The sequence below is a fragment of the Nocardia cyriacigeorgica genome, from assembly GCF_010868145.1.
GTDB lineage: Bacteria > Actinomycetota > Actinomycetes > Mycobacteriales > Mycobacteriaceae > Nocardia > Nocardia cyriacigeorgica_D.
In genome coordinates this window covers 57,434-114,129 of record NZ_JAAGUY010000018.1, presented here as the reverse complement: position 1 = coordinate 114,129, position 56,696 = coordinate 57,434, and the positions used below count along the sequence as shown (strand labels likewise).

The window sequence follows — 56,696 nt, the reverse complement described above, 5'->3', positions numbered from 1 at the left end:
AACACGGGTCTGCGCGAGATATTTTTCGCCGACCTGTTAAGCGGTCGCAAGCGTGCGGGCGCGGCGTTCGCGGGCGCGGTCGCGCAACCGGCGAAACTGTCGGCGACTCGGGTCGGCGGCGGATATCTGCTGACCGGTGATGCGCTGTTCGTCAGCGGATGGGGAGTCGTGGACCTGCTGCAGGTGGCGGCGCGGGAGAGAACCGAGGATGCTACGGACACGGTCGTCTCGGGCCTGATCGAAGCAACCGCCGCCGAGACTTTGTCGGTCACTCCGGTCAGCCTGGTCGCCGGCCAGGCCACCGCGACGGTACGGATGCAGTTCGACAACCACCTGCTACCCGATCACCGGGTGAGCGAGGTGGCGGCCTTCAGCGATTTCTGCACCGCCCAGACCATTGGTTCGCGACTCAATGGTGCGGTGGCGTGTGGAGTTGCCGAGCGGGCGATCGACCTGCTCGAACTGACCTCCGCGGGTCCCGCAACGCTGCTGCGCGAGCAATGGCACAGCGTGCATGCCGGATTGGACGACGCCATGCCCGGTCCGGACGTGCTGCAAAAAGCGCGAGCGGTCGCGCTGCGGTCCGCGGCAGCATTGTTCGCGGCGAGCGGATCGGCGGCGCTGCAGACCGGGCATCCCGCGGAACGGCTGATGCGCGAGGCCACGTTCACGCTCGTCGCAACGAGCCTCCCGGACATGCGGGCACTATTGGTCGACGGGTTCGCCCGGGGCTGAGCGGCTCGGGCTGAAGCCGGCGCCGCTTCGAGACGGCAGGCAACAGTATGCCCGTCGACGGCCCCGAACGCCTGGGAGCCCGCCCGCTGGCCTGCAGGCCGAGTCGCCGACCGATATCCCGGACCAGATCGGTGAGAGTTGGCGTTGTGATGACGTGAGCACGGCGATAAAGGTGCCGAGCAGTGTCGCTCGCACGGCCTTCGCCGCACGGCAGCTTCATTGGCGATCAGTGCCGGGGCGAACATCAAGGTTGTTCAGCGGATTCTCGGCTACAAGAGGGCCACGCTGACCCGGGACCTGTACGGGCACCTGTTCCCGGATGATCTCGATGCCGTGGCGGTCGGGATGGATGCGGTCACTAGGACTGCTGCCGACCAATTGCTGACTGCGTGAGATGGGCAACGTCGGAAGCGTCGGACACAATGCCGTTCGATCTTGGTGCCGAGTGTGGGACTCGAACCCACACGCCCTTTCGGACAACGGTTTTTGAGACCGTCGCGTCTGCCAGTTCCGCCAACTCGGCGCACCGGAGGGAATGATAGCGGGTCGATGGCGATATCGGCTAACCGGTCACCCCTTGCTGTGACCTGGGCGAGGTTTGCCCTGGGTAGATGCGTTCTATACCGAAGTGAAAGGTACTCTTTACATCACTCGATGGCGTGACGGTGGCTCTTCGGTCGGATATGTCCGGCTGTGGCGGCGGTGGATCGCATCGGGGCTCGAGCATCGAACCAGAGGGGTCTTCTATGAGCACTACTGCGGGCGCGGACGCCAAGGCCGGCGCCGTGGCGAAGCGTGTCGTCGTCGCCGAAGACGAGGCCTTGATTCGCATGGATCTGGTGGAGATGCTCACCGAAGAGGGCTATCAGGTGGTCGGCGAGGCAGGCGACGGCCAGCAGGCGGTCGATCTGGCGGTGGAGCACCGTCCGGATCTGGTGATCATGGATGTGAAGATGCCGCGCCGCGACGGTATCGACGCCGCCGCCGAGATCGCCTCGAAACGTGTTGCGCCGGTGGTGATCCTCACCGCGTTCAGTCAGCGTGACCTGGTCGAGCGGGCCCGCGACGCCGGCGCCATGGCCTATCTGGTGAAGCCGTTCACCAAATCGGATCTGGTGCCAGCCATCGAACTGGCCGCGAGCCGGTTCCATGAGATCACCGCGCTGGAGGGCGAGGTCGCGAGCCTGTCGGAGCGGTTGGAGACGCGCAAACTGGTCGAGCGGGCCAAGGGCGTGCTGATGCAGACCCAGGGGCTGTCGGAGCCGCAGGCCTTCAAGTGGATTCAGCGCACCGCGATGGACCGCCGGACCACCATGAAGGCGGTTGCGGAAGTGGTGCTGGAGAATCTGACACCCCAGTGACCGCCCGTCGGCGGTATACACGACGCGATTTACATCGAGGAAACATAATCGCGAAAAAGAATTCGACACGATGTCATCTGCATGATCCGAATGCGGTGCGGATCCATCGTGCCGACGCTATGTTTCTGCGCAGGCTGAGTCGTCGGCCTCCTCGGTTGGCCGGGGGAGCACAGGAACGTAGAGGTGAATCGTGCTTAGTTCGACATGGCGAAACCGTACGATGCGAGTGCTGGGGGTCGGCGCGGCCGCAGCCCTGGTGTTGACCGGGTGCAGCGAAAAATCGACCGGCGATTCGGAGGCCACCGGAACCGACGGCGCCGGGGGCCTGTCCATCCAGCCGGTGATGCAGATCGACGCCGAGGGCAAGGAAGTTCCCTCCACCGACACCACAGCAGCCGCCGATCCGGCGGGCGACGGTTCGGCGACCTGCCCGCAAGGCACCTCGATCGCCATGGCTGGCGCGTTGACCGGGCCGAATGCCGCGCTCGGCATCAATATCCTCAACGGGGCGAAGCTGGCGATCGATCAGCACAACAAGGCGAACCCGGGCTGCCAGATCGAGCTGAAGCCGTTCGACACCGAGGGCAACCCGCAGAAGGCCACGCAGGTCATCCCCCAGATCGTCAACGACCCGACGATCCTCGGCCTGGTCGGCCCGGCCTTCTCCGGCGAGACCAAGGCCACCGGCCAGATCCTCAGCGACGCAGGCCTGGTGTCGGTGTCCTCGTCGGCCACCAACGCCTCGCTCACCCAGAACGGCTGGCAGAGCTTCTTCCGCGGCCTGGCCAACGACGATGTGCAGGGACCGTCGGTGGCCAACTACATGGTCAGTACCGCCGGCTACAAGAAGGTGTGCGTCGTCCAGGACAACACCGACTACGGCACCGGCCTCGCCGCCAGCGTCACCGCCGCCCTCGGCCCGGTTGCCGATCCGGCGTGCGCGGCCAGCATCAAAGAGGGTGACAAGGACTTCTCCGCCACCGTCACCAAGATCTCTAGCGTGAACCCGGACGCGATCTTCTACTCCGGCTACTACGCCGAGGCCGCACCATTGGCCCAGCAGTTGAAGTCCGGTGGCGTGGACGCGACCTTCGTCTCCGCCGATGGCAGCAACGATCCGCAGTTCGTCTCCCAGGCCGGAAGCTCGGCCACCGGGGCGGTGCTGTCGTGCCCGTGTGGTCCGGCGCCGGAGGAATTCACCACCGAGTACGAGGCACTCAACGGCCAGGCCCCCGGCGTCTACTCGGTCGAGGCCTACGACCTGGCCACCATCCTGGCCATGGGCATCGACGACGGGAAGCTGACCCGGCCGGATCTGCTCGCGTTCGTGCGTGGCTACGACGGTGCCGGGCTGGCCCGCCAGTACAAGTGGAACCCGGACGGTGAGCTGTCCAACGCGCTGATCTGGGTGTACGAGGTCAAATAGCGCAAGCGGCGACGGCGCGTACTCCGACCTGCCGGTGGTCGGGGTACGCGCCGATCCATCAGGGGCGACAGCGATGAGGGCTTGGCACGGATGACTCCTACCGTTTATTTCGGCGCGCTACCGCTGGCCGACGGCTCGATCGACTTCAACTACGAAGGGGTGATCGATCAGTTCTGGCGGTTGACCGTCGACGGATTGTCCTACGGCGCGATCTACGCGCTGGTGGCCGTCGGTTACACACTGGTCTACGGCGTGCTGCGGCTGATCAACTTCGCACATTCGGAAGTGTTCATGCTCGGCATGTTCGGGCAGTACATCGGATTGATGCTGCTCGGGTTCTCGCCGAGTGGCGATGTGTACTCCGAGGGCGTCATCCTGACCGTCACCTATCTGGGGCTGGCCATGCTGTTCGGCATGGCGGTGTCCGGGGCGGCGGCGGTGGGATTGGAGCGGGTCGCCTATCGGCCGCTGCGCCGTCGCGGCGCCAAACCCTTGATCTTCCTGATCACGGCGATCGGTATGTCGTTCGTGCTGCAGGAATTCGTGCACTTCATCCTGCCGAAGCTGTGGCCGGATCTCGGCGGCACCAACGCACAGCAGCCGATCATCCTGGTCGAGCCGACGGTGCAGTTCAGCATCGGCGGCGCCGACGTCACCAATGTGACGATCGTGATCGTGGTGTCGGCGGTGGTGCTTGCCGCCGCCGCCGAGATGCTGATCAACCGGACCAAGTTCGGGCGCGGGATCCGTGCGGTCGCCCAGGACCCCGATACCGCCACGCTGATGGGCGTCTCGCGGGAGCGGGTCATCATGCTGACCTTCCTCATCGGCGGTGTGCTGGCCGGCGCGGCGGCTTTGCTGTACGCGCTGAAGATTCCCAACGGCATCATCTACTCCGGGGGGTTCGTCCTCGGCATCAAGGCCTTCAGCGCCGCGGTGCTCGGCGGTATCGGCAATCTGCGCGGCGCGCTGCTCGGCGGCTTACTGCTCGGACTGGCCGAGAACTACGGGCAGATCCTGTTCGGCACCGAATGGCGCGATGTCGTCGCGTTCGTGGTGTTGGTGCTGGTGCTGATGTTCCGGCCGACGGGCATCCTCGGTGAGAGTCTCGGGAGGGCCCGCGCATGAGTGAGAAGACCACGACGATCGCGGCCCCCACACCGCCGCCTCGGCCAACGCACGGCGCCGGCGATGCGTTGCGCGGCTGGTGGGAAGGTCTGAGCAGACCGGCGCAATGGGCGTTCGGGGTGCCGGCGATCATTGCGCTCGCGTTGCTTCCACTGTTCCCGCCGCCGCTGCTGGATACTCCTGGCACCAGCTTCGGCGGGGTGATGGCGCAGTTCGCGATGTACGCGCTGATCGCGATCGGCCTCAATGTGGTGGTCGGGCAGGCGGGGCTGCTCGATCTCGGTTACGTCGGCTTCTACGCCGTCGGTGCTTACACAGTCGGCCTGCTGACCAGCCCGAACAGTCCCTGGAACCAGACCGACGGCGGCTGGCTGGATCCCGATTGGGCCTGGTTGGCGTGTGTACCGCTGGCGATCGCGGTCACCGCGGTATCGGGTCTGATCCTTGGTTCGCCGACACTGCGGCTGCGGGGTGACTATCTAGCGATCGTCACCCTCGGTTTCGGTGAGATCGTGCGGCTGCTCGCGGACAACCTGGGCGAGCTGACCAACGGCAGCCTCGGCCTGTCCGGTATCGCCTACCCGCATGTCGGCGAATCCGAGGAACGTCCCAACGGAGTGTTCTCCGCGGGCAATGTCGGTGACGCCGACAGCGCGAATGTGCTCGACCGCGCCAACTCGGGCACCTGGTGGTACTGGCTGGGCATGGTCTTCGTGATCGTGGTGCTACTGATCGTCGGCAACCTGGAACGCAGCCGGGTCGGGCGCGCCTGGGTCGCCATCCGTGAGGACGAGGACGCCGCCGAGATCATGGGTGTGCCCGCGTTCAAATTCAAACTGTGGGCGTTCATGATCGGCGCGGCGGTCGGCGGCCTGTCCGGTGCGCTGTATGCGGGTCAGGTGCAGTTCATCAATCCGACCGGCTTCAACATCATCAACTCCATGTTGTTCCTGTGTGCGGTGGTGATCGGTGGCCAGGGCAACAAACTCGGGGTCATCGTCGGAGCGTTCCTCGTGGTGTATCTGCCCAACCGGTTGATGTCGGTGCAGCTGGTCACCGATGAGATGGCCGGCTACATCCAACTCGGGGTGCTCGCGGTGGTGTTCGCCGGGCTTGCGGTGGCCTGGCGGCTGTGGTCGCGCCGGTTCGGAATCTGGGTGCGCAGACTGTTCGTGACGGCGACCGTCGTCCTCGGCGTGTACTGGGTGATCCTGCTCGGCAGCGTGCTGCTGTTCCGGCCGCAGGGTGCGCAGAGTCTCGGCGACCTCAAATATCTGTACTTCGGCATCGCGCTGGTGGTGATGATGATCCTGCGGCCACAGGGCCTGTTCCCGGTCCGGCAGAAACTGCTGGCCTACGGCAGGCAGATCTATCTGGCGGTGCGCAGACCGTTGCGCGGCGAGCCGGTGGGAGCGAACCGATGACCGGGCCGGGCGCGGGCGATGCACTGTTCGACAACGAGGACATGACCGCCGGGTACGTGCCGGAACCGGAGGTGGAGTCGGCGGGCACGGTCGACGTCGAGGCGGTCGATCCGACGCTGGCCGACGCGGCCGCCGTCGCCGAGGTCGTAGCACCGCATCGCGAGATCGAGACCGAGGTCGGCGCCCCGCTGCTGCGCACCGATGGGCTGACGGTGAAGTTCGGTGGCCTCACCGCCCTCGACGCCGTCAGCTTCGAGATCCGCCGCGGCGAGATCCTCGGCCTGATCGGCCCCAACGGCGCAGGAAAGACCACCTGCTTCAACGCCATCACCGGCGTGTACCGGCCGTCGGCGGGCACGGTGTATTTCGACGGCAAACCACTGACCAAGACCAAACGCAACGCCATCACCCGCCTCGGCATCGCCCGCACGTTCCAGAACGTGCGGCTCTTCGGTGAGATGACCGCACTGGAGAACGTGGTGGTCGGCACTGACGCCAGGCACAAGACCTCCGTGCCGGGTGCGATCTTCCGCACGGCAAGGCATCGGCGCGAGGAACGTGACGCCATCGAACGTGGTATGGCGCTGCTGGAGTTCGTCGGGATCGCACCGCGGGCGGTGGAGAAGGCGCGCAATCTGTCCTACGGCGATCAGCGCAGGCTCGAGATCGCTCGCGCGCTGGCCACCGAGCCGAAACTGCTGTGCCTGGACGAACCGGCCGCAGGCTTCAACCCGATCGAGAAGTCGGCGCTGATGGATCTGATCCGCAAGATCCGCGACGACGGCTTCACGGTGCTGCTGATCGAGCACGATATGCGCCTGGTGATGGGGGTGACCGACCGCATCGTCGTGCTCGAATTCGGCCGCAAGATCGCCGACGGCCTGCCCGCCGCCATCCGGGCCGATCCGGCGGTGATCGCCGCCTATCTCGGTGTGCCCGACGACGAGGACGGACAGGACGCCTCATGAGCACAGCTGAACCGATGCTCGAAGTCGACGAGATCTACGTCAACTACGGCAGAATCCAGGCGCTGCACGGTATTTCGCTGCGGGTGGCCGACGGTGAGCTGGTCACCCTGCTCGGCGCCAACGGCGCGGGCAAGACCACAACCATGCGCGCGCTGTCGGGATTGCTGCCACTGACCAAGGGCCGCATCCTGTTCGAGGGCCGGGATATCAGCCGGATGAAGGCGCACGAACGGGTGGTGGCCGGGTTGATCCAGGCCCCGGAAGGCCGGGGAATCTTTCCCGGTATGTCCGTGCAGGAGAACCTCGATATGGGTTGTTACGCACGGCCGTTCAAGGAGAAGACCGAATACGCCGCGACCCTCGACCGTGTCTTCGACCTGTTTCCTCGATTGCGGGAACGGCGCAAACAGGTCGGCGGCACGCTGTCCGGCGGCGAACAGCAGATGCTGGCAATCGGTCGTTCGCTCATGGCGCGGCCGCGGCTGCTGCTGCTCGACGAGCCCTCGATGGGGTTGGCGCCCATGGTGATCCAGCAGATCTTCCGCATCGTCAGCGAGATCAACGAGCAAGGCACCACCGTCCTGCTGGTCGAACAGAACGCCAGGCAGGCGCTCAAGCGCAGCGATCGCGGCTACATCCTGGAGACCGGTGAGGTGACCAAGACCGGCACCGGTGCGGACCTGCTCGTCGACCCGGCGGTGAAGTCGGCATACCTGGGTGTGGGATGAGCGAGCCCGCCCGGGTGTCGGCCGTTCGACTTGTCGGTGGCTGTCCCTAGACTCTGGGGGGTGAGTTCACCGACGACAGCCCAGCGTTCTGCCTCTTCCGGATCAGGCACGGCACCGAGCACCACGTCGAGTGCCGCAGCCGCCGCGACGGCCGCGGGGGAGCGGCCGACGCTGTTGCTGATCGATGGTCACTCGGTGGCTTATCGTGCCTTCTACGCGCTACCGGCGGAGAACTTCAAAACCGTCACCGGCCAGACCACCAATGCGGTGTACGGCTTCACCGCCATGCTGATCAATCTGCTGCGCGATGAGAAGCCCACCCATATCGCCGCGGCGTTCGACGTCTCGCGCCAGACCTTCCGCACCGAGGCCTACCCCGAGTACAAGGCCAACCGCACCGCCACCCCCGACGAGTTCCGCGGCCAGGTCGAGCTCACCAAGGATGTGCTCGGTGCGCTGGGTATCCCGGTGATGGCGATCGAGGGCTACGAGGCCGACGATGTGATCGCGACGATCACCACCCAGGCGGTGCCGCAGGGTTACCGGGTGCTCATCGTCACCGGCGACCGTGACTCCATACAGTTGGTCAACGACGATGTCACGGTCCTCTATCCGCGCAAGGGCGTCTCCGATCTCACCCGCTTCACCCCCGATGAGGTGCAGACCAAATACGGCCTCACCCCCGTGCAGTACCCCGATTACGCGGCGCTGCGCGGCGATCCGAGCGACAACCTGCCCGGCATCCCGGGTGTGGGGGAGAAGACCGCCGCCAAGTGGATCCGTGAGTACGGCGATCTGGCCACCCTGGTCGACAAGGTCGACGAGGTGCGCGGCAAGGTCGGCGATGCGCTGCGCGCGAACCTGAGCAGCGTCGTACTGAACCGGCAGCTCACCGAAATGGTGCGCGATGTGCCGCTGCCCTACACCCCCGATCAGCTCGCCCAGGCGCCGTGGGACCGCGAACGCATTCACCGGCTCTTCGACGATCTGGAATTCCGCGTGCTGCGAGACCGGCTGTTCGAGACCCTCGCCCCGCCGAGCCCCGAGGCCGAATCCGGGTTCGAGATCAGCGGTTCGTCGCTGGCGCCGGGCAGCGTCGGCGACTGGCTGGCCGATCACGCGCCGGTCGGCGTACGCCACGGTGTGTCGGTGGTCGGCTCGGGTGCGCCCGCGCACGGCGACGTCAGGGCGATCGCGATCGCCGCCGCCGATGGTGAGGGCGCCTATATCGATGTCACCGGGATGACTCCGGAAGACGAAGCTCGCCTCGGTGCCTGGCTGGCCGATCCGGCCCGTCCCAAGGCGCTGCACGAGGCCAAGTCCGCGATCCACGCGTTGCGCGGTCGCGGCTGGTCGCTGGCCGGGCTCACCAGCGACACCGCGCTGGCCGCCTATCTGGTCCGGCCCGGGCAACGCAGCTTCAATCTCGACGATCTGTCGCTGCGCTATCTGCATCGTGAGCTGCGCGCCGAAACCGACCAGGCCCCGCAGTTGTCATTGCTCGACGACGAGGACGCCGTCGATACCGAGGTCGCGCAGACCGAGATGCTGCGCGCCCGCGCCGTCGCCGACCTCGCCGAATCTCTCGACGGTGAGCTGGCCGGAATCGAATCCACCGCCCTGCTCGGCGAGATGGAGTTGCCGCTGCTCGAGGTCCTGGCCACGCTCGAGGACGCGGGCATCGCCGTCGACGTCGCCCAGCTCGAGTCGCTTCAGCGTCAGTTCGCCGACAAGGTGACCGAGGCGGCCGATGCGGCCTACGAGGTGATCGGTAAGCAGATCAACCTCGGCTCGCCCAAGCAGTTGCAGGTGGTGCTGTTCGACGAGCTCGACATGCCGAAGACGAAGCGCACCAAGACCGGCTACACCACCGACGCCGATGCGCTCGAATCGCTCTACGAGAAGACCGAACACCCGTTCCTCGCGCATCTGCTCGCCCACCGCGACGCCACCCGGCTCAAGGTCACCGTGGACGGCCTGCTCAAATCCGTCGCCGACGACGGCCGTATCCACACCACGTTCAACCAGACGATCGCCGCCACCGGCCGGCTGTCGTCCACCGAACCGAACCTGCAGAACATCCCCATCCGCACCGACACCGGCAGGCAGATCCGCGATACCTTCGTCGTCGGCGCGGGTTATGAATCGCTGATGACCGCCGATTACAGCCAGATCGAAATGCGGATCATGGCGCACCTGTCCGGCGACGCCGGCCTGATCGAGGCGTTCAACTCCGGTGAGGATCTGCACAGCTTCGTCGCGTCGAAGGCCTTCGATATCCCGATCTCCGAGGTGAATCCGGAGATGCGACGCCGGATCAAGGCCATGTCCTACGGCCTCGCATACGGTTTGAGCTCCTACGGCCTGTCCGCGCAGCTGAAGATCAGCACGCAGGAGGCCAAGGACCAGATGGAGGTCTACTTCGCCCGGTTCGGCGGTATTCGCGATTACCTGCACGAGGTGGTGGAGCAGGCACGCAAGGTCGGCTACACCCAGACCCTGTTCGGTCGCCGCCGCTACCTGCCCGACCTGGATTCCAGCAACCGTCAACGTCGCGAAGCCGCCGAGCGGATGGCATTGAACGCCCCGATTCAGGGCACGGCCGCCGATATCATCAAGGTCGCGATGATCAACGTGCACAAGGCGATTCAGGATGCGGGGCTGCAGTCGCGGATGCTGCTGCAGATCCACGACGAACTCCTCTTCGAGGTCGCCGCGGGTGAACGCGAGGCCCTCGAGGCGCTGGCCCGGCGCGAGATGGCCGCTGCCATCGACCTGTCGGTTCCGCTCGACGTATCCGTCGGCACCGGACGCAGCTGGGACTCGGCCGCGCACTGACGGAGGCGGGCGTCGCCCGCGTGACGCAGGTCGACCACCGACGCAGGGTGATACCGGCGACTCGACACCTACTCGCCGGTACACCTCACACACCCCATGACCTGGGCGAACACTGCTCGGCGCGAAAGAAAACAGCAAGCAAATGTGGTTGCCTTCCCCGCGGCGACTCTCTATCCTCGGACGCGTGCCGAATCCCTCCGACCGCCACAGCGCCGCGCTGCATGTCGCCGACCGCGACAGCGCTGCGCTCATGCCGCACACCGCGATGGTGGCGCGTCGGCTAGTGCTCGTAGTACCCCGCCGCAGCGGGGTCTGATTCGGACCGGCCCCCTCGCTGCGGGCCGTTTGACGTTCGTTGCTGGTCCCCTCTGCCGCCTGCAAGCATCCTCGGGAAGACCTACGTGCACATGACCATGCTCCTCGACAGCCATGACCTGATCGCCGCCGCCCCACGGAGCCTGCGCTCCGAAAGCGCCGGCCTTACCCCCGACCAGTTCCGCGATCGCTACGGCGAACGCACCGGGCCGATCCGGCTCGGCGACTGGTCACCCGCCGGAAACCGGCACGCGAATTTCACCGCGACGCTCGAATTCGCCGGCCACCTGCGCACCGTCGTCGCCACCGGGAATCCGGTCGCGGCCATGACCTCGGCCCTCTACGAGGAGGGCTACCCGGTCGAGATCCTGCAATTCCACCAGCGACGCACCGGTGACGCCACCGCGACTTTCGTCCAGTGCGAGTTCAACGGCCGCCGTGGCTGGGGTGCCGCTCTGGCCGGTGACGGCGCCGAATCCACGGTCCGCGCCATGATCGCCGGGCTCAACCGCCTCGGCGCCTGATACGGCAGACGGACCCTGCCCTTCCCGGATCGGGAGGGCCAGGGTCCGTCGTCGCGGTAGTTACTCCGCCGATGCCTGCTGCTCTGCCAGCTGCTTACGCACCTCATCCATATCGAGGCCCTTCACCTGGGTGACCAGGTCCTCGAGTGCGGCGGGGGGCAGTGCGCCGGGCTGGGCGAACACCAGCACGCCCTCGCGGAAGGCCATGATCGTCGGAATCGATCGGATATTGGCGGCCGCCGCGAGGCCCTGCTCGGCCTCGGTGTCCACCTTGCCGTGCACCACATCGGGGTGCTGCTCCGACGATGCCTCGAAGGTGGGGGCGAAGCTGCGGCACGGTCCGCACCACGAGGCCCAGAAATCGACGAGTACCACGTCGTTTCCGGTGACGATCTCATCGAAGTTCTGCTGGGTCAGCGTCTGCGTTGCCATGGGCGTCCTCTCGTATCGGTATGCCGGGTCCAACGCCGGGCACCGGTGTTATCTTCCACCGGCGACCGGCCAGGCCCGCCGTTCGTCGCCGTCCCACCTCCGGATACCCACCACGGTCGCGGTGAAATCACGTTCGGCGGCGACCGCGAGAACTGCCTCGCCGAGCTGCGGTGGTGGTACGCGTCTGGCCAGTGTGACATGTGGGGTCCACTGATCCGGGTGCATATTGCCCGGAACTCCCGGACAGGGTGATACCAGCGCGTGCACCCGTCGCTGGCAGGCCAGCAGCTCTTCGGTCGGCACCACCAGCCGCACCAGGATCGGCCTGCGAGCCCCGAAGACCAGCACCCCACCCAACCGCACCCGGAAGCGGCGAAACGGCAGTTTCTCCAGGTCGTGGTCGATCCGCGGCCAGATCTGCTTGGCCACGGCGACGGTGATGTGCGGACGTTTGGGCGGGTCACCCGCCGCGGGCCTGCGAAGCACACCGGGCAGACCGGCCTCGGCCAGCACTGCCCACTGCTCACGGATGTGTTCCTCTGCCGTGTCGTCGAGCACCAGTTCCACCGACTGCACCATGATCTGCAGAAACTAGCCGTCGCGCCCCCGCGCGCGAGGGCGTTCGACCGCGACGGGAGGATGTCGGAGTGAGCGAGGCACGACGAACGGACGGTGGACGGCTGCGGCTTGGCCTGATCGACGGTGACGGCATCGGCCCCGAAGTGGTGGGTTCGGCGCGTGCGGTGGTCGACGAGGCGCTGGCCGCGGCGGGCGCCGAGCCGGTGGCGTGGGTGCCGCTATCCATCGGGCACCGGGCGCTCGACGAGTTCGGGACCCCGCTGCCGCAGCAGACCCTCGACGCGCTGGCCGAGCTGGACGGATGGATCCTCGGCCCACACGACAACGCCTCGTATCCGGCCGAGCATCGGGTGGCTCCTGGCGGCGCGATCCGCAAGCACTTCGGGCTGTACGCCAATATCCGGCCTGCCCGCGCGTTTCCCGGGGTGCGCGCCGCTGCGCCCGATATCGATCTGGTCATCGTGCGGGAGAACAGCGAAGGCTTCTACTCCGACCGCAATATGTTCGCCGGGTCTGGTGAGTTCCGGCCCACCGAAGATGTCGCCATGTCGGTCGGTGTCGTCACCCGCCGCGCCTGCGAGCTGATCGCGCACGAGGCACTACGGCTGGCGAGCACCCGGCGCAAGCGGGTGACGATCGTGCACAAGGCGAATGTGCTGCCGATGACGATGGGCCTGTTCCGCGATGTTTGTTACGAGGTCGCGGGGCAGTACCCCGGTGTGCAGGTCGACGACGAGCACGTCGACGCCACCGCCGCGCATCTGGTCCGCGCACCCGGTGACTTCGATGTTCTGGTCACCGAGAACCTCTTCGGCGACATCCTCTCCGATTTGGCCGCCGAAATGAGCGGATCGCTGGGGCTCGCGGCCTCGCTGAACTGTTCGGCCGATCGCGCGATGGCGCAGGCGGTGCATGGCGCGGCGCCCACCCTGGCCGGCCGCAACCGTGCCAACCCGGCCGCCTTGCAGCTGTCGTCGGCAATGTTATTGCACTGGCTGGGAATCCGGCATTCGACGCCCCTGCTGACCCAGGCCGCCGAACGGATCGAGCGCGCCGTCGCGACCACTCTGGAAGCCGGGATCGCGACGGCCGACCTGGGTGGGCTGGCCTCGACCAGTGAATTCACCGAGCACGTGAGTGCCAGGGTGCACCGCCGGTGAGTGCGCGTCATGGATCGGTGTGTACTCGGCCGCGGTGGCGCGATTCTCCGCTACTGTCCGGTACGCGAGGGCTCGCATCGCCTACATTGCGAGAAGGTGAGGTCGGGTTCTCCGGACCGGAAGGTGGAGGCTGCGGTGGCTGATCGTCCCGAATCCGGCACGCGCGGACGCTGGGCGGTGCTGGTTGTCGGCGTGCTCACGGCGATCGTGCTCGCGGTGGCCGGCTGCACACACAACACCGAGGATCTGCCCGACGTCGCGAAGGTGCCGGTGACCGAGGTGCCGGAACTCGCGGCGACGGTGCCTGCGGAGATCAGGCAGTCCGGGGTATTGAAGGTCGGGGTCAATGTGCCGTATCAACCGAACGAGTACCGCGACAGCGACGGCAATATCGCCGGATTCGACGTCGACCTGATGGATGCGGTGACCACCGTGCTCGGTCTGCGCGCCGAATACATCGAATCGGCCTTCGAGAAGATCATCCCCGCCGTGCAGGCGGGCACCTACCACGTGGGCATGTCCTCGATCACCGACTCGGCAGAGCGGGAGAAGCAGGTCGATTTCGTCACCTACTTCAACGCCGGTGTGCAATGGGCCCAGCGCGCTGATCGCCCGGTCGATCCGAACGATGCCTGCGGTAAGCGCGTCGCGGTCCAGGCGACCACCTTCGAACACCTCGAAGAGCTGCCCGCCAAGAGCAAGGCCTGCGAGGACGCGGGTAAGGACCCGATCATCATCCAGAGCTTCGACGAGCAGAGCACCGCGACCAATGCTCTGGTCCTCGGTCAGGTGGACGCCATGTCGGCGGACTCGCCGGTCACCGCGTACGCCATCAAACTCACCGAAGGCAAGATCGAACCCGCCGGGCCGGTCTTCGACGCCGCGCCCTACGGCTGGGCGGTGGCCAAGGGTTCGCCGCTGGGTCCGGTCCTGCAGCAGGCGTTGCAGCATCTGATCGATAACGGCGAGTACCGCCAGATCACCGAGAACTGGGGTGTGCAGGAGGGCGCGATCACCAAGTCCGTCATCAATGGCGCGCCGAAGGGATGACATGAGCGAATCACTGACCGAGCCGGAGTCGAGCACGACCGAACCGGAGCCGATCAAGGCCGTCCCGCTGCGCAGGCCGGGGCGTTGGATCGCCGCGACCGTCATTCTGGTGCTCGTCGGACTGTTCATCTACGGCGCCGCGACCAACCCGGCCTATCGCTGGGACGTGTACTGGCAGTATCTGCGCGACAGCCGCATAGCCGAAGGCGCAGTCGTCACACTGGAACTGACGGTGCTGTCCATGGCGATCGCGGTGGTGCTCGGCGCGCTGCTCGCGGTGATGCGGCTGTCGCCGAATCCGGTGCTGCGGTCCACGGCGTGGGTGTATCTGTGGATCTTCCGCGGCACACCGGTATTTGTGCAGTTGGTGTTCTGGGGTCTGGTGCCGTCGCTGTACAAGCAGATCTCCCTAGGTGTTCCGTTCGGGCCCCAGTTGATCGAACTCGATGTGCAGGGTTTTCAGGCGGCGTTCACGTTCGCGGTGATCGGTCTGGGCCTCAACGAGGCCGCCTATATGGCCGAAATCGTGCGCGCGGGCATCAATTCGGTCGGTGAGGGGCAGCGTGAGGCGTCGGTCGCGCTCGGCATGTCCTGGTCGCAGACCATGCGCCGCACGGTATTGCCGCAGGCCATGCGAGTGATCATCCCGCCGACCGGTAACGAGCTGATCGGCATGCTCAAGACCACCTCGCTGGTGACGGCGATCCCGCTCAGCACCGATCTGTTCGGCCGGGCCCGCGATATCTACGGCGTGAACTTCCTGCCGATCCCGCTGCTGCTGGTGATCGCGACCTGGTATCTGGCCATCACCAGTGTGCTGATGGTCGGCCAGTTCTACCTGGAGCGCTATTTCTCGCGCGGGGTGTCACGGCAGCTGACCGCGAAACAGTTGCAGGAACTGGCCGATGCGCAGAATGTGGTGAAGGCGAAATGAGCGATGCGGTAGATGGCGGCGCGACCGGTACCGAAACCACGCCGATGATCCGCGCCGATCGGGTGTGTAAGTCCTTCGGTGCGTTGCAGGTGCTCAAGGGCATCTCGCTCGAGGTGGCACGCGGCCAGGTGCTGTGCCTGGTCGGCCCGTCGGGCTCGGGCAAATCCACCTTCCTACGCTGCATCAACCATCTCGAGCAGGTCAACGCTGGGCGGTTGTACGTCGACGGCGAACTGGTCGGCTACCGCGAGAAGGGTGACAAGCTCTATGAGCTGCATCCAAGGGAAGCGGCCAGGCAGCGACGCGAGATCGGCATGGTCTTCCAGCATTTCAATCTGTTCCCGCACCGCACCGCACTGGCCAACATCATCGAGGCGCCCACCCAGGTGAAGAAGGTCCGCAAGTCCCAGGCGGTGACCAGGGCCAAGGAACTGCTGGATCGGGTCGGGCTGGCCGATAAGGCCAATGCCTATCCGGCCCAGTTGTCCGGCGGCCAGCAGCAGCGCGTCGCGATCGCCCGCGCACTGGCGATGGACCCGAAACTGATGCTGTTCGATGAGCCCACTTCCGCGCTCGACCCGGAGCTGGTCGGTGAAGTCCTCACCGTCATGCGTGAACTCGCCGATTCCGGGATGACGATGGTGGTGGTCACCCATGAGATGGGGTTCGCCCGCGAGGTCGCCGATCAGTTGGTGTTCATGGACGGGGGCGTGGTGGTCGAGGCCGGACCGCCGCGTGAGGTGCTCGAGCAGCCGAAACATGAGCGGACCAAGACGTTCCTGTCGCGGTTGCTGTAAGCGGCCGGTTTTGGGTTCGGCGTTCGGCCCGCTTCCGGCATCGCGTCAACGGGCGTCGGCCGCCGGCCTCGCCAAGGCGATGCGTAGCTGCCCGAGAAGCACTTTCGCCGCCGGAGTGCTCGGACGGTCGGTGCGCCAGGCGATGGCGAGTTGACCGCGCAGTTCGGGCCGCACGATCGGCAGCGTCCGGACGCCGAAGGCGGCGGCCTCTGCCTCGGTGAGCGCGGGAACCACCGCAACGCCGAGTCCATGCGCTGCCAGTCGTAGCAGCAGTGGCGGTGCCGCGGCCTCGAAGGCGATATTCGGGGTGAAACCCGCTGCCACGCAGGCGCGCCGGAACACTCCGTGAATGCCGGTGCCGGGCGGTAGGCAGATCAACGACCGGTTCTGTAGGTCGTGCAGCGGCATGACCTGGCCATCGGTGTAGTCGTCGGCCGCGACGGCGGCGACGATACCGGTGTCGAGGATGACATCGATGGCGATGCCCGGATCGAGATCCGCGCCGGTCAATCCGACGACGGCGATATCGAGTTCGCCGCGGGTCACCGCCGCCAGCATATTCTCCGAGGTGTCCTCGGTGAGCACGATGCCGACCTGCGGGTGATCGTCATGAAAGGCGGCGAGCGCGGCGGGCACATCGAACTCCTCCACTGCTGCGCCGGAGATGAGGCCGACGCGGACCTGTCCGCGCAACAGCCCGGTGAACTCGTCGACCGTGTGTGCGATCCGTTCGGCGGCGGCCAGTGCGGCACGAGCATCGGCGAGCACCGCGGCTCCGGCTTCGGTCGGCGTGACCTGGCGTGTGCCACGCTCGAGCAGCGGCTGTCCCAGCTCGCGTTCCAGTTGCCGGATCTGTGCGCTGAGCCCGGGCTGGGTCACGTGCAGCCGTTGCGCGGCGCGGGTGAAGCCGCCCTCCTCGACGATGGTGACGAAGTAGCGCAGATGGCGAAGCTCCATAACTATTGATTATGGCAGCGAGACGAACTAGCTGTTTCCTTTATCGACTCTCGCGCGGCATCCTCGAAGACATGGGAAACATCGCCGCCGAGAACACTGACCTCGCCATCGAACTCACCGCCGCCGCCGAAGCGGAGTTGCCGGGCTTCGCCGCACCGATATTCCGTCCCGCCGATGAGGGATTCGACGCCGAAGTCGCCGGCTTCCAGACCGCCTACCAGCACCGTCCGGCAGTGGTCGTCGCCGCACGGCATGCCGAGGACGTGCGTGCCGCCGTCGAATTCGCGGCACGGCACCGACTGCCGGTGGCGGTACAGGCCACCGGGCACGGTCTTTCGGTCGCCGCCAGCGGCGGCGTGCTGATCAGCACCCGACGGATGACCGGCATCGAGATCGATGCCGACGCCGCGACCGCGCGGGTGGGCGCCGGGGTGCAGGCCGGTGCGCTGATCGACGCAGCGGCACAGCACGGGCTGGCGCCGTTGAACGGGTCGTCACCGTCGGTGGGTGTGGTCGGCTACGTCCTCGGCGGCGGGCTCGGGCTGCTGGGCCGCACGTTCGGATACGCCGCCGATCACGTTCGTGCCATCGAACTGGTCACCGCCGACGGACGGATGCGCACCCTGCGGCCCGGCGACGAACTGTTCGGCGCCGTCCTCGGCAGCGGCGGTAATTTCGGCGTCGTGACAGCGCTGGAACTGGGTTTGGTCCCGGTCACCACCGTGTTCGGCGGTCAGCTCATGTTCGATACCGCCCTGGTGCCGCGCGCGCTCGAGGTGTGGCGGGAATGGACCGCGACTGTGCCCGATACGGTGACCTCGACCGTCGCCATGCTCGCCTTCCCGGACATCCCGCAGGTCCCGCAACCGCTGCGCGGCCGGTTCGTCGCGTCGATCCGGGTCGCCATCGATGGCAGCGCAGAGGAAGGCGAACGCCTGGTCGCGCCGCTGCGAGCGATCGGCACCCCGATGAAGGACGATCTGCGCACCATGCCGTACATCGAATCGCACACCATCCACTCCGACCCGGCCGATCCGCACGCCTACGCCGCGACGAACGCCTTGCTCGACGACCTCACCCCGGAGGCCGTCGAGGCGCTGCTCGCGGTGGCGGGTCCGGATTCCGGGCTCGGCGCAGTGATCGATATCCGGCATCTCGGCGGCGCCCTGCGTGCCCCCGGCCACGACGATCTCGCCCTCGACTATCGCGAGGCAGGCTATGTGGTGCGGGCGATCACCCTGCCGGAGCCGGGGGCCGAGGCCGTAGAGCCCGCCGCTGCGGTCCGCGCCGCGCTGGCGCCGTGGACGGTCGGCCACAGCCTCAATTTCCTCTACGGCGCCCCAGGCATGGCAGGCGTCGCCCAGACCAGGGCCGGCTACCGAGCCGACACCTATGCGCGGTTGGCCGCGCTGAAGTCGAAGTACGACCCGCACAACATGTTCCGCTTCAACCGCAATATCCGTCCCGAGCGCTGACCGGACGACGGACCCCGCGAGGTGCGTCGCGCCATGCTATTGTCGTGATATCACTTTGATACCTGGAGGATGTCATGAAGCTTCGTGCCGCTGTCCACGTCAACGGGTTCGTGGTGCTACTGACGTGGCTGGTGCTGACGATCGCCATCGGCGGTGCCACCGCGCTCGCCTTCGTCGTCGGGGCCAAGGACGGCAACGGCGCCGCGATCGGTATCGGCATCGTCGGATCGGTCGTGCTGGTCGTGCTGCTGCTCGGGGTCACCGGGTTGATCGTGGTCAACCCGAACGAGGCCAAGGTGGTGCAGTTCTTCGGTCGTTACGTGGGCTCGGTGAGCGAGCCGGGCTTCTATTCGGTGCTGCCGCTGACCGACCGGCGCAGCATTTCGCTGCGAGTGCGCAACTTCGAGACCCAGAAGCTCAAGGTCAACGATGCCGACGGCAACCCGGTCGAGATCGCCGCTGTGGTCGTCTATCGCGTGGTCGACAGCTATAAGGCCGCGTTCTCCGTCGACGACTACGAGGAGTACGTGGAGACCCAGTCCGAGGCCGCGGTCCGGCATCTGGCCACAACGCACCCCTACGATGCCCACGACGACGAACGCACCAGCCTGCGCGATGGCAGCGAGGTCGCTGAGGAACTGACCGTCGAGCTGCGCGAACGCACCGAACTCGCCGGGATCGAGGTACTGGAAGCCCGCATCACCCACCTCGCCTACGCACCCGAGATCGCCCAGGCCATGCTGGTTCGCCAGCAAGCGGCGCAGGTGGTCGCGGCCCGCACCCAGATCGTGGAGGGTGCGGTCGGCATGGTCGGCTTGGCGCTGGAGCGGCTGACCGCTGAGGGCATGGTGGAACTCGACGAGGAGCGCAAAGCGAACATGGTGTCGAACCTGCTGGTGGTCCTGTGCGGTGATCGACCGACCCAGCCCGTGGTCAACGCCGGATCGCTCTACTCCTGACCGGCGAGCCGATGGCCGAACGCAAGAAGATCCTGCTCCGGCTCGATCCGGCGGTATACGAGGCGGTGGCCCGCTGGGCATCAGACGACCTGCGCAGCGTCAACGCGCAGATCGAATACGCCCTACGACTCGCCCTCGACAATGCGGGCCGGAAACCGCGGCCGAACAGATCAGAGGCAGACGACGGCGAATGAGCACCGGGCGCGGCGACAGCCGCCCCCGGTTCCGCGTATTCGCCGGCTCCGCCGGACATCTCGGGCGCCCGACGGCAACTCAGCCCTGCCGATCCGTTTCCGCTGCGCTCGCCGTGGCGGCGGCGAATGCCCGGATCGTGTCGGTGTCGGTGCCGGTGCGCCAGACGAAGGTCCAGCGGCAGCGCGGACCGTCCGGCATCGGAACATAGGCGATTCCGGGCCGGGCGTAGTAGTCCACGCAATGCTCCTGTGCGAGGGCGACGGCGCGGCCAGCGGCGATGGTCGCGAGCATCTCCTGGAAGGTGTGCACGCGTGGGCCGCGCCGAATCGGGCGACCGGACGGTGTGTGCGGGGGAATCAGCTCATCCGCCCAGTAGGCGGGCGCGGCGGTGCCGATATCGCACAGGGTCTGGTCGCCGAGTTCCTCCACCGCAACCGTTGTGCGCCGGGCCAATTCGCTGCCGGTCGCGACCGCCAGGCGCATCGGTTCGATCAATACGGTCGGCCCGACGGTGATATCGGGTTCCTCGACCGGTAACCACAGCAGCTGGATATCGACCTCACCGGCGCGCAACGGCCCGAACGGGTCGGAGAAATGCGCCTCGCGCATCATCAGATCCACCCCCGGATAGGCGTCGGTGAACTCGCGCAGCACCGGTTCGATGACATGGCCGAGCGCGCCCATGATGCCGACGGTCAACGTATCGCCCATCCCCTTGGCGGCGGCCTTGGCCCGGGCCACCGCTGTCTCGATCAGCTGACTGCCACGGCGTAGATCATCGCGCAGCTGCTCGCCGATGGGCGTGAGCGCGACATTTCGGCTGTTGCGGGTGAAAAGTGGTGCGCCGATGCGGCGTTCCTGCTTCCTGATGGCATGGCTGACTCGCGATTGGCCGATGTGCAGCCGCTGGGCGGTCCGGCCGAAGTGCAATTCCTCGGCGAGGGTGAGAAAGATTTCGATATCTCGCATCTCCACGGGGTGCCTCCACGATCATGAATAGCTGCCCCGGTCCGGGCTCGAGTGATCCGAGCGAGGCACTGACAGGCATCGAGCAGCAGTGTTGTCCCGTTACGGGGAAGCGTGACCTGACGCCCACGCCCATGCGGCGATCCCGACCCGGTTCGCCGCGGCGAGCTTGCGTTGCACATTGGCCAGATGGTTCTTCACCGTTCCGGCGCTGATGAACAGCTCGGTGGCGATCTCGGCGTTGGTGTGTCCCTGGGCGACCAGCCGCACGATCTCGAGCTCACGTTCGCTGAGCGGCTCGGTGGTGGGGCGTTGTTCGGGCACCGGCGGGATCATCCGCCGCAGCAGCCGGACGGTGATCTGTGGGCTGATGAGGGTGTCACCGGCCATGGCGGCGCGGATCGCCTCGACGAGCAGGGTGGGGCCCGAGCGTTTGAGCAGATAGCCGCAGGCGCCGTCGCGGAGTGCGGTGTGGACGTATTCGTCGAGGTCGAACGTGGTCACCACGATCACTCGCATCGGGTCGGGCACGCCTGGTCCGGCGAGACGGCGGGTGAGCTCGAGACCGTCGAGTCCCGGCATCCGGATATCGGCGAGCACCACATCGGGTCGCAGGTGCCGGGCTTGGGACAGGGCACTGGCGCCGTCGGCGGCCTCGGCGACCACGGTCATGTCCGGTTGGGCATCGACGACCATACGGAAGGCGTCCCGGATGCCTTCCTGGTCATCGGCGATGAGGATGCGAGTGCTCATGGGTGCTTGCCTTCCAGCGGAATGTGGGCGTCGACAGTCCAGCCACGAGGGTGTCGTGGTCCGGCGGTGAGGGTGCCGCGCAACGATTCCACCCGCTCGGTGAGACCGGGCAGTCCAAGGCCGCTGTGGTTGCGGTGCGCTCGGCCGGGCGCGCCGTCGCCGTCGTCGGCGACGGTCAGGTGCAATCCGCCGCCGCGAACACCGACCCGAATATCGACCTCGGAGGCGGTCGGTGCGTGCCTGCGGATATTGGTCAGCGCCTCGATGACCACCCGGTAGGCCACCGCCGCCGGTTCGCGGGGGACGCCGGCGACCTCGCCGAGATCGAGCCGGACCTCGACGCGTCCGTCACCGAATCGTTCGGCGACCGCGGGCAGGTCGGCGATGCCGCCGACGGGTTCGCGGGCGGCCTCGCCGGGGTCGCGCAGAATGTGGATGGTGCGGTCCATGGACGCGAGGGCACGCAGCCCGGCCTGCTCGATTCGAGTGAAGGCTTCGTCGAGCCGGGGGTCGCCCGCGGTGAGTACCATCCGCGCGGCCTGGGCTCTGGCCACGATTTCGCTGACATCGTGGGCGACGAAATCGTGCAGGTCGGAGGCGAGGTCGAGGCGCTGCTCACGCCGGGCGTCGGCGATCGCGCGACGCCGCTCGTCCTCGCGGTGACGTTGATAGAGGCCGACGCCCCCGGCCGCCAGACCGGGCAGCAGCCACAGCACGCTGCCCGCGATCATCGCCCACGCTGTCTCTCCCTGGGGCATATACCGCTGCACCGACAGTGCGATGGCCAGCGCCGGGACGCAGGCACCGAGAGCGGCGCGTGGCGATGACCATCGCACCGGCAGATATGCGAAGACCATGAGAGCGGGCGGTTCGAGCAGTATCCACAGCGCCTGCTCCGGCATCGGCTCGCCCGCGGGCCGCCCGGCCGGCAGCGAGACGATGGTGACCACGAGCGAACACGATCCGGTCGCGATGGCCGCGAGCGGCACCAGGCCCCGTGACCGCGGCCAAGTGGCCAGCACGAGACCGAAAGTCACACAGGCCATTACGGGAGCGATGACGTCGATAACGGGCGCGGGCACCAGCATTGCGCCCACGAGCGGGACCAGGATGCCGGCCGCCGCGAGGAGGTGCCGGAGGTTCATGATGATCATGAGCCTATGCGTGCCCAGTCCGCGAGCGATGTGCCGATCGGCCTATTTCCACTGGTCCGAGCGCGCGGAGACGGGCCCGTCGGCACATTCCGCTGTCCACTCGGCTGCGGCAAGGCTGGTGATATGCGACAGAACTGGCAGGCCCGCATCGGCTACACCCTCTCCGCCCTCTCGCTGCTCTATGGCGGGGCCGGGGTCTACTGGAGTTTCGACGGGAATGCCTTCCCGTTCGGCTCGGGCGATCCGATGATGGCCGGAGGCGGCCGCGAGGTCCTCGCCACCAATCTCACCGGCTGGGCGACACCGGAGATCTCCGGACCGATCATCGCCGCCGTCGGACTGCTCGGCGCCGTGGTCGCCTTTCTGATGGCGCGCGGCCTCGGCCGAGGCGGGACGCGATATGCCCTGCTGACCGTGGCGTGGGTGCTGGCAGCCGGGCTGGTCTTCGGTATCCAGGACTATCGCCCGCTGATTGTGGTCGGCTACACCCCGATCTTCCTCGTCGGGAAGACCCTGTTCGGCTGGCCCGCCGGGGTGGGCTGGGCGCAGCTGTACGACTGGCCGAAGACGAACCTGCTGATCCTGCTTCTCGCGGGGATCGGGTGGGCGTTGCTTGCGGTGTTCTACCGCAAGCCGGATGCCGAACGCGCCCCCGTCGCCGGAACCGGTCTGATCCGTTACGGCACGCCCGCTGTGGTCGTCGCCGTGCTCGTCCCCCTGATCTACTGCACCACCCGCTGGATGTGGGCACTCGGATTCGGTTTCGGCCTCGATCCGCAGGTGTTCGAGGAAGGCAAGGAGACCGGTCTGTGGCTGGCAGGTGCGGGACTGGCGGGTTTCGGCGCGCTCGGCGCGGTCGCCACCGGCGGGCTGATCCGCCCATGGGGTGAGCGTTACCCACGGTGGATGATCGGTCTGGCTGGCAAGCGAATCCCGCCGATGGTGGCGGTGGTCCCCGCGGTGGTGGTGGCGGTGCCGGTCACCACCGCCGGGTTGATGTACATCAGGCTCGCGGCGGTGATCGGGGTCGACGGCAGGTGGATCACGCATATGCCCGAGACGCTGTGGCCGCTGTGGGGCGGCGCGCTGCTGCTCGCGGCTCTGTCCTACCGCCAGCGGCGACACGTCGCCGAACGGATGTGACGCGACACCGGCACCGAACCGCATACTCACCGCGACGAGCGTGCGGTTCGGCTCGTTCAGCCCGGTTTGCGGGCCACGAAGATCGCGGTGCCGGGGAACAGTGCCCCACGCAGCGGGCTCCACTGGCCCCATTCCCGGTCCAGCCACTCCGGCCAGTCGGGTTCGATGATGTCCTCCACGATCAGGCCCGCGGTGACGATCTCGCGCACCCGGTCGCCGACGGTGCGATGGTGTTCGACGTAGGTGGGCTCGCCGTCGGCGTCGACCTCTATATAAGGGGTGCGGTCGAAGTACGGCGTCGTGGCGACCAGCCCGTCCGGACCCGGATCGTCGGGGAAGATCCAGCGCATCGGATGATTCACCGAGAACACCCAGCGGCCACCGGGACGCAGCACCCGTTCGACCTCACGCATGACCTGCGCCGAATCGGCGACGAAGGGAATCGCGCCGAACGCCGAACAGGCCGCGTCGAACGACCTGTCGGCGAAGGGCAGCGCCTCGGCATTGGCCTGGATCAGCGGCACCCGCGGCCCGCCGCGCGCCATCGCTGCCAGCCCGTGCGCGAGCATGCCCGCCGATAGGTCAAGGCCGACCGGGTAGGCGCCGTTACTCGCCAGCCAGCGTGAACACGGTGCGGAACCGCAGCCGATCTCGAGGATGCGCCGACCAGCGATATCGCCGAGCAGATGCCAATCGCCCTCGTGCATTCCCTCGGGGCACCAGACGAATTCACCGGCGGGGGAGTCGACACCGAGGAATTCGGCATGGGTATCGTGGTATTGGTCGGCGTCGGCATCCCACCAGCGTCGGCTGGCACGTTCACTGTCCGTGGAATCGATTCGGGCACGTGCAGGCCCGACGGTTCCGAGCAGTTCGTTTGCTTGTGCATGGCGATCGTCCGACACGCGGTAAGAGTATCGGCGTGGCGACGGGACCGGTTTGCCCGGCTCGATGCAGGTCGCGTACGCTGAACGCGCGAGTGATCACACCGCGCCCAATTTCGGTGTGTCGCAGAGTACCGAAAGATCCAATGTCCGCAACCGACCACAATCCGTCCGGAGCACACCGACATATGCCCACCACCGTCACCTCGCCGCAGGTAGCCGTCAACGACATCGGCTCCGCCGAGGACTTCCTCGCCGCCATCGACGCAACGATCAAGTACTTCAACGATGGCGACATCGTCGAAGGAACCATCGTCAAGGTCGATCGCGATGAGGTTCTGCTCGACATCGGTTACAAGACCGAAGGCGTCATCCCGTCCCGCGAACTCTCCATCAAACACGATGTCGATCCCAATGAGGTCGTTTCCGTGGGTGATGAGGTCGAGGCCCTTGTTCTCACCAAGGAGGACAAGGAAGGCCGCCTGATCCTGTCGAAGAAGCGGGCGCAGTACGAGCGCGCGTGGGGCACGATCGAGGAGCTCAAGGAGAAGGACGAGGCCGTCAAGGGCACCGTCATCGAGGTCGTCAAGGGCGGCCTGATCCTCGACATCGGCCTGCGTGGCTTCCTGCCCGCCTCCCTCGTCGAGATGCGTCGCGTCCGCGATCTCCAGCCGTACGTCGGCAAGGAGATCGAGGCCAAGATCATCGAGCTCGACAAGAACCGCAACAACGTGGTTCTCTCGCGTCGCGCCTGGCTGGAGCAGACCCAGTCCGAGGTTCGCAGCGAGTTCCTGCACCAGCTGCAGAAGGGCCAGGTCCGCAAGGGTGTGGTCTCCTCGATCGTCAACTTCGGTGCCTTCGTGGACCTGGGCGGCGTCGACGGTCTCGTGCACGTGTCCGAGCTGTCCTGGAAGCACATCGACCACCCGTCCGAGGTCGTCGAGGTCGGCACCGAGGTCACCGTCGAGGTTCTCGACGTCGATCTGGACCGCGAGCGCGTCTCCCTGTCGCTCAAGGCCACCCAGGAAGACCCGTGGCGTCAGTTCGCCCGCACCCACGCGATCGGCCAGATCGTGCCGGGCAAGGTCACCAAGCTGGTTCCGTTCGGTGCGTTCGTGCGCGTCGAAGAGGGCATCGAGGGCCTGGTGCACATCTCCGAGCTGGCCGAGCGCCACGTCGAGGTCCCGGACCAGGTCGTTGCCGTCGGCGACGACGCGATGGTCAAGGTCATCGACATCGACCTGGAGCGTCGCCGGATCTCGCTGTCGCTGAAGCAGGCGAACGAGGACTACCACGCCGAGTTCGACCCGTCGAAGTACGGCATGGCCGACAGCTACGACGAGCAGGGCAACTACATCTTCCCCGAGGGCTTCGATCCCGAGACCAACGAATGGCTCGAGGGCTTCGACAAGCAGCGCGAGGAGTGGGAAGGCCGCTACGCCGAGGCGGAGCGTCGCCACAAGATGCACACCGCGCAGATGGAGAAGATGGCGGCCGACGCCGCGGCCGAGGCGGCCAATGGTGGCGGCTCGTCGAACTACTCCTCCGAGAGCGGTTCGCAGTCCACCTCCAGCCAGCCCGAGTCCGCCGGCGGTTCGCTCGCCAGCGACGCCCAGCTCGCGGCTCTGCGGGAGAAGCTCTCCGGCAACGCCTGATACAGGTAGAGCACTACCGAAGGCCCCGGTCCGATACGGACCGGGGCCTTCGGGCTTGTTCGCTGTGGAAAAGCTGTCGCACTCCTGGTGGATGCCTGTCCACGACCGGGCCCGCAGCCTAGCGATGGGGGAGGCATGCGGGCCGGGCGATGCGGCGGTAGAAGGGGCGGCCCTATGCGGCGGCGACAGTGAATCGGCGTTGGACGAATCGTGCGCTCTCGGCTTCGTCGATCAGCGCTACGGCGAGATCCTCGGCAGAGATGTCGGCGTCAGCATCGAGCAACTGATCTCCCCCTATCTGGAAACGTCCCGTGCGCTCGCCCGGATCGACCCGCCCCGACGAGGGGCTCAGGTAGGTCCACTGCCGGTCCGAGAGCCGGTACACGTTCAACGCCTCCCGCAGCGCGAGGATCACTCGGTGATACTCGACCGGTACCCCGAGATTCTCGGGTAGTCCCTCGGCGAATCCGGGCTGATCCACCAATTGCAGGCCCGGCGCCACCTCCAAGCTGCCGCCGCCACCCACCGCGATCACCCGGATCTCCGGATGACGGGTCAGGGCCTCGATCATTGCCCGCGCGCCGACGACGAAATCGTTCGCCTTATCGATGGTGTCCTCGATCCCGTGCCCGGCATTCACCGCGCTGATCGCCACATCCAGCCCCGCGATCACATCCGCGACACTCTCGGCATCGCGCCAATCGGCCACCTGCCATGCGACTCCCTCACTCACCGCGGGGATACGTGCCGCATCGCCGGTGAACGCCCGCACCACATGCCCGCGCCGCCGTGCCTCCTCGACCACCCGCGAACCGATGACGCCCGTCGCTCCGAAGACTCCGATATCCATGACTCTCCCACAGAATGCATGCCGTGCATTTACTACACGGCGTTCAGTAAGTGCACGCCAGATAGTACTCGCACGCTGTAGAGTGTCAACCGTGGTCGAGGCAGTGAAGAGTCGCCGGGAGCGGTTGCGCGCGGAAACCGCGCAGGAAATCAAGATGATCGCCTTGCGGCTGCTCGAGGAGGGTGGTCCCGATGCCATCGCGTTGCGGGCCATCGCCCGCGAGATGGGTATGACCGCCGGAGCCATCTACGGCTACTACGCCACTCGCGACGAGCTCATCTCGACCCTGATCTCCGATGTCTACACGGCACTGCTCGACCGGGTCGAAGCCGCGCGCGATGCTGTCCCCGGCGACGATCCGGGTGGTCGCATCATCGCGTGGGGTGAGGCGGTGCGGGAATGGGCGGTACGCAGTCCAGCGGAATTCCGGCTCATCTACGGCGATCCGGTGCCGGGCTATCTGCCACCGCCGGGAGGGCCTGCTGCTGCTGCCCAGCTGCGGGCATGCACCGGATTGGTCGCACTGGCCGCGGCGGCCTGGCCGCATATGGGCAAGGTCGAGCCTCCGGTGTTCGAGTGGTCGGACTTCGATGCCGATCTGGCCGCGCACGTGCGCGCCGACTTCCCCGAATTGCCGCCCGCGGGATTGGCGCTGGCGCTGCGCATGTGGGGCCGGATGCATGGTCTGGTTGCGCTCGAGGTGTACGGCCACCTGCGGCCGCAGGCGCAAGATCCGGCGAAGCTGTTCCGTGCCGAAATGCTCGACCTGGTCCGGTCGCTCGGGGTGTAGCTGCCGACGCGCACAACAGTGGCCCGGTCGCGGGGACCGGGCCACTGTCGGGAAGTGGGCGTCAGCCGGCGGTGGCGGGCACCCAGCGCACCGAGGGGGCGACCGAGCGACGCCGCATGGCGGCGAAACTATGCCGAGCCGGACTGATCAACGAGGTGAACCATGTGCGACGGTGCTCGGCGAGCGCAGCCGCGACGGCGGGGATTTCGATGCAGTGCACGCCTCCCGCCATTCCCAGGCGGTGGCGACCCGTCTGGTTAGTACTGGTGCCCAATGCTCTTCCTTTGCTTGTGATGGTGCTGGCCTGGATCGCCACGGCGAAGGTTAGCGGACCCGAAGTCGTCCGCAGCGTATTTTGCCGAAGTAATTGCTCGGCGTGTCGGAAAGTTATCGCTTGGAAACCGTATTCGGCCGGAAATGTTGCGAGATGGTCTCGGCCGCGTCACGGAACGGGCAATAGCCGCACAAGGTGGTGGAAATTGCTGCGGGAGTGGGTATCCGACAGGGTCGGGAATTATCCACGGAAAGTGACTGCCGATTCCCGTAGCTGCCGCCGGATTCCCGGAAACCGATTCGTGCGGGGCGTCGTCGACCCGCATCCAATGGTTCGTGGCTGCGCTGCCCGCGGATGGGTGGTCAGTGGCAGCCCGCAGCATGATGCGAGACTGGTCCGATGTTACGAATCGGCCTCACCGGAGGTATGGGCGCTGGCAAGTCGACCGTGGCGCGGATCCTCGCCGAACGCGGTGCGGTGGTGATCGATGCGGATGTGATCGCGCGTGAGGTCGTCGCACCGGGTACCGAGGGGCTGGCCGCCTTGGTGGAGGCATTCGGCGCCGATATCCTCTCCGCCGACGGAAGTTTGGACCGTCCCGCTCTGGCCGCGAAGGCATTCGGCGACGACGCGGCGCGGGCCCGGTTGAACGCGATCACGCATCCGCTGGTCGGTCAGCGCACCGGCGAGCTGCTGGCCGCCGCCCCTGCGGACGCGATTGTCGTCCAAGATATTCCGCTCCTGGTCGAAGGTGGTTTGGCGCCACTGATGAATCTGGTGCTCGTAGTCGATGTCGCCGCGGAGACTCGAATTCAGCGGCTGGTGCAGTTCCGTGGCGTGCCGGAAGCGGATGCGCGCGCCCGAATTTCGGCGCAGGCCACCGATGAACAGCGCCGGGCGGCGGCCGATGTGCTACTGGACAACAATGGTCCCGCCGACGCCATCGAATCGGTGGTGCACCGGCTCTGGGATGAGCGTCTGGTGCCGTTCGAACGCAATATGCGCACCGCCGAGGTGGCAGGTTATGACCTGCGGCTGGTGGCGCCGGACACGGAATGGGGGGCCCAGGCGCAGCGGCTGATCGCTCGACTGTGGGTGGCCGCGGGTGCGGCGGCTTCGACGATCGATCACATCGGGTCGACGTCGGTCCCGGGTCTGCCGGCCAAGGATGTCATCGACATTCAGATCACGGTGGCCGATATCGCCGCCGCCGACGGTCTGCGCGATGCACTCGCCGCGGCCGGCTTCCCGGCTGAGCCACATATCACCGGCGACAACCCGAAACCGACCGAGGCCGATCCCGAGGGAATCGATACCGCGCTGTGGGCCAAACGGCTTCACGGCAGCGCCGACCCCGGCCGTCCGGCCAATGTGCACGTGCGGGTCGCCGGTTCGCCCGGCCAGCAGTTCGCGCTGGCTTTCCGCGACTGGCTACGCGCCGATCCCGCCGCCCGCGAGGAGTACACGCGGGTGAAGCAGGAGGGAGCGGCGAAGGCCGCGGGCTCGACCGGTGATGCCGCGATGGTGGCGTATCTGGCGGTGAAGGAGCCCTGGTTCGACGCGGCGTACCCGCGGGTCATGCAGTGGCGTGCGGAGAACGAGCCGGACGCCTGAGCCGGTCGAAGCCAGGAGGCGGCAGCGGGCTACAGCCAGGTGAGTGGCATCCCGCGCGAGGCGGTCCAGCCCAGGAAGTCGTGACCGTTGGCGGCGATACCGTCGATAGCGGCCGTGGCGGTGACGATCGCCTTTTCCGCGGTGGCCGCGTCGACCAGGCCCGCCGACAGCGCGGCCAGCAGTTCGTCGACATCGAGCAGGCGAGTGTCGCGCCCGGTGCGCACCAGGAGATCGAGATAGTGGTCAACCGACCGCCACTTCTTGGGTTCGACCTCGGCGAATTCGCCGATATCGATGTAGTAGTCCTGGTTGCGCAGGTGCGCCGCGGTGTAGTGGAACACCGTGGCACGCAGCGACAACTCCGGCAGTAGCCAGGACTCCATGTAGTGGAAGGCCGGATGGTCGGCGGTGCGCGCCATGTACAGGCCCCACGGCTCGACGCGATAACTCTCGACCGGCCGGACGAACCCCTTGGGATCGGTATTGGTGAGGTCGGCGACGTTGAAATACTCCACCTTCGGCCGGTGCACGTCCACGGATGGTGCCTGAGTCATGTCTCGAGAATCTACCGTCGACGGGGCTGTTGTCCAGGCGGGCGGTGAAGCCGTCGCGGACCCGGCGAACCTGTCGGTGGCTGCGCCTACCCTGGTGGGCATGGCATTCGCAACCGAGATCCCGGCCGACGAACAGGGCCGGACGCCGCTGGCGCATTCGGAGTTCCGTCCGGTGGGCGAGATCGAACGGGTAGGTGGACGGTTCGAGGTCGTCAGCCCGCACCAGCCCGCGGGCGACCAGCCTGCCGCGATCGACGAACTGCAACGCCGCATCACCACGGGTGAACGTGATGTGGTGCTGCTCGGTGCCACCGGTACCGGTAAATCCGCCACCACCGCGTGGCTTATCGAACGGTTGCAACGGCCCACTCTGGTGATGGCGCCGAATAAAACCCTCGCCGCCCAGCTGGCCAACGAACTGCGCGAAATGCTGCCGAACAATGCGGTCGAGTACTTCGTCTCGTACTACGACTACTACCAACCCGAGGCCTATATCGCGCAGACCGATACCTATATCGAGAAGGACAGCTCGATCAACGACGATGTGGAGCGGCTGCGCCATTCGGCCACGTCGAGTCTGCTCTCACGCCGCGATGTGGTGGTGGTCGCGTCGGTCTCGTGCATCTACGGCCTCGGCACGCCACAGTCCTACCTCGACCGATCGGTGCAGCTGGAGGTGGGCACCGAAGTCGACCGTGACGCGCTGCTGCGGATGCTCGTCGATGTCCAGTACACCCGCAACGACATGGCCTTCACTCGCGGATCGTTCCGGGTGCGCGGCGACACCGTGGAGATCATCCCGTCCTATGAGGAGCTCGCGGTCCGCATCGAGTTCTTCGGCGACGAGGTGGAGGCGCTGTACTACCTGCATCCACTGACCGGCGATGTGGTGCGCCAGGTCGATACGGTGCGCATCTTCCCGGCCACCCATTACGTGGCGGGACCGGATCGGTTGGAGCGCGCGGTCCACGATATCGAGACCGAACTCGAGGCCCGCCTGGCCGAATTCGAGCGTCAGGGCAAATTACTGGAGGCGCAACGGCTGCGGATGCGCACCCAGTACGACCTGGAGATGATCCGTCAGGTCGGGTTCTGCTCCGGTATCGAGAACTATTCGCGCCATATCGATGGCCGCCCGGCCGGTTCGGCGCCGGCGACGCTGCTCGACTACTTCCCCGAGGATTTTCTGCTCGTCATCGACGAGTCGCATGTGACGGTGCCGCAGATCGGTGGCATGTACGAAGGCGATATGTCGCGTAAGCGCAACCTCGTCGAATACGGTTTCCGGCTGCCATCGGCCATCGACAACCGGCCGCTGACCTGGGAGGAGTTCGCCGACCGGATCGGGCAGACGGTGTATCTGTCGGCCACCCCCGGCAATTACGAGCTCGGCCAGGCCGGCGGTGAGGTGGTCGAGCAGGTCATCCGCCCGACCGGGCTGGTGGATCCGCAGGTGATCGTCAAACCCACCAAGGGGCAGATCGATGATCTGGTGCACGAGATCCGCCAGCGCACCGATCGCGACGAGCGGGTGCTGGTCACCACGCTCACCAAGAAGATGGCCGAGGACCTCACCGACTATCTACTCGGGCTCGGTGTGCGGGTGCGGTACCTGCATTCGGAGATCGACACGCTGCGCCGGGTGGAGTTGTTGCGTCAGTTGCGCCTCGGCGAATACGACGTGCTCGTCGGCATCAACCTGCTGCGTGAGGGCCTCGACCTGCCCGAGGTGTCATTGGTCGCCATCCTCGACGCGGATAAGGAGGGCTTCCTGCGCAGCAGCACCAGTCTGATCCAGACCATCGGCCGCGCGGCCCGCAATGTCTCCGGTGAGGTGCACATGTACGCGGACAAGGTCACCGACTCGATGCGCCACGCCATCGAGGAGACCGAACGCCGTCGCGCGAAGCAGGTCGCCTACAACGAGGAGATGGGCATCGATCCGCAGCCGCTGCGGAAGAAGATCGCCGACATTCTCGATCAGGTGTATCAGGAGGCCGACGACGAGGTGGCCGTCGGTGGTTCGGGTCGCAATGCCAGCCGCGGCCGCCGTGCCCAGGGCGAACCGGGCCGGGCGGTGAGCGCGGGCGTTATCGAGGGTCGCGACGTCAAGTCCATGCCGCGGGCCGAACTGGCCGATCTGGTGAAGGAGCTGACCGACCAGATGATGAACGCCGCCCGCGAACTGCAATTCGAGCTCGCGGGTCGCCTGCGCGACGAGATCGCGGACCTGAAGAAGGAATTGCGGGGGATGGACGCGGCAGGACTGAGCTGATCCCGCGCCGGGTACCCGCATTCCACAGCAGATGCCCGACGCGGGCCGGCCACGCCGGGGCGGCTTCAGCCCTGGGTGGCCATCCATTCGTTGACCCGGCGCTCGGCCTCCTCACGGGAGACGTCTTCGACCTTGGTGATCACCGCCCATCGATGACCGAACGGATCGATGACCACACCGAATCGGTCACCGGTGACGAAGGTCTGCGGTTCTTCGGCGCTGCGGGCGCCGTGCTCGATCGCGCGGGAGATGACGGCGTCTACATCGGGGCAGTAGTGCACGATGGAGGTGTGTACCCAGTCGCCGTTCGGGGCCAGTACGCCGTTGTCGGGCATCGGCATGCCCAACTGCAGTGTGGAATCGCCGATCTTCAGTTCCGCATGCGCGGGCTGCCCGTCGGGCAGATCGTTGCGAGTGATCACCTCGGCGCCGAAGACGGCGGTGTAGAAGTCGATGGCCTTGTTGCCGTCGCCGACGGCCAGGAAACAGGTGATGGAGTGGTAGCCATCGGGAATCGGGTTCACGGTGCTGTTCATGTCGACAATCCTGGTCGCCGCGGTCTCGGCGATCTTGTAAGAAAGCGACACGATGCCCGACCGCGGTGACCGCGCTCCTGTCGCGTCGGCCCTCGCCGACCGGAAGGGGATTCTGCACCCGGATGAGCAGGCCAGGCATCGGACGCTGGTGCGGCTGCCCGTCGGCCCCGATCTTGCCGATGTTATCGACTGGTACTGGTCGGTGCGGTGGGACCTGCGGGGGCAACCGCCGTATAGCGCTCAGGTGCTGCCGTTTCCGTGCGTGAACGTCACCTTCGAGCGCTCCGAGTCCAAGACCGGCGGCTTCGTGAACGGCGTGTGCACCACCAAGTTCGTCCGCGAACTGTCCGGGGTCGGAGAAACATTCGGGATCCGGTTCCGTGCGGGCGGGTTCGGCGCGTTCACCGGGCTCGATGTCGGTGAATTCCGCGACCGTGCCGTCGCATTGGCCGAGGTGCTGCCCGAGGCAGACCGGCTGACCCAGGCGGTGCTGGCCGAATCCTCCGACGCCGGGCGCCGCGCTGTCGTCGAATCATTCTTCGGCCACGGGGTGTCGGCCCCCGACCCGAACTACGCCTTGGTCCTGCGCATCGTCGACGCCATGGCCGCGGACGAGGAACTCACCAGGGTCGATCAGGTCACCGAGCGATTCGCGGTGTCGACGCGCACGCTGCAACGGCTGTTCCGCCGCTATATCGGCGCCGGACCGAAATGGGTATTGCGCCGCTACCGTTTACAGGACGCCGCGGATCTGCTCGCCCACGGCCGTATCGAGGATCTCGCCGCACTGTCGGCCGAACTCGGTTATTACGATCAAGCGCATTTCACCCGGGAATTCACCGCGGAAATCGGAATGGCGCCCCTGGAATACGCCAAACAGTCGATACGCTCACGCAACGAGGTCACCGCGAAACTGCTCCCCGGCGCCGAGCGGATACCGGAACAGTTCCGATAGTTCTCTTTCGCCGGAGGGTAGCTCCGCGGAGTGGTTGAATACCGCACTATCTACTCACCGGCGAATGAGGAGCTGGACATGGATGTCGTGGTGTTGATCGGCCGGGTGTTGTTCGTGATGCTTTTCTTCGGTTCGGCCTTCGGTCACTTCACGCAGACCGAGGCGATGACCGCCTACGCGCAGAGCCGAGGTGTGCCCTCGCCCAAGGCGGGTGTGCTCGCAGCGGGGGTGCTGATGGTGCTCGGTGGGGTGAGCGTGCTACTCGGCGTGTGGGCCGACCTGGGCGCGCTCCTGTTGTTCATCATGCTGGCGCCCACAGCCCTTCTGATGCACCAGTTCTGGGTCGAGACCGACCCGGAGGCCAAGCAGACGGAGCTGATCCAGTTCAACAAGGATCTGTCGCTGGCAGGGGCCTCGCTCATGCTGTTCGCCTTCTTCGCCCACACCGAGGATCTGGGATTGACCATCACCGGGCCGCTATTCAGCATGTGACCCGGCGCACGCGCTAATATTGCCCTCCGCATCCGTAGTGAAAGGGAACGCATGGACATCATCGGAGCGATTCTGGGTATTTTCTGGGCCGACTACCGGCAGTGGCCCTGAGCCCGTCGTACCCTGTGCCCTCCGGCCCGTTCGCCCTCGCGGACGGGCCGGAGTGGTTCCGCGGCCGATGTTGTGATGAATGTCCCAGGGCAGCAACACCGTTCACTGATGTTGTGGTAAATCACAGACCGGCGCCCGCTCGTTTGGGTCCGCCCAGGTAGGCGATGGCAGGCGGTATTCGCCCAGGCCGGGGCATCGCCACCATCGCGAACACTCCGAATGTGATGTGTTGCGAATTCTGATAATTCCGGGCGTATTGCCGCTATGGTCGACCCAGTCGCCGCGCCGAAGCCCCGACACGCCGGGACGAAACCTGACGCAGGCGTCCGACCCGCACAGTTGGAGGAGAGATGACCGCCTACCGGACCATTGTCGTCGGTACCGATGGCTCGGACTCGTCGTATGTCGCCGTCGACAAGGCCGCCGCACTGGCCGGGGCCGCCGGCTCGACGTTGGTTGTGGCCTGCGCCTACTACCCGACCGATGACCGCGACGTCGCCGCGGCCGCCGATGTGCTCAAGGACGAGGCCTACCAGGTGCGCGGTTCCGCGCCTACCAACGAGATCCTGCGCACCGCCCGCGATCGGGCCACCGCCGCTGGCGCCAAGGAGATCGTGGAACGCGCCATCGTGGGCGAGCCCGTCGAATCGTTGCTCGACCTGGTCAAGGAGACCCAGGCCGATCTGCTCGTCGTCGGCAACCGCGGCCTCAACACCCTGGCCGGGCGGCTGCTCGGTTCGGTGCCCTCGGACGTCGCGCGAAAGTCGCGTTCCGACGTCCTCATCGTGCACACCGTTCGCTGATTCACGCAGACGTGGTCGCCGCCACCTCGGCGGCGACCACGTCCGCGTGGCTCAGACCCGCAGTGAACTCAGCACCTCGGGCAGGTCCTCGCAGTGCAGCACGGTGAGCCGCTGGGTGGCGCGGGTCAGCGCCACATACAGATCGTTGAGCCCGCGTGGTGATTCGGCGATGATCTGCTGCGGTTGCACCAGATACACCGCATCGAATTCCAGACCCTTCACCTCGTGCACCGTCAGCACGCGCACCGACTCGGCCGCGATATCGGCGAATTCGGTCGCCAGTGCGTGCGGCACGATCACTGCGGTGGTGCCCGGCCCCCGTTCGGCGGCGACCATCCCCGCCAGCTCGGCACCGAGCGCCGTCGCCGCACACCGGAGCGCGCGCGGCGGATTCCCGGATTCGCGAACCGACCGTGGCACCTCCGCCGCCGGATCGATGGCCGCGAGCACCTCCGCCGCCACCGCCATGATCTCGGCGGGTGTGCGGTAGTTGACGGTGAGCTCGGTCAGCTTCCAGCGTTTGGCCACATACGGTTCCAGCATCGCCTGCCAGGTGGACGCGCCCGCGGGATCACCGGTCTGCGCGACATCACCCACGACGGTGATCCAGCGATTCGGGATCCGCCGCATCACCATGCGCCACGCCATCTCCGACAGCTCCTGCGCCTCGTCGACAATGACATGCCCATAGGTCCAGGTACGGTCGCCTGCCGCGCGTTCGGCGGTGGTCTGACGGGTGCGCACCTGCTGCCGTTCGGCCAGCTGGCTCGCATCGATGAGGTCGTAGGCCATCAGGATCTCGGGATCGAGTTCGTCCTCGAGATCCTGCGGTGCCGAACCGGTGAGGATGTCGAGTGCGTCCTGGGCCTCGGCCAGCTGGGCGCGCCAGCGGCGACGGGCCCGTTCGCGTTCCTCGGCGTCATCGATTCCGAGCAGTTCGGCCAGCTCATCGAGCAGCGGGGCGTCGGCGGCACTGAACTCGCTGTTGTCCGGGCGCAGCAGCTCGGCACGGTCGGCCGGTGCGAGTGAGCCGGCGACCCGGTCCAGGCGCGCCGGATCGGCCAGCAGATCGGCCAGCACCTGCTGTGGGGTCAGGATCGGCCACAGCGCGCTGATCGTGCGTTGGATCCCGGCATCCGAGCGCATCTCATCGGCGATCTCGGCCAGATCGGTACTGCTGAGCAGACTGCGGCCGCCGCCGACCGGGTCGGCGCCCATGGTGGTGGCCAGCTGATCGACGAGCGCGTCGATCACCGACGAAGCGAAGATCGGGCGGGCCAGATTGTGCGGGCGGCGCGACGAGCGGGCCCTGCCCCTCGCCCGGGTAACGATCTTGCGGTTCAGCGTCAGCGGATACCCGTCGAAGCTGAGCGCGATCGGCTCCGACGGCACCTCCTGCCGGTCGCGCACCGCCTGTTTGAGGATCTCGAGCACGCTCAGCGAACCCTTGATCTCACCCGCGCGCAGCGAATCCTCGCGGGTGGCCTTCACTCCCGGATACAGATCGCCGATGGTGGACAGCAGCACGCCCGTCTCACCGAGTGAGGGCAGCACCTGGCCGATGTAGTCGAGGAAGGTGGCGTTCGGGCCGATGATCAGCACACCGGCCTTGGCCAGCTGCTGGCGATAGGTGTAGAGGAGGTACGCGGCGCGATGCAGCGCGACAGCGGTCTTACCGGTGCCTGGCCCACCCTGGACGACCAGCACGCTCTTGTGCTCGGCGCGGATGATCGCGTCCTGCTCGCTCTGGATGGTCTCGACGATGTCGTTCATATGGCCGGTGCGTGCGGCGTTCAACGCCGACAGCAGGGCGCTTTCGCTGCCGACGCCGCCGTCGTCCTCGGTGACCCCGGCCCGTCGGGCGACCTCCAGATCGAGGTATTCATCGTTGATCGCGGTAACCTTGCGGTTGCGCGAGCGGATATGGCGGCGTCGCAGCACGCCGTCGGGGGCAGCGGTGGTGGCCAGGTAGAACGGCCGGGCCAAGGGTGCGCGCCAGTCCAGCAGCAGGGGTTCGTAATCGTTGTCTTCGTCGAGGATGCCGAGCCTGCCGATATAGCGGCGTTCGGCGTCGGTGTCGCCGTCGGTGCCGTCACCGTCGAGGTCGATCCGGCCGAAGCACAGGCCGTGTTCGGCGGCATCGTATTTGGCCAGATCCTCGGTGTAGAGCTGGGTGAACGATTCGCGTTCGGTGCGCGCCTGCGGGGTGCCGCCGGTTTCCAGCAAGACGGTGCGCAGCCGGTCGGTCGCGTACTTGCGCATGCCGTCGAGGCGGTCGTAGAGGACGCTCAGGTGCGACTGTTCCCGATCGATCTCGGTGTCGGTGCTCGATTCGGGCGCGGGTTCGGCGTCCGGGATGGGGGAGCGGTGGTCCTGAGTGAGGCGGTCGGGCAAAACGAACTCCTTGTCACCCGGTGACCAGGCACCAGTGGGGCAGACGACAGCTTGGTGGAATACGCGGACGATCGGAAAACGGAATCGTCCAGTCTACTGCGCGTTCGGCGCCGTTGCCGCCACACAGGGCGGCGGCGGGAGCGGAGACCGAGATGCGCTCAGGACGCGTGCGTGTTGTTCGGCCTGCGGGCGGCCCCGATGGTGCCTTCGCGATGACCGGACGGCTTGGCGCGATACATCGCCACATCCGCGTCGTGCAGCACCGCTTCCGGGGTGCGGCGGTCGCCCTGGCGTAACGCGGTGACGCCGATCGAGGCGTTGACCTCGATGCGATGCCCGCGCGCGACGATCGGTTCGGCCATGGTGGATTGCAGCCGCATGACGAGGGCGTCCAGATCCGCCTGCCGGGTGCGGCCGGACAGCAGGACCAGGAATTCGTCACCGCCGAGCCTGCCGACGATGTCGTCGCCGCGCAGTGCCCGCTGCAGCCGCTGGGCCACGATCTGCAGGACGGTGTCGCCGATAGCGTGGCCGAGAGTGTCGTTGATCGCCTTGAAACCGTCCAGATCGATGAACATCACCACCGATACCGGCAGATTTTCGCTGGCCGCCAGCGCACCGGCCAGCTGGGACAGGATCAGCGACCGATTGGCCAGCCCGGTCAGCGAATCGTGGGTGGCCTGATATTCCAGGTGGCGGCGACTGGCCCGGAACTCGGTGATATCGGCGAACGAAGACACCGCCGACGAGTCCGGATCACCCGGATTGAGCAGCCTGCTCGACCCGGACAGCCAACGGCGTTGCCCATCGGAGCGGTCGACGCCGAAGACGTAGCCGGTGATGGTTTCGCCGGTGGCGAGGGTGCGGGCCACCGGATGCCGCGAGGTCGGCATCGGCTGGGCATTGGCGTCCAGCAGTGTCAACGGCAGGTCCGTGATGGTGACGCCGGTCAGATCACCCGCGTCCTCGATGCCGAAGATTCGCTGCGCCGCCGGGTTGACCGATTCGATCCGGCCGTCCCGGTCGATCACGGTCACGCCTTCCTCCAATTGGCTCACCACGGTCGTGAAGTGCTGTTCGGCCCGGCGCTGGGCGGCCTCGGCGGCGCGTTGGGCGGTGAGGTCGTGGATGACGACCTGATAGGCGGCCTGGTCGTGCCAGACGGTGAGCACCGAGACGGTCTCGACCTGGACGGGGGTGCCGTCCAGCCGCGTCAGCATCATTTCGGCCGAATCGGACGCCGCGCCGGCCCGGTTGAGCCGGGAGATCCGATCGAGCATCCCCGGCACCGAATCCGGGTGGACGAACTGCACGAGGGGGCGCCCGACCAGCTCCTCCGGACCGGAGGCCGCCAGCATGCGCACCGCCGCCGGATTGACGTAGACGATCGTGCCGCGTTCGTGCACGCAGATCCCGTCCGGGGTGTGTTCGACCAGAGACCGATACCGCTGCGCCAGCTGCTCGGCGGCGCTGAGCCTGTCCTCTCCCACTCGAACCCCCGATCGTCCACCGTCAGCTGGTCATTGGAGCACGGGATTATTCTGGATGCGACATGTGCGCCGTTCACATGATCGACGCGATTGCCGCGATTCGTTTCGGGTACTTCGCCCGGCTCGATGCGGTGATCATGACAGAACCGGTTCTTCACGACGGCGGGCCGGCGCGAACGGTCCAGAAGATCGGGCCGAGGAGCGATGCCATGTCGGAACCTGATCATCATATGTCCATCGCCGGTGTCGGTGCCGTTACCGGGTACGGATGGGGGCGTGAGGCGCTGTGGCGCGGACTGCTGAGCGCCAAGTCGGCGGCGGGTGTGCAGCCCGGATACGGGGTCGAGCGTGACGAAGCGGCCTGGGTCTCGCTGGTCCCGTCGGGCGGCGATCCACAGGTGAGTACGAGCCGGTACGGGCGCGCCGTGCACGAGGCGGCGCGCGAGGCCATCACCGACGCGATCGCCCGCGGATGGCGACCGGGGCGCACCGTCGGACTGCTACACGCGATCGTGCTCGGTGACGTCGCCAACTGGCGCGACTTCTACGCCGTCGACGGCGGCAATCGCCGCTCACGGGACTATCTGCGGTTGCTTCCGTCCACTCCGATCTCGGTGGTGATGCAGGAGTACGGGTTTCACGGTCCGGCGATGAACGTGTCCGCGGCCTGCAGTTCGGGCAACGTCGCGTTGATCACCGCGCAGATGTGGCTCGACAGCGGTGTCGCTGACGACGTGGTGTGCGTGGCCACGGATGTGTCGGCAACCCCGGATATGGTCGAGCATTTCGTCCGGCTCGGTGCCGCTGTCACCGACGCCGAACCACTCGAGGCGTGCCGGCCCTTCCAGGAAGGTAGCCGCGGTTTCAGCATGGGGGAGGCATCGGTGGGTTTCGTGCTCAGCCGCTCGGTCGCGCGACCGTATGCCACGGTGCTCGGCGGTGCGATGACCAACGACGCCTATCACGTGGTGTCGGTGGATCCCGGGCATCGGCGGATCATCGACTGCGCGCGCCGGGCACTCGATATCGCGGGCGTGTCGGCGCACCAGGTGCAGTATTTCAACGCGCACGGCACCGGCACCCGCCAATGCGATACCGCCGAGCGCGCGCTGCTGGCCGAGGTATTCGACGACCGGCCCGAGGTCTACGCCCTCAAACCCCTGACCGGCCACTGCCAGGGCGCGGCCGCCGCGGTGGAGATCGCGGCCGCAGCCCTCGGATTCGATCGGGGAATCGTTCCTGCGGCCCCGATCGTCGCCGCGCCGCATCCGCGGTTGCTGGACGGTCCGTCGGCAAGCACCGGCGGCATCACGGTGAAGCTGTCGCTGGGGATGGGCGGCAACAATTCGATGGTGGTGCTGGCGCCGCCGGGCGAGCACTAGGGGAGGGGTGCCGTCCAGGACAGCCGGGTTCCTGGCAGCGCATCCTCGGAATCGGCGCGCGCGTGCCTGGCGACGGCGGCGGTGATGGTGAACCGGCCCTCCGCCTCCTCCGCGCGCTGCTCGAGATTGCGTAACCCGCTGCGGATGACGTGATGCGGTACGCCCCAGCCGTTGTCGGTGACGACGATGGTCAGATCGTCGGAGACCCCGATATCGACGGTGACGGTGTCGCCGCCGGAATGGCGGACCGCATTGCTCACCGCCTCACGCACCACGGCCTCGGCGTGATCGGCCAGATCCGGTTCCAGCACCGACAGCGGGCCGGAGAACTGCACGGTGGCCCGGATCGTGCTGTCGACGGTCTGCTGTCGGATGGCGTGTTCGATGCGCTGCTGCAATCGTGCGCTGTCGGCGCCGCCGTGCAGATCGAAGATGGAGGTGCGGATCTCCTGCACCACTTCCTGGAGATCGTTGATCACCCGCGTGAGCCGGTCGCGCACATCAGGGACGGTGGCGCGTGGCACCGCGCCCTGCAAGGTCAGACCGATCGCGAACAGTCGTTGGATGACGTGATCGTGCAGGTCGCGGGCGATGCGGTCGCGGTCGGCGAGGATGTCGACCTCACGCATGCGCCGTTGTGCGTCGGCCAGCTGCATCGCCAGCGCCGCCTGATCGGTGAAGGCGGCGGTGAGCTCGACCAATTCGTCCGGAAACGGGGCGGAACCCGCGCGCCGGACGGTGACCAGGGTGCCGTGGGTCGCGTCCGGTGTGCACAACGGCAGGATCAGCGCCGGACCGGGGGAGGGCAGGGTGATGCCGAGATCGACCTGGCCCGCGTCGTCGAACCGCAGCGGGGTGCGCCTGCCGAACGCCTCGCCGACCGCGGTGCCCGCCAGCGGGATCGGATGCCCGGCCCGTCGTGCATCCGGGCCGGACCAGTGCGTGATCAGCAGTTCGGTGACATCCCCAGGACCGGCGGCGGCGAGGAAACACAGCTGCGATCCGGTGAGCGCCCGCGCATGATCGACCACCCGCTCCAGGGCGCGGCCGGGGGTGCCGACGGCGAGGAATTCGGTGGCCACCTCACGGGTCGCTTCGATCCATTCCTGCCGGGTTCGCGCCGATTCGTAGAGCCGCGCATTGTCGACCGCGATACCCGCAGCGGCGGCCAGCGCCTGCACCAGCACCTCGTCCTCTGCGGTGAACGGCTGCCCACCGGCCTTCTCACACAGGTAGAGGCTGCCGAACACCTCATCGCGGATCCGCACCGGAACTCCGAGGAAGGTCCGCATCGGCGGATGGTGCGCGGGGAAGCCCACCGACTCGGGATGGGCGGTCAGATCGTCGAGCCGCAGTGGGGTGAGCTGGGCGAAGACCGCGCCGAGCACGCCGTGGCCCGCGGGCAGCTGACCGATTCGCGCCCTGGTCCCGTCGTCGATGCCCTCGGCGACGAACTGGAAGACCTGCCCGGTGTGACCACGGACACCGAGCGCGCCATACTCGGCGTCGATCAGGCTGGTCGCGGTGCGGACGATGGCGCGAAGGGTGTCGTCGAGATCGAGGCCCGAGGTGACCGTCAGCATGGCTTCGATCAGCCCGTCCATCCGGCCGCGTGAATCGGCGGCCACCTCCACCCGGTCGCTGACCTCGGCCAGCAGTTCGCGCAGGCGCTGCTGGTAGAGCGCGCCGCGCACAGCGGGCGGGCTCGATCTCTCGGCCATATCGGCTTCCTTGTCGTCTCCGCGCGACGGCCGTGCCCCGATTGGCCAGCTGTGACGCGGCGTTCGGTCAATGCTATTGCCGGATCGGGGACTTTCGGCCCTGTTCGTTATCTCCGCGTGATGGTGGCATATCCGCACGGCGAGAATAGAAAGCAGGGGTTTCCTATGAATTCGCTGGAGCTGTGGGCCACCGCGACCGAGCCCGACCTCGCGGTCACCACACGTGGCGCGGTACCACCCGCCGACGTGACTCGTGCGGTGCGGGCCATCGGGCGGGTACTGCGCCGCCACCACCTCGACGCGGCGGCGCACGTGCGCGTCACCGCACCTGTGGACGCCGATCAGCCGACGGTCGTGCAGGCCAATATCCATTCCCGGGATACGCGGACTCGGGTGCAGGTTCCGGGACCACGTGGTTTCGCGGTCACCTTCGCCGCCGAACGTCTCGATCGCCAGATAGCCAGGCTCAGCGCCGATCCGATGCCGCGCGTCTGGCCGGATCCAGCCCGGCCGCCGCTGGCGCGGGTCACCGAGCAGCGGCCGATCACCAGGCGCAAGGACCACGTTCTGCTGGCGGGCACCCCCGCGCAGGCGATCGAGGTGCTCGACGCCATGGACTACGACGTGCACCTGTTCACCGATGCCGAGACCGGCGAGGAGGCGGTGGTGCACTGGATCGACCCGGACGGGGTGCAGATGATCCGCCAGCGCACCACCGAACCCACCGAATCCTCGCCCGCGCCGATGGCGCTGACCGTCGCCCCGGTGCCCGCGCCGGTCCTCGACGAAGGCGACGCCGCCACCCAGCTGTGCTGGCGTGGGCTGCCGTTCCTGTTCTTCACCGACGCCCGCACGGGGCGTGGCCATCTGCTCTACCGCCGCTACGACGGCGACCTCGCGCTGGTCCGCCCGGCCAGGTAGGAGGAGGGCCGCTCGGTTGGGCCGGTTTCGCTCACGGACGCAGGTATCAGCGAGCAAGGCGCGACTGATGTGCTAGACCACCCGCTCGAGCGCGCGCAGGTCTGCGTCCAGCTTGCGGAACAACCAATACACGGCGACGAAGGCGAGCCCGGTGGCCGCGCACAGCCCCAGCACCGAATCGCGCACGAGCCCAAGCTCCGCCGGTTCGAGAAAGCTGAATCCGGCCAGCACCCCGACCACCGGCACCGACGCCGTCACCGCAAGGTAGACCGTGGTTCTGCGGCGAAGCCTGCGCAGGTCGGCGGAGTCGCGCCCCGTCGTGCGTCCGTGGCGCAGGTAGCGGGGATAGACGCAGTGGACGAGGTAGAACGTGGAAAGGAAGAAGGTGTAGGCGACCGAGATGGGGCCCGACACCAGAACAGTCATTGCCGCATGGACCTGCAGTCGCACGGGCAGGTCGGTGAACCAGTGCAGCAGCAGCACGGCTGTCACTGTGGCGAGAACCGCGGACAGCAGGGTGTTGAGCGCACACAGGTCGCCCCACATCAATGTCCGCGACCGCACCCGCGCGAGCCTCGCCTCGCCGTAGCGTCTGCCCTTGCGCAAGCCGCGAAGAACCGCGAGCTGATCATGTGAGATGTAGACGTAGATGACGATGGCCAACAGCAAGCCGCCCAGGACGCACGCCACGATGCCCTTGTCGATCCGGTCGTTCGTGGCATCGGGCAGGCGCTCTCTGATCAGTCCCTGGGCGTGCAGAGCCAAGTACACCGTCGCCAGGCCGACACCGACCATCGACGACAGCCAGAGGACAGGGGTGGGCCATTGCGAAAGTCGCGTTCGCCAACTGGTCGACGGCGGATAGGCGAGCTCCCTGGCCCTCTTCTCGAGGCACAGGTCCAATTGCTGGGCCAATTCCGAACCGGACGAGTAGCGGTCCTCGCGGTTGGGCGACAGACACTTCAGGAGCACATGGCGCAACGCCATCGGGCAATCCGGCGGAAGCTCCGACAAGTGCGTCGGCTCTACCGGTCTGCGCCGCAATTCGAGCATCCGGGCCAGCGACGTCTCCGACTCGCCCGCGGACGTTTCGTCGGGAAAGGGCCGCCGTCCCGTGAGCAATTCCCACAGCATGACGGCCAGCGCGAAGATGTCGCTTCGAGTATCGAGGTCGACGGCGGTCGCGGGCAGTTCGGGGTTGCAGGCTTCGAGCTGCTCGGGCGACATGTACGCCAGGGATCCGCCGAAGTACGCCAGCGGACTGGTGCCCTTGAGGTTCTCGCTGAAGCTGACGTTGAAATCGGCCAACTTCGGCACTCCCTCGGCGCTCAGCAGCACGTTCGCGGGTTTGATATCCCGATGCAACACTCCTCGCTCGGATGCGTGCTGTAGCGCGTCCGCGAGTCGGCGGCCCAGCCAGGCGACGGTCTCCGGCCAGGTCAGCACCCCGGTTCTGGTCCGGATCGCCGATTCGGTTGGCCGAACCTCACCCTTCTCGGCGAGCACCTCGTCGACGGCGTCGAGCAGCAGTTGCCCACCGTGGCGTTCCGGCGGCGTCGAGCGCCGCAACCGCAGCACGTCGAGCAGCGTCCCGCCCGGTAGGTACTGCATGTAGAGCAGCTTCAGCTCGCCATCGGCGATGAGCCGCTGGTCGAAGATGCGCACGATATGTTCGTGGTCCAACTGGGCGAGGGTCTGCGGCTCGATTCCTTGGTTATGAGAGATCTTCACCGCGACGAGTCGCTGCATCGATTGTTGCCGAGCCAGGTAGACCTGGGCGAAGGCGCCCGCGCCGACCCTCATCAGAAGGTCGAAGTCCTCGACGCGGTCGCCGACATCGATGGCGTCGAGAAGAACCTGCGCGCAGGGACGAGCAATCAGCGTGCTTCGGTATTCACTCGTGAGCCGTGCCGGTTCAGGGCCGGCCATGGAAGTGGCCTCGGCAAGCGTGGTGGCCGCATCGGCGGCGGGGGCACCGCGGCGCAGGGCGTGGAATTCCTCGTAGACCAACTCGGCCGGCAGCGGACCATCTTGCAGTTCCGCGAATTCGGCGCGATATTCGATCAGTCGCTTGGGAAAGTGATAGCGAAGCCAGCGGTATTCGAGGTCGATCTTGATCAGTTCGATCAATATCGTGCGCCGATCGGCCGGTTCGCGGGGTAGGTATGCCGACAGGTCGGGTGGAAACCCGGACGCCCACGCCTCTGAGAACAGTGCCAAGGCAGTGGCAAGCGCTGTGCGGGTTCGTTCAGCTGAATCGACCAGATCGATCGGCTCGTGCATCGGCAGCTCGAGATCAGCCCCAGCCGATCACCGGGCGGCTACGCGCGATGCGGCGTCGTACCGGAGTTGCCACGCATTGTCTCCTTCCCGCCGGACCCCCACTGTTCAAGAATATCGCTCTGTTGGTCCCGGGACAGACTCGCCGAGCTTGGTGGCCAGCACCGCGGCCTGGGTGCGCCGCTCCACACCGAGCTTGGCGAGCAGGCGGGAGACGTAGTTCTTCACCGTCTTCTCCGCGAGGAACATGCGCGCGGCGATCTGCCGGTTGGTCAGCCCCTCGCCGAGCAGGGTCAGCAATTTTCGTTCCTGCTCGGTGAGACCGGCCAGTGGACCGTCGTCCTCGGCACTGCGGCGCAGCCGCGCGCGCAGGACCGCCGCCGCCTTGGTATCGAGAAGGGAGCGGCCGGCGCCGACGTCCTTCACCGCGTCGGCGAGCTCCATTCCTTTGATGTTCTTCACCACATATCCGCTCGCCCCGGCGAGGATCGCATCGAGCATCGCCTGGTCGTCGGTGTAGGAGGTGAGGATCAGGCAGCGCAGATCGTCGAACTCGGCGAGCAGATCGCGGCACAACTCGATGCCGTTCCCGTCGGGTAATCGCACGTCCAGCACCGCAACTCGCGGCCGCAGTGCACGGATGCCGATCATCGCGCTCGCCACGTCGCCGGCTTGGCCGACGACGGTGAGGTCCGGATCGCTTTCGAGCAGGTCGATCAGACCACGCCGGACGATCTCGTGATCGTCGACCAGGAACACCTCGAGCACAGCCCCGACTCCTGTTCGTTTGTCTACCCTGGTCAAGGTAGCTCGCTTCGCGGCTGTGGGGGATGGCCGAAAGTCATCTGGCGAGCATCGACCCGCGCCCGGGAAAACTTGTCGGTGGTCCGGCCTAGCATGACCGCCGGGGACATATCGGCATGCCAGAACCCGGAACGCGGGATATCGAAGAGAAGGGACCGACCTGGTGGCGGAACGCCTCACCGTGCGCGGAGCTCGGGAGCACAACCTCAAAGGGGTCGATCTCGATCTTCCCCGCGACAGCCTCATCGTGTTCACCGGGTTGTCCGGCTCGGGCAAGTCCAGCCTGGCCTTCGACACCATCTTCGCCGAGGGTCAGCGGCGGTATGTCGAGTCGCTGTCGGCGTACGCGCGCCAGTTTCTCGGGCAGATGGACAAGCCCGACGTCGACTTCATCGAGGGGCTCTCGCCCGCGGTGTCGATCGACCAGAAATCGACCAACCGCAATCCACGTTCCACCGTCGGCACCATCACCGAGGTCTACGACTACCTCCGTTTGCTCTACGCCCGCGCGGGCACCCCGCACTGCCCGGTCTGCGGTGAGCTTATCGAGAAGCAGACCCCGCAGCAGATCGTCGACCAGGTGCTTGCCATGGAGCCGGGCATCAAATTCCAGGTGCTCGCCCCGGTGGTGCGCACCCGCAAAGGCGAATTCGTCGACCTGTTCGACCAGCTCAACACCCAGGGCTATGCCCGCGTGCGGGTCGATGGGGTGGTGTATCCGCTCACCGATCCGCCGAAGCTGAAGAAGCAGGAGAAGCACGACGTCGAGGTGGTCGTCGACCGTCTGGCCGTCAAGCCCGGCTCCAAGCAGCGGCTCACCGACTCCATCGAGACGGCGTTGCGGCTCGCCGACGGCATCGTCGTGCTGGATTTCGTCGACCGCGACGAACACGCCCACGACCGGGAGCGCCGCTTCTCCGAACGGCTGGCCTGCCCCAACGGCCATCCGCTCGATATCGAGGATCTCGAGCCGCGCTCGTTCTCGTTCAACTCGCCCTACGGCGCCTGCCCGGACTGCACCGGTCTCGGCATCCGCAAGGAGGTCGATCCCGAACTGGTCGTGCCCGACCCGGATCTGAGTCTGGCCGACGGCGCCATCGCGCCGTGGTCACGTGGGCAGACCGCCGAGTACTTCACTCGGCTTTTGTCCGGTCTGGCCGAGGCCATCGGCTTCTCCATGGACACCCCGTGGCGTGAGCTGCCGGTGAAGGCTCGCAAGGCGGTGCTGGAGGGCAGCTCCGATCAGGTGCACGTGTCCTACACGAACCGGTACGGACGTAAGCGCTCCTATTACGCCGATTTCGAGGGCGTGATGCCATTCCTGCAGCGGCGGATGGAGAACACCGAGTCCGAGCAGATGAAGGAGCACTACGACGGGTACATGCGCGATGTGCCGTGCCCGGTCTGCAACGGTGCGCGGCTGCGTCCGGAAATCCTCGCGGTCACCATCGCCGCCGACGGCGAGCGCAAATCCATCGCCGAGGTGTGTGAGCTGTCCATCGGCGACTGCTCGGCATTCCTCAACACCCTCACCCTCGGCGAGCGTGAGGCTGCCATCGCGGGTCAGGTGCTCAAGGAGGTGCAGGCGCGGCTGGGCTTCCTGCTCGACGTCGGCTTGGAATACCTCACGCTGTCACGGGCCGCGGCCACCCTCTCGGGCGGTGAGGCGCAGCGCATCCGGCTGGCCACTCAGATCGGCTCGGGTCTGGTCGGCGTGCTGTATGTGCTCGACGAGCCGTCCATCGGCCTGCATCAGCGCGACAACCGCAGGCTCATCGAGACCCTGACCCGGCTCAAGAAGCTCGGTAACACCCTGATCGTGGTCGAGCACGACGAGGACACCATCCGTGCCTCGGACTGGGTGGTCGACATCGGCCCGCTCGCCGGTGAACACGGCGGCCGGGTGGTGCACAGCGGCCCGTATCAGGAGCTGCTCACCGATCCGAACTCGCTGACCGGTGCGTATCTGTCCGGTCGCGAGCAGATCGAGGTGCCGATGGTGCGGCGTCCGGTCAGCAAGAAACGTCAGGTCACCGTCGTCGGGGCGAACGAGCACAATCTGCGAGGCATCGACGTCGCGTTCCCGCTCGGCGTGCTCACCTCCGTCACCGGCGTGTCCGGATCTGGGAAGTCCACCCTGGTCAACGACATCCTCGCCACGGTGCTTGCCAACCGGCTCAACGGTGCCCGCCAGGTTCCGGGTAGGCACACCAGGGTCAACGGGCTCGACCATCTGGACAAGCTGGTGCAGGTAGACCAGTCACCGATCGGCCGGACCCCGCGCTCCAACCCGGCTACCTATACCGGTGTCTTCGACAAGATCCGCACCCTGTTCGCGGCGACCACCGAGGCGAAAGTGCGCGGTTACCAGCCGGGCCGGTTCTCGTTCAACGTCAAGGGCGGCCGGTGTGAGGCCTGCTCAGGTGACGGCACCCTCAAGATCGAGATGAATTTCCTGCCCGACGTGTACGTCCCGTGCGAGGTGTGCCACGGCGCCCGCTACAACCGGGAAACCCTCGAGGTGCATTACAAGGGCAAGACCATCGCCGAGGTGCTGGACATGCCGATCGAGGAGGCCGCCGGTTTCTTCGAGCCGGTCACGTCGATCCACCGCTACCTCAAGACCCTCGTCGATGTCGGTCTGGGATACGTGCGACTCGGCCAAAGTGCCCCAACCCTGTCCGGCGGTGAGGCCCAGCGCGTGAAGCTGGCCGCCGAACTGCAGAAACGCTCCACCGGGCGGACCGTCTATGTGCTGGACGAGCCGACCACGGGTCTGCATTTCGAGGACATCCGCAAGCTGCTGGCCGTCATCAACGGACTGGTCGACAAGGGCAACACAGTGATCGTCATCGAGCACAATCTCGACGTCATCAAGACCTCGGACTGGGTGATCGACATGGGTCCCGAGGGCGGGTCCGGCGGCGGCACGGTCGTCGCCCAGGGCACCCCGGAGGACGTCGCGGCCGTGTCGGGCAGCTACACCGGGCATTTCCTGCGCGAGGCGCTCGACAAGCCCGCACCGCCTGCGGCGAAGCCGAAGCGGGCCACCAAGCGCGTGGCGACGAAGGCTGCGGCGGTCGGCTGACGGACTCTCCACTGCGGGAGACCGGCCTCCGGTCTCCCGCAGTGCAGTGCCGTGGGCGAGCAGCAACGGGTCGGCCGTGCTCCGAGCCCTGATCAGTTCTGGACGATCGTGTGGATCAGCTCGGCGAGTTCGCGCGGCTTGGACCACATGGGCCAGTGCCCGGTCGGCAGGTCGACATACTCGGCGTCCAGACGAGACAGCTCGGCGAACATCGGCATCTCACCCTCGTCGCGCAGTTTCCTAACCACCTCGGCGGTGAAGGTATTGCAGATCACCGTGGTAGGGATTCGTCGTCCCGCGGGCTCGTCGCTGAGCTGTAGCGGCGCGGCGGCCACCGCGGTCGGTTCCGACACCGCACGTGCACGGAAGGTACTCAGAGCGGCTTCGTCGAGCCCGGCCAGACTGTTGCCCGCACCCTCCAGATCCCGCCACTCCGGCAGTGGGTACTCGCGGGCGGTCAGATCGAGCTCGGAGTTGAGCACGAATCCGTTCGGCAATGGCGCGCTGTCGACGTAGATCGCGCGGGCGAACCGCTCGGGTGCCAGGTCGGTGGCCAGGTAGGCAGCGGCGCCGCCACCGGAATGGGACACCAGGACCGCGCGCTCGCCGGGCGCGACGGCGTCGACGATGGCCTGTGCCTGCCGTTCCAGCGTTGCGTCGAGCCGGTCGTCGTCCTGCGGGTCGAGGCCGGGCAAGGTCATCGCCAGCACATCCTCGCCGTGGCGGCGCAGCTCGTCCGCAACCTCGTCCCACGCCCATGCGCCCAACCAGAATCCTGGAACCAGAAGTATCCGTGCCATCGAGAAAGCATGGCATGTCATCGCTCGACGCGGTATTCCCCGTGCCAGCAGGCAAGGTTAAATGTGTTGTGCAACAAGGTAATTACGTTACGGGACGGCCCTACTGGAAGTGTCTGCCCGGTCGCGGCCGCGCTATCTGGGAGTGCTCGAACGAATTTGCCGCACAATCCGCCCTAAAAGTGAAACACGCGTGTGTAGGATCGGCGGAACCGCGCCCGAGAGGCTCGACGCGCGGCGATAGACAACCGGTCCGCCCGGTGGCGCGTCGAGTGCGCGGCGCCGGCACATACACCGGTGAGAGCGAAAGGAATCCCCGCCATGGAAGGCGTCGACATCGGTGCCCTGATCACTCAGATCCTCGGTTTTCTGAGCAGTGGCTCGTCCCTCAACTACACCCCGGGTACGCCTGCCTGAGCGCGGATCCACCGAAAGGAACCACCGACATGAACTCTGGAAGCGCCGGTCTCGGCGACATCTTCACCGCCATCGCCAACATGCTGAGTACCGGCTCGGCGATCTCGGTGACACCGGGAATGTGAGCGATGCGCGAAGGCCGGGCCCCGCTGATCGCGGGACCCGGCCTTCGTGGTGTGTGCCGGTGTTTTCCACCGGTCGTCGACGCCTCGGCTCAGTACACCGGACCGGTGTACTTCTCGCCCGGCCCCTTGCCCGGCTCGTCCGGATGCGCCGACGATTCCCGGAACGCTTTCTGCAGCGACTGCAGCCCCTCGCGGATCGGTCCGGCATGCGGCCCCAGGTACTCCACCGAGGCCGTCACCAGGCCGGCCAGGGCGGTGATGACCCGCCGCGCCTCGTCCAGGTCGCGCCTGCTGCTGGTCTCGGGGTCCTCATCGGCCAGCCCCAGCTTCTCCGCCGCCGAGCTCATCAACATCACCGCGGCCCGGCTGATCACCTCCACAGCGGGGATATCGGCCAGTTCGCGCACAGAGCTGTCGGGCTGTTCAGTCATGACTATCAGGCTAGAACCCGCGCCTGTGGTGCGCTCACCCCGCCGCCCGCACCAGCCGTAGCTGCCCGATCTCCGCGACGTTCTTCATGAGCTCCGCGTTCACCCACGCCACCAGATGGGCAACCGTCAGCCCGGCATCCGCGGGCCACGGGTACGCGACCGGTGCGGCCAGGTCGGCGTCGGCGAGTGCATCCAACCCGGACGTCCATTCGGTATGCAGCTGCCGGATCCGGTCCACGGCCGCAGCGCCGGTGCCCGGCCAGTGCACGCTCTCGCGCGAACGCAGCGCGCGGCCGGTCAGCTGATCGATCGCGGTACTCCACCACCAGTCGATATGCCAGGTCAGCCAGGCGATGGTGGGAACAGGTATCGGATCGGGCTCGGTATCGGCCCAGTCGGGTCGCCAGATGCCGTCGGTGCCCTGTCGCACCGTCCAGCACAGTGGGCCGGGTTCGGTGAGGAAGTCGTCCTCGGTCAGGGCGTCGAGGTGATAGTCGGCAAGAGCCCAGGTCAGCTCGAATTGCCAGCTCAGGAGGTCGCGATGAGAATCGGGCACCGGTGGACCCTGGCATGCGGCATTCGCAGGAGCAACCGATTTCGCCCCGGTGGGCGGGGTCGTCGTCCCGATTCGGTTCCCGGCGGCGCAGCTGCTACGCTGTTCTGCGACGACCGCCCTGGGTGGTGTGTGTTCCGGGAACGGGACCTGCACGACAATGTCCGGGGCAGATAAGTGGAGCCCGACTCCCACCGTTGCCGACGAGTATTCGTACGGGACAACGGTCCGGTCGCCCGCCCCTCGGGGCCGGGTTCTCGCATCGAGTTCAGCTGGATGCGAGATCGCAGGCGTCATCACCTGCGGTGATCGGTCGACCTCGGGCCCTGGAGCGGTGAAATACCGCGACGGGGCCTTTGTGTTGAACAAGGGGTTGCAGTTATTGCATGCGGTCGTCCGACGACACCGCTTGACCTAGGAGGCCCCATCAGCACTGAGACCCGCATCAACGATCGCATCCGCGTTCCCGAAGTCCGCCTCATCGGACCCGGCGGTGAACAGGTTGGGATCGTGCGTGTTGAAGATGCACTACGCGTCGCTCTCGAAGCCGACCTCGACCTGGTCGAGGTGGCCCCGGATGCCAGACCGCCGGTCTGCAAGATCATGGACTACGGCAAGTTCAAATACGAGACCGCGCAGAAAGCACGCGAGTCCCGTAAGAACCAGGTCCAGACCGTCATCAAGGAGCAGAAGCTCCGTCCCAAGATCGACGACCACGACTACGAGACCAAGAAGCGCAACGTCGTTCGCTTCCTCGAAGCCGGGTCCAAGGTCAAGGTCACGATCATGTTCCGGGGTCGCGAACAGTCCAGGCCCGAGCTCGGTTTCCGGTTGCTGCAGCGACTGGCCTCCGACGTCGCGGAGTTGGGTTTCGTCGAGACCTCGGCCAAGCAGGACGGCCGGAACATGACCATGGTCCTGGCGCCGCACAAGGGCGCGAAGACGCGCGCCAAGGCGCAGCAGGACTCGGCCGCCCCCGCCCGGCCGCAGCCGAGCGCCCCGGCGCAAGCGGAGCAGGCCGAGCAGGCCGGCCCGCAGTAATACCGATCAGAACGTCGGCGGTCCACGCGCGACCGCGGGCACGAGACAGATTGAGGAATCCATGCCGAAGATGAAGAGCCATAGCGGCGCCTCGAAGCGATTCAAGGTGTCCGGCAAGGGCAAGCTGCTGCGTCAGCAGGCGAACCGTCGTCACTTGCTCGAGCACAAGCCCACCCGCCGCACTCGTCGTCTGGACGGCACCGAGGTCGTCGCGCCCGCCGATGTCCGTCGCGTGAAGAAGCTGCTCGGTATCTGATACCCGCCGCAGTAGGCACGCTCGCGCTCCGCATACGGACGCCGACAACCTGACCACACCCGGGCGCCGTACGCGCCCCCCGATCGAACAGGACTGACCAGTGGCACGCGTCAAAAGGGCCGTCAACGCTCAGAAGAAGCGCCGTTCCATCCTCGAGGCCTCCAAGGGCTACCGCGGCCAGCGCTCGCGGCTGTACCGCAAGGCCAAGGAACAGCAGCTGCACTCGCTCACCTACGCCTACCGGGACCGCCGGGCGCGCAAGGGTGACTTCCGCAAGCTGTGGATCGCCCGCATCAACGCTGCGGCGCGCCTCAACGACATCACCTACAACCGCTTCATCCAGGGCCTGAAGGCTGCCGGTGTCGAGGTCGACCGCAAGAACCTCGCCGAGCTGGCCGTCTCCGACGCCGAGGCCTTCGCCGGTCTCGTCGCGATCGCCAAGGCCGCGCTGCCGCAGGACGTCAACGCCCCGGCCGCCTGAGCCGGGTGCCGTGACTCGCGGAAACCTTTCGGAACGACCCGTGGACGCGCTCAGTGAGCGCAATCCGCGGGTCGTTTCCGCTGTCAAGCTCCATCGCGCGGCACATCGGCGCAAGGCCGGGCAGTTCCTGGCCGAAGGCGCCAACTCGGTGACCGCGGCGCTGGATGCCGGGCGGGTGCGTGAGCTGTTCTACTCGGCTGCCGGGGCGACCCGTGAGCACGAACTCGTCGCCGGCGCGGCCGCCAAGGGGGTGCGCACCACCCTCGTGAGCGATCGCGCGGCGCAGGCGTTGGGGGAGACCGTGACGCCGCCTGGGCTCGTCGCGGTCTGTGAGACGCTCGACGTCGAACCGGCAGCGATCCTGCATGCTTCGCCGCGGATTCTGGCCGTACCGATAGAAATGGCTGACCCGGGAAACGCGGGCACCCTCATCCGTGTCGTCGATTCCGTCGGCGGTGACGGAGTGATCCTGGCCGGTGACTCCGTTGATCCGCATAACGGCAAAACCGTTCGTGCCGCCGCAGGCAGCCTGTTCCATGTGCCGTTCGCCCGCAGCCGCGAAGTCGGCGCGACTCTGGACGACATCGCCGCCGCCGGCATCACCATCCTCGCGACCGCCGCGAACGGTGAGGTCGACCTCGATGACGCCGATGAACTGTTCACCGGCCCGGTTGCCTGGCTGTTCGGCAACGAAGCCCACGGCCTCGATCCCGCCGTCGCCGCCCGCGCCGATCACCGCGTGCGCATCCCCATCCGCGGTCGCGCCGAAAGCCTCAACTTGGCAACCGCCGCGTCGATCTGCCTGTACGCCAATTCGCGGGTGCGTTACCGCGGCCGCTGAGTCCGCCCACCGGTCGATCGATGGGCGGGTGCTACTCAGTCCCCGGACTCCTCCAGATCACACAGGATGTCCTCCGCCCACACCGTCGGCACCGCATTCGGGCCGACTACCTGCATCGACGTCATGACCGTCAGCAGCATGCCGGTCGACATGAAGCGCCGCAGCTCCGTGGTCGTCGCGCCGGTGAGTTCACCGGCCAGGGCGTAGATCTGCCCATAGCGGGCCCGGGTCTGTTCGCCGATCACCGGGTCGGCGCTGGCGGCGAAACCATGCAGGAGCAGCTGGAGCAGTGCGCGATCGGCGAGGAAGACCTTGTATCCGTGGCCGAGCGTTGCCACCGTCGGGTTGGGTGCATCCGCTGCCGCCTCGCGAAAGACCGTCTCGATGCGATCGCACACCCGATTCAGCGCGGCCAAGAACAGCTGCTGCTTGGTGCCGAACAGTCGGATCACATACGGCTGGGAGACGCCGGCCCGACGGGCGATGTCATCGGTTTTCGTTGCCGCGTAACCAGTTTCGGCGAAAGCTTCGATCGCCGCCGCCAGTACCTGCTCGCCGCGTTCGCTCGCGCTCATCCGGGTCTTGGTCGTCACAGATGCTCCTGATTCGTCTCGGCGCCGCCATCGGTTGACATGTTATCAGTCGATGCATACTCTTCTCGGCATTAGTTATCAGTCAATTACAACAAGGGCTGGATATGACCGAGACACTCACCGCGGCGCCCACCGCGTCGCAATCGACCACCATCCGTCCGCCGGGTAGCCGGCCGCTGGCCGCCGTGCTGGCCGCCGTCGGCATTCCGATGTTCATGGTGACGCTGGACAACCTGGTGGTGACCAATGCGCTGCCGGTCATCCGGACCGAACTGGGCGCCTCACTCACCGATCTGCAATGGTTCGTCAACGCCTACACACTGTCGTTCGCCTCGCTGCTGCTCACCGCGTCGGCGCTCGGCGACCGGCTGGGCCGCCGCCGGGTCTTCCTCGCCGGTATCGCGCTGTTCACCGTGGCGTCGGCGGCATGCGCGATGGCCACCGAGCCATGGATGCTCATCGCCGCCCGTGCGCTCCAGGGCTTCGGTGGCGCGGCGGTCATGCCGCTCTCGCTCACTCTGCTGTCGAGCGCGGTGCCGGAGCGCATGCGCAACGCCGCCATCGGTATCTGGGGCGGCATCTCCGGGATGGGGATCGCGGTCGGGCCGGTGGTCGGCGGCGCGGTGGTCGACGGATTCAGCTGGCAGTGGATCTTCTGGCTGAACGTGCCGATCGGAATTCTGGCGCTGCCGTTCGCAGCGCGCATGCTCGACGAATCGTTCGGCGGCAGCCGCCGGCTCGACCTTCCGGGGCTGCTGCTGTCGGCGGGCGGGGTGCTGTCGATCGTCTGGGGTGTGATGCACGGCGCGGAGGACGGCTGGACCTCCGGCCCGGTGCTTGCGACGCTGATCGGCGGAACGGCACTGCTGGCCGCCCTGATCGCCTGGGAACTGCGTACGCCCGATCCGATGCTGCCGCTGCGACTGTTCCGCTCCCGGGCGTTCCGGGTGAGTAACACCACAAGCTTCACCTTCGCGGTCGGTGTGTTCGGGTCGATCTTCCTCATCTCGCAGTATTTCCAGGTGGTGCAGGGTTACAGCCCGCTCGAATCGGGTCTGCGGACCCTGCCCTGGACCGCCGCGCCGATGGTGGTGGCGCCGCTGGCCGGGCTGATCGTCAACCGCGTCGGTGCCCGGGCGGTGCTGTCGACCGGGCAGGCCATGCTGGTCGCCTCGCTGATCTGGATGGCGGCGGTGAGCACAGTCGATGCCCCGTACAGCTCGTTCATCGGGGCCATGCTGCTCGGCGGCGTCGGTATGGGTCTCACCTTCGCGCCCAGTGCCACCG

53 protein-coding genes, 1 tRNA gene and 1 pseudogene (2 of these 55 running past the window's edge) are annotated in these 56,696 nt (G+C 66.8%); 34 read left to right on the top strand and 21 right to left on the bottom strand.

Annotation, left to right across the window (positions count from 1 at the left end; genetic code table 11):
- Together GV792_RS20240 and GV792_RS20235 are read left to right on the top strand one after the other, a co-directional pair.
- Window positions 1-735: the 3' portion of an acyl-CoA dehydrogenase family protein gene (locus GV792_RS20240; protein ID WP_163825811.1), read on the top strand. 273 nt of this gene lie to the left of the window's left edge; 735 of the gene's 1,008 nt are visible here — the last part of the coding sequence; the start codon falls outside the window, past its left edge; its stop codon occupies window positions 733-735.
- A 183-nt stretch (window positions 736-918) separates the two neighbouring features.
- Window positions 919-1,128: pseudogene (locus tag GV792_RS20235) on the top strand (site-specific integrase); the annotation flags it as partial.
- A gap of 43 nt (window positions 1,129-1,171) precedes the next feature.
- On the opposite strand, the gene GV792_RS20230 reads toward GV792_RS20235, so the two are convergent.
- Window positions 1,172-1,258, bottom strand: a tRNA-Leu gene (locus tag GV792_RS20230).
- Between the two features lie 223 nt (window positions 1,259-1,481).
- Between GV792_RS20230 and GV792_RS20225 the strand changes: the two genes are divergently transcribed.
- The 9 genes from GV792_RS20225 (at window position 1,482) to GV792_RS20190 (ending at window position 11,447) form a co-directional block, all read left to right on the top strand.
- The gene (locus GV792_RS20225) at window positions 1,482-2,096 is read left to right on the top strand and encodes an ANTAR domain-containing response regulator (RefSeq protein WP_163825809.1); all 615 of its coding nucleotides are present in this window, start codon (window positions 1,482-1,484) and stop codon (window positions 2,094-2,096) included.
- 220 nt (window positions 2,097-2,316) lie between these two features.
- Window positions 2,317-3,522 carry a branched-chain amino acid ABC transporter substrate-binding protein gene (locus tag GV792_RS20220; protein WP_163825807.1) on the top strand — a complete coding sequence of 402 codons (1,206 nt, stop codon included), beginning with the start codon at window positions 2,317-2,319 and terminating at the stop codon, window positions 3,520-3,522.
- 90 nt (window positions 3,523-3,612) lie between these two features.
- The gene (locus GV792_RS20215) at window positions 3,613-4,650 is read left to right on the top strand and encodes a branched-chain amino acid ABC transporter permease (protein WP_163825805.1); all 1,038 of its coding nucleotides are present in this window, start codon (window positions 3,613-3,615) and stop codon (window positions 4,648-4,650) included.
- Complete coding sequence (locus tag GV792_RS20210) at window positions 4,647-6,074, top strand: branched-chain amino acid ABC transporter permease (RefSeq protein ID WP_163825803.1); 1,428 nt, start codon at window positions 4,647-4,649, stop codon at window positions 6,072-6,074. The genes GV792_RS20215 and GV792_RS20210 overlap by 4 nt, the downstream gene beginning before the upstream one ends.
- Window positions 6,071-7,042, top strand: coding sequence for an ABC transporter ATP-binding protein (locus GV792_RS20205; protein ID WP_163825801.1), 972 nt, complete (start codon window positions 6,071-6,073; stop codon window positions 7,040-7,042). Before GV792_RS20210 ends, GV792_RS20205 begins: the two co-directional genes overlap by 4 nt.
- Window positions 7,039-7,770, top strand: a complete 732-nt coding sequence (locus GV792_RS20200) for an ABC transporter ATP-binding protein (RefSeq protein WP_163825800.1) — start codon at window positions 7,039-7,041, stop codon at window positions 7,768-7,770. The genes GV792_RS20205 and GV792_RS20200 overlap by 4 nt, the downstream gene beginning before the upstream one ends.
- A gap of 171 nt (window positions 7,771-7,941) precedes the next feature.
- Window positions 7,942-10,608 carry a DNA polymerase I gene (polA, locus tag GV792_RS20195; RefSeq protein ID WP_256668050.1) on the top strand — a complete coding sequence of 889 codons (2,667 nt, stop codon included), beginning with the start codon at window positions 7,942-7,944 and terminating at the stop codon, window positions 10,606-10,608.
- Window positions 10,609-10,792: 184 nt separating this feature from the next.
- Window positions 10,793-10,924, top strand: coding sequence for a hypothetical protein (locus tag GV792_RS29745; RefSeq protein ID WP_256668042.1), 132 nt, complete (start codon window positions 10,793-10,795; stop codon window positions 10,922-10,924).
- A 91-nt stretch (window positions 10,925-11,015) separates the two neighbouring features.
- Window positions 11,016-11,447: an alpha-isopropylmalate synthase regulatory domain-containing protein gene (locus GV792_RS20190; protein ID WP_163825796.1), complete on the top strand. Its 432-nt coding sequence runs from the start codon at window positions 11,016-11,018 to the stop codon at window positions 11,445-11,447.
- A gap of 60 nt (window positions 11,448-11,507) precedes the next feature.
- Here the strand turns inward: GV792_RS20190 and trxA are convergent, their stop codons facing one another.
- Both trxA and GV792_RS20180 read right to left on the bottom strand, forming a co-directional pair.
- Window positions 11,508-11,879, bottom strand: coding sequence for a thioredoxin (gene trxA / locus GV792_RS20185; protein ID WP_163825794.1), 372 nt, complete (start codon window positions 11,877-11,879; stop codon window positions 11,508-11,510).
- 48 nt (window positions 11,880-11,927) lie between these two features.
- Complete coding sequence (locus tag GV792_RS20180) at window positions 11,928-12,458, bottom strand: 2'-5' RNA ligase family protein (protein WP_163825792.1); 531 nt, start codon at window positions 12,456-12,458, stop codon at window positions 11,928-11,930.
- 68 nt (window positions 12,459-12,526) lie between these two features.
- Here GV792_RS20180 and GV792_RS20175 point away from each other — a divergent pair, with 68 nt between their 5' ends.
- The 4 genes from GV792_RS20175 to GV792_RS20160 all read left to right on the top strand — a co-directional run bounded on the left by GV792_RS20175 (window position 12,527) and on the right by GV792_RS20160 (window position 16,399).
- Complete coding sequence (locus GV792_RS20175; protein WP_163825790.1) at window positions 12,527-13,618, top strand: isocitrate/isopropylmalate dehydrogenase family protein; 1,092 nt, start codon at window positions 12,527-12,529, stop codon at window positions 13,616-13,618.
- Between the two features lie 177 nt (window positions 13,619-13,795).
- Window positions 13,796-14,668 (top strand): ABC transporter substrate-binding protein, encoded by an 873-nt coding sequence (locus GV792_RS20170; RefSeq protein WP_178124435.1) that lies wholly within the window; start codon window positions 13,796-13,798, stop codon window positions 14,666-14,668.
- Window position 14,669: 1 nt separating this feature from the next.
- Entirely contained in the window at window positions 14,670-15,602 is a 933-nt protein-coding gene (locus GV792_RS20165; protein WP_163825788.1) for an amino acid ABC transporter permease, read from the top strand.
- A gap of 44 nt (window positions 15,603-15,646) precedes the next feature.
- On the top strand, window positions 15,647-16,399 hold the full coding sequence (locus tag GV792_RS20160; protein ID WP_163825835.1) for an amino acid ABC transporter ATP-binding protein: 753 nt from the start codon (window positions 15,647-15,649) through the stop codon (window positions 16,397-16,399).
- Between the two features lie 45 nt (window positions 16,400-16,444).
- Here GV792_RS20160 and GV792_RS20155 read toward each other — a convergent pair whose 3' ends face one another.
- Window positions 16,445-17,356: a LysR family transcriptional regulator gene (locus GV792_RS20155; RefSeq protein WP_163825786.1), complete on the bottom strand. Its 912-nt coding sequence runs from the start codon at window positions 17,354-17,356 to the stop codon at window positions 16,445-16,447.
- 71 nt (window positions 17,357-17,427) lie between these two features.
- On the opposite strand from GV792_RS20155, the gene GV792_RS20150 reads away from it, so the two are divergent.
- From GV792_RS20150 to GV792_RS20140, 3 genes are all read left to right on the top strand, one after another.
- Window positions 17,428-18,831: an FAD-binding oxidoreductase gene (locus tag GV792_RS20150; protein WP_163825784.1), complete on the top strand. Its 1,404-nt coding sequence runs from the start codon at window positions 17,428-17,430 to the stop codon at window positions 18,829-18,831.
- 74 nt (window positions 18,832-18,905) lie between these two features.
- Window positions 18,906-19,790 carry an SPFH domain-containing protein gene (locus GV792_RS20145; RefSeq protein WP_163825782.1) on the top strand — a complete coding sequence of 295 codons (885 nt, stop codon included), beginning with the start codon at window positions 18,906-18,908 and terminating at the stop codon, window positions 19,788-19,790.
- A gap of 11 nt (window positions 19,791-19,801) precedes the next feature.
- Window positions 19,802-19,984: a hypothetical protein gene (locus GV792_RS20140; protein ID WP_163825781.1), complete on the top strand. Its 183-nt coding sequence runs from the start codon at window positions 19,802-19,804 to the stop codon at window positions 19,982-19,984.
- Between the two features lie 79 nt (window positions 19,985-20,063).
- On the opposite strand, the gene GV792_RS20135 is transcribed toward GV792_RS20140, so the two are convergent.
- The 3 genes from GV792_RS20135 to GV792_RS20125 all read right to left on the bottom strand — a co-directional run bounded on the left by GV792_RS20135 (window position 20,064) and on the right by GV792_RS20125 (window position 22,849).
- Complete coding sequence (locus tag GV792_RS20135) at window positions 20,064-20,954, bottom strand: LysR family transcriptional regulator (RefSeq protein WP_175583054.1); 891 nt, start codon at window positions 20,952-20,954, stop codon at window positions 20,064-20,066.
- A 99-nt stretch (window positions 20,955-21,053) separates the two neighbouring features.
- A complete protein-coding gene (locus GV792_RS20130) occupies window positions 21,054-21,704 on the bottom strand; it encodes a response regulator (RefSeq protein ID WP_163825777.1) in 651 nt (216 codons plus the stop codon).
- Window positions 21,701-22,849 (bottom strand): sensor histidine kinase, encoded by a 1,149-nt coding sequence (locus GV792_RS20125; RefSeq protein ID WP_163825776.1) that lies wholly within the window; start codon window positions 22,847-22,849, stop codon window positions 21,701-21,703. The genes GV792_RS20130 and GV792_RS20125 overlap by 4 nt, the downstream gene beginning before the upstream one ends.
- A gap of 132 nt (window positions 22,850-22,981) precedes the next feature.
- Here GV792_RS20125 and GV792_RS20120 point away from each other — a divergent pair, with 132 nt between their 5' ends.
- Window positions 22,982-24,001, top strand: coding sequence for a hypothetical protein (locus GV792_RS20120; RefSeq protein WP_163825774.1), 1,020 nt, complete (start codon window positions 22,982-22,984; stop codon window positions 23,999-24,001).
- Window positions 24,002-24,057: 56 nt separating this feature from the next.
- Here the strand turns inward: GV792_RS20120 and GV792_RS20115 are convergent, their stop codons facing one another.
- A complete protein-coding gene (locus GV792_RS20115) occupies window positions 24,058-24,906 on the bottom strand; it encodes a class I SAM-dependent methyltransferase (protein WP_163825772.1) in 849 nt (282 codons plus the stop codon).
- A 167-nt stretch (window positions 24,907-25,073) separates the two neighbouring features.
- Between GV792_RS20115 and rpsA the strand changes: the two genes are divergently transcribed.
- Window positions 25,074-26,540, top strand: coding sequence for a 30S ribosomal protein S1 (rpsA, locus tag GV792_RS20110; protein WP_014350347.1), 1,467 nt, complete (start codon window positions 25,074-25,076; stop codon window positions 26,538-26,540).
- A 172-nt stretch (window positions 26,541-26,712) separates the two neighbouring features.
- Here rpsA and GV792_RS20105 read toward each other — a convergent pair whose 3' ends face one another.
- Window positions 26,713-27,390: an NAD(P)-dependent oxidoreductase gene (locus GV792_RS20105; protein WP_163825770.1), complete on the bottom strand. Its 678-nt coding sequence runs from the start codon at window positions 27,388-27,390 to the stop codon at window positions 26,713-26,715.
- Between the two features lie 91 nt (window positions 27,391-27,481).
- Between GV792_RS20105 and GV792_RS20100 the strand changes: the two genes are divergently transcribed.
- Complete coding sequence (locus tag GV792_RS20100) at window positions 27,482-28,180, top strand: TetR/AcrR family transcriptional regulator (protein WP_309138557.1); 699 nt, start codon at window positions 27,482-27,484, stop codon at window positions 28,178-28,180.
- Between the two features lie 61 nt (window positions 28,181-28,241).
- On the opposite strand, the gene GV792_RS20095 is transcribed toward GV792_RS20100, so the two are convergent.
- Window positions 28,242-28,454, bottom strand: coding sequence for a hypothetical protein (locus GV792_RS20095; RefSeq protein WP_163825650.1), 213 nt, complete (start codon window positions 28,452-28,454; stop codon window positions 28,242-28,244).
- Window positions 28,455-28,853: 399 nt separating this feature from the next.
- Here GV792_RS20095 and coaE point away from each other — a divergent pair, with 399 nt between their 5' ends.
- The gene (coaE, locus tag GV792_RS20090) at window positions 28,854-30,068 is read left to right on the top strand and encodes a dephospho-CoA kinase (RefSeq protein WP_163825766.1); all 1,215 of its coding nucleotides are present in this window, start codon (window positions 28,854-28,856) and stop codon (window positions 30,066-30,068) included.
- A gap of 29 nt (window positions 30,069-30,097) precedes the next feature.
- On the opposite strand, the gene GV792_RS20085 is transcribed toward coaE, so the two are convergent.
- Window positions 30,098-30,622 carry a DUF402 domain-containing protein gene (locus tag GV792_RS20085; RefSeq protein WP_163825764.1) on the bottom strand — a complete coding sequence of 175 codons (525 nt, stop codon included), beginning with the start codon at window positions 30,620-30,622 and terminating at the stop codon, window positions 30,098-30,100.
- A 100-nt stretch (window positions 30,623-30,722) separates the two neighbouring features.
- On the opposite strand from GV792_RS20085, the gene uvrB reads away from it, so the two are divergent.
- Window positions 30,723-32,897, top strand: a complete 2,175-nt coding sequence (gene uvrB, locus GV792_RS20080; protein ID WP_163825763.1) for an excinuclease ABC subunit UvrB — start codon at window positions 30,723-30,725, stop codon at window positions 32,895-32,897.
- A 65-nt stretch (window positions 32,898-32,962) separates the two neighbouring features.
- Here the strand turns inward: uvrB and GV792_RS20075 are convergent, their stop codons facing one another.
- Entirely contained in the window at window positions 32,963-33,433 is a 471-nt protein-coding gene (locus GV792_RS20075; protein WP_163825762.1) for a VOC family protein, read from the bottom strand.
- Window positions 33,434-33,485: 52 nt separating this feature from the next.
- Here GV792_RS20075 and GV792_RS20070 point away from each other — a divergent pair, with 52 nt between their 5' ends.
- The 3 genes from GV792_RS20070 to GV792_RS20060 all read left to right on the top strand — a co-directional run bounded on the left by GV792_RS20070 (window position 33,486) and on the right by GV792_RS20060 (window position 35,794).
- A complete protein-coding gene (locus GV792_RS20070; protein WP_163825760.1) occupies window positions 33,486-34,388 on the top strand; it encodes a helix-turn-helix domain-containing protein in 903 nt (300 codons plus the stop codon).
- A 78-nt stretch (window positions 34,389-34,466) separates the two neighbouring features.
- A complete protein-coding gene (locus GV792_RS20065; RefSeq protein ID WP_163825758.1) occupies window positions 34,467-34,880 on the top strand; it encodes a DoxX family protein in 414 nt (137 codons plus the stop codon).
- A gap of 461 nt (window positions 34,881-35,341) precedes the next feature.
- Window positions 35,342-35,794, top strand: a complete 453-nt coding sequence (locus GV792_RS20060; RefSeq protein WP_163825757.1) for a universal stress protein — start codon at window positions 35,342-35,344, stop codon at window positions 35,792-35,794.
- Window positions 35,795-35,845: 51 nt separating this feature from the next.
- Here GV792_RS20060 and GV792_RS20055 read toward each other — a convergent pair whose 3' ends face one another.
- Together GV792_RS20055 and GV792_RS20050 are read right to left on the bottom strand one after the other, a co-directional pair.
- The gene (locus GV792_RS20055) at window positions 35,846-38,188 is read right to left on the bottom strand and encodes a HelD family protein (protein ID WP_175584582.1); all 2,343 of its coding nucleotides are present in this window, start codon (window positions 38,186-38,188) and stop codon (window positions 35,846-35,848) included.
- Between the two features lie 158 nt (window positions 38,189-38,346).
- Window positions 38,347-39,678 carry a diguanylate cyclase domain-containing protein gene (locus GV792_RS20050; RefSeq protein WP_163825755.1) on the bottom strand — a complete coding sequence of 444 codons (1,332 nt, stop codon included), beginning with the start codon at window positions 39,676-39,678 and terminating at the stop codon, window positions 38,347-38,349.
- Window positions 39,679-39,908: 230 nt separating this feature from the next.
- Between GV792_RS20050 and GV792_RS20045 the strand changes: the two genes are divergently transcribed.
- A complete protein-coding gene (locus GV792_RS20045) occupies window positions 39,909-41,060 on the top strand; it encodes a beta-ketoacyl synthase N-terminal-like domain-containing protein (RefSeq protein ID WP_163825831.1) in 1,152 nt (383 codons plus the stop codon).
- On the opposite strand, the gene GV792_RS20040 is transcribed toward GV792_RS20045, so the two are convergent.
- A complete protein-coding gene (locus GV792_RS20040; RefSeq protein WP_163825753.1) occupies window positions 41,057-42,781 on the bottom strand; it encodes a sensor histidine kinase in 1,725 nt (574 codons plus the stop codon). The genes GV792_RS20045 and GV792_RS20040 overlap by 4 nt on opposite strands.
- A gap of 165 nt (window positions 42,782-42,946) precedes the next feature.
- Between GV792_RS20040 and GV792_RS20035 the strand changes: the two genes are divergently transcribed.
- Window positions 42,947-43,702, top strand: coding sequence for a sigma 54 modulation/S30EA ribosomal C-terminal domain-containing protein (locus tag GV792_RS20035; RefSeq protein ID WP_163825751.1), 756 nt, complete (start codon window positions 42,947-42,949; stop codon window positions 43,700-43,702).
- A gap of 72 nt (window positions 43,703-43,774) precedes the next feature.
- Here GV792_RS20035 and GV792_RS20030 read toward each other — a convergent pair whose 3' ends face one another.
- Both GV792_RS20030 and GV792_RS20025 read right to left on the bottom strand, forming a co-directional pair.
- Window positions 43,775-45,985 carry a serine/threonine-protein kinase gene (locus GV792_RS20030; RefSeq protein WP_163825750.1) on the bottom strand — a complete coding sequence of 737 codons (2,211 nt, stop codon included), beginning with the start codon at window positions 45,983-45,985 and terminating at the stop codon, window positions 43,775-43,777.
- 105 nt (window positions 45,986-46,090) lie between these two features.
- Window positions 46,091-46,750, bottom strand: a complete 660-nt coding sequence (locus GV792_RS20025) for a response regulator transcription factor (protein WP_163825748.1) — start codon at window positions 46,748-46,750, stop codon at window positions 46,091-46,093.
- 199 nt (window positions 46,751-46,949) lie between these two features.
- Here GV792_RS20025 and uvrA point away from each other — a divergent pair, with 199 nt between their 5' ends.
- The gene (gene uvrA, locus GV792_RS20020) at window positions 46,950-49,874 is read left to right on the top strand and encodes an excinuclease ABC subunit UvrA (protein ID WP_163825746.1); all 2,925 of its coding nucleotides are present in this window, start codon (window positions 46,950-46,952) and stop codon (window positions 49,872-49,874) included.
- A 92-nt stretch (window positions 49,875-49,966) separates the two neighbouring features.
- Here uvrA and GV792_RS20015 read toward each other — a convergent pair whose 3' ends face one another.
- The 3 genes from GV792_RS20015 to GV792_RS20005 all read right to left on the bottom strand — a co-directional run bounded on the left by GV792_RS20015 (window position 49,967) and on the right by GV792_RS20005 (window position 52,200).
- A complete protein-coding gene (locus GV792_RS20015; protein WP_218580026.1) occupies window positions 49,967-50,674 on the bottom strand; it encodes an alpha/beta fold hydrolase in 708 nt (235 codons plus the stop codon).
- Between the two features lie 628 nt (window positions 50,675-51,302).
- Window positions 51,303-51,644 (bottom strand): DUF1844 domain-containing protein, encoded by a 342-nt coding sequence (locus GV792_RS20010; RefSeq protein WP_048833249.1) that lies wholly within the window; start codon window positions 51,642-51,644, stop codon window positions 51,303-51,305.
- A gap of 34 nt (window positions 51,645-51,678) precedes the next feature.
- Window positions 51,679-52,200: a DinB family protein gene (locus tag GV792_RS20005; protein ID WP_309139132.1), complete on the bottom strand. Its 522-nt coding sequence runs from the start codon at window positions 52,198-52,200 to the stop codon at window positions 51,679-51,681.
- Window positions 52,201-52,578: 378 nt separating this feature from the next.
- On the opposite strand from GV792_RS20005, the gene infC reads away from it, so the two are divergent.
- The 4 genes from infC to GV792_RS19985 all read left to right on the top strand — a co-directional run bounded on the left by infC (window position 52,579) and on the right by GV792_RS19985 (window position 54,816).
- On the top strand, window positions 52,579-53,238 hold the full coding sequence (infC, locus tag GV792_RS20000) for a translation initiation factor IF-3 (protein WP_163825827.1): 660 nt from the start codon (window positions 52,579-52,581) through the stop codon (window positions 53,236-53,238).
- A gap of 61 nt (window positions 53,239-53,299) precedes the next feature.
- Entirely contained in the window at window positions 53,300-53,494 is a 195-nt protein-coding gene (gene rpmI, locus GV792_RS19995) for a 50S ribosomal protein L35 (RefSeq protein WP_163825742.1), read from the top strand.
- 100 nt (window positions 53,495-53,594) lie between these two features.
- Window positions 53,595-53,975 carry a 50S ribosomal protein L20 gene (rplT, locus tag GV792_RS19990; RefSeq protein ID WP_011208447.1) on the top strand — a complete coding sequence of 127 codons (381 nt, stop codon included), beginning with the start codon at window positions 53,595-53,597 and terminating at the stop codon, window positions 53,973-53,975.
- Window positions 53,976-54,015: 40 nt separating this feature from the next.
- Window positions 54,016-54,816: a TrmH family RNA methyltransferase gene (locus tag GV792_RS19985; RefSeq protein WP_163825741.1), complete on the top strand. Its 801-nt coding sequence runs from the start codon at window positions 54,016-54,018 to the stop codon at window positions 54,814-54,816.
- Window positions 54,817-54,851: 35 nt separating this feature from the next.
- On the opposite strand, the gene GV792_RS19980 is transcribed toward GV792_RS19985, so the two are convergent.
- Complete coding sequence (locus GV792_RS19980; RefSeq protein WP_309138555.1) at window positions 54,852-55,409, bottom strand: TetR/AcrR family transcriptional regulator; 558 nt, start codon at window positions 55,407-55,409, stop codon at window positions 54,852-54,854.
- Window positions 55,410-55,513: 104 nt separating this feature from the next.
- On the opposite strand from GV792_RS19980, the gene GV792_RS19975 reads away from it, so the two are divergent.
- Window positions 55,514-56,696, top strand: the 5' portion of a protein-coding gene (locus GV792_RS19975) for an MFS transporter (protein ID WP_163825739.1). Its footprint extends 269 nt past the window's final position; only the first 1,183 of its 1,452 coding nucleotides appear in the window; its start codon is at window positions 55,514-55,516; the stop codon falls past the right edge of the window.

Excerpts from the sequence above, each read along its gene's own strand:
- GV792_RS20225 (WP_163825809.1), top strand. The coding sequence starts at position 1,482 with ATGAGCACTACTGCGGGCGCGGACGCCAAGGCCGGCGCCGTGGCGAAG.
- GV792_RS20220 (WP_163825807.1), top strand. The coding sequence starts at position 2,317 with ATGCGAGTGCTGGGGGTCGGCGCGGCCGCAGCCCTGGTGTTGACCGGG.
- GV792_RS20215 (WP_163825805.1), top strand. The coding sequence starts at position 3,613 with ATGACTCCTACCGTTTATTTCGGCGCGCTACCGCTGGCCGACGGCTCG.
- GV792_RS20210 (WP_163825803.1), top strand. The coding sequence starts at position 4,647 with ATGAGTGAGAAGACCACGACGATCGCGGCCCCCACACCGCCGCCTCGG.
- GV792_RS20205 (WP_163825801.1), top strand. The coding sequence starts at position 6,071 with ATGACCGGGCCGGGCGCGGGCGATGCACTGTTCGACAACGAGGACATG.
- GV792_RS20200 (WP_163825800.1), top strand. The coding sequence starts at position 7,039 with ATGAGCACAGCTGAACCGATGCTCGAAGTCGACGAGATCTACGTCAAC.
- GV792_RS20190 (WP_163825796.1), top strand. The coding sequence starts at position 11,016 with ATGACCATGCTCCTCGACAGCCATGACCTGATCGCCGCCGCCCCACGG.
- trxA (WP_163825794.1), bottom strand. The coding sequence starts at position 11,879 with ATGGCAACGCAGACGCTGACCCAGCAGAACTTCGATGAGATCGTCACC.
- GV792_RS20180 (WP_163825792.1), bottom strand. The coding sequence starts at position 12,458 with ATGGTGCAGTCGGTGGAACTGGTGCTCGACGACACGGCAGAGGAACAC.
- GV792_RS20165 (WP_163825788.1), top strand. The coding sequence starts at position 14,670 with ATGAGCGAATCACTGACCGAGCCGGAGTCGAGCACGACCGAACCGGAG.
- GV792_RS20160 (WP_163825835.1), top strand. The coding sequence starts at position 15,647 with ATGATCCGCGCCGATCGGGTGTGTAAGTCCTTCGGTGCGTTGCAGGTG.
- GV792_RS20155 (WP_163825786.1), bottom strand. The coding sequence starts at position 17,356 with ATGGAGCTTCGCCATCTGCGCTACTTCGTCACCATCGTCGAGGAGGGC.
- GV792_RS20150 (WP_163825784.1), top strand. The coding sequence starts at position 17,428 with ATGGGAAACATCGCCGCCGAGAACACTGACCTCGCCATCGAACTCACC.
- GV792_RS20145 (WP_163825782.1), top strand. The coding sequence starts at position 18,906 with ATGAAGCTTCGTGCCGCTGTCCACGTCAACGGGTTCGTGGTGCTACTG.
- GV792_RS20140 (WP_163825781.1), top strand. The coding sequence starts at position 19,802 with ATGGCCGAACGCAAGAAGATCCTGCTCCGGCTCGATCCGGCGGTATAC.
- GV792_RS20135 (WP_175583054.1), bottom strand. The coding sequence starts at position 20,954 with ATGCGAGATATCGAAATCTTTCTCACCCTCGCCGAGGAATTGCACTTC.
- GV792_RS20130 (WP_163825777.1), bottom strand. The coding sequence starts at position 21,704 with ATGAGCACTCGCATCCTCATCGCCGATGACCAGGAAGGCATCCGGGAC.
- GV792_RS20125 (WP_163825776.1), bottom strand. The coding sequence starts at position 22,849 with ATGAACCTCCGGCACCTCCTCGCGGCGGCCGGCATCCTGGTCCCGCTC.
- GV792_RS20120 (WP_163825774.1), top strand. The coding sequence starts at position 22,982 with ATGCGACAGAACTGGCAGGCCCGCATCGGCTACACCCTCTCCGCCCTC.
- rpsA (WP_014350347.1), top strand. The coding sequence starts at position 25,074 with ATGCCCACCACCGTCACCTCGCCGCAGGTAGCCGTCAACGACATCGGC.
- GV792_RS20105 (WP_163825770.1), bottom strand. The coding sequence starts at position 27,390 with ATGGATATCGGAGTCTTCGGAGCGACGGGCGTCATCGGTTCGCGGGTG.
- coaE (WP_163825766.1), top strand. The coding sequence starts at position 28,854 with ATGTTACGAATCGGCCTCACCGGAGGTATGGGCGCTGGCAAGTCGACC.
- GV792_RS20085 (WP_163825764.1), bottom strand. The coding sequence starts at position 30,622 with ATGACTCAGGCACCATCCGTGGACGTGCACCGGCCGAAGGTGGAGTAT.
- uvrB (WP_163825763.1), top strand. The coding sequence starts at position 30,723 with ATGGCATTCGCAACCGAGATCCCGGCCGACGAACAGGGCCGGACGCCG.
- GV792_RS20075 (WP_163825762.1), bottom strand. The coding sequence starts at position 33,433 with ATGAACAGCACCGTGAACCCGATTCCCGATGGCTACCACTCCATCACC.
- GV792_RS20070 (WP_163825760.1), top strand. The coding sequence starts at position 33,486 with ATGCCCGACCGCGGTGACCGCGCTCCTGTCGCGTCGGCCCTCGCCGAC.
- GV792_RS20065 (WP_163825758.1), top strand. The coding sequence starts at position 34,467 with ATGGATGTCGTGGTGTTGATCGGCCGGGTGTTGTTCGTGATGCTTTTC.
- GV792_RS20060 (WP_163825757.1), top strand. The coding sequence starts at position 35,342 with ATGACCGCCTACCGGACCATTGTCGTCGGTACCGATGGCTCGGACTCG.
- GV792_RS20045 (WP_163825831.1), top strand. The coding sequence starts at position 39,909 with ATGTCCATCGCCGGTGTCGGTGCCGTTACCGGGTACGGATGGGGGCGT.
- GV792_RS20040 (WP_163825753.1), bottom strand. The coding sequence starts at position 42,781 with ATGGCCGAGAGATCGAGCCCGCCCGCTGTGCGCGGCGCGCTCTACCAG.
- GV792_RS20035 (WP_163825751.1), top strand. The coding sequence starts at position 42,947 with ATGAATTCGCTGGAGCTGTGGGCCACCGCGACCGAGCCCGACCTCGCG.
- GV792_RS20030 (WP_163825750.1), bottom strand. The coding sequence starts at position 45,985 with ATGCACGAGCCGATCGATCTGGTCGATTCAGCTGAACGAACCCGCACA.
- GV792_RS20015 (WP_218580026.1), bottom strand. The coding sequence starts at position 50,674 with ATGGCACGGATACTTCTGGTTCCAGGATTCTGGTTGGGCGCATGGGCG.
- GV792_RS20010 (WP_048833249.1), bottom strand. The coding sequence starts at position 51,644 with ATGACTGAACAGCCCGACAGCTCTGTGCGCGAACTGGCCGATATCCCC.
- rpmI (WP_163825742.1), top strand. The coding sequence starts at position 53,300 with ATGCCGAAGATGAAGAGCCATAGCGGCGCCTCGAAGCGATTCAAGGTG.